The organism is uncultured Hymenobacter sp. (assembly GCF_964242765.1).
Taxonomy (GTDB): Bacteria; Bacteroidota; Bacteroidia; order Cytophagales; family Hymenobacteraceae; genus Hymenobacter.
This window is the reverse complement of record NZ_CAXTBM010000029.1, coordinates 1-57,671: the sequence shown is the minus strand read 5'-3', so window position 1 is coordinate 57,671 and position 57,671 is coordinate 1. Positions and strand designations below refer to the sequence as shown.

Genomic DNA, 57,671 nt, shown 5'->3' with positions numbered 1-57,671 from the left:
GCTGGCCGTGCATTCGATGAGTACGGCGTCCGGCGCCTGCACTTCAATACGAACTTGGCAGTCGTCGAGGCCCAAGGGGTGACAGAGCGGAATCAACTCCGAGGTCCGCTTGGCGCCCATGATGCCCGCTAGAATAGCCGTTTGAAATACCGGGCCTTTGCGGGTGGGCAAGTCGCCGTCCTGCACCAAGGCCAGAATTTCAGCTCCTAGCACGACGCGGCTGCGGGCGCGGGCCACACGGCGGGTGGCGGTTTTGGCGCCCACGTCTACCATGGCCGGCTGGCCAGCGGCGTTGAGGTGCGTGAACTTAGAAGATTCAGACATGGAAAAAAGGGGTAGCGTAAGCTTAAAGTAGTGGGCGTCTGCGCCGTTTTGCGCTGCCATTTGTACGTCGGTACGCACCAGATACACGGCAAGTTATAGCTGATAAACGGCTTGCGCCCCGCGGCCTCGTACAATACTAACAATCAACCACCCAGGCCGGTCCTTGGTTACCAGGGCCACCGCAAGCGGAAGCTTCCGCTATATTCGTGCCTATGCTCTCCGTAGAAGAAGCCACTCACTGTGTTGCGGCCACCATTCATTCTTTGCCTGCTGAGTTCTTGGCGCTGCCCTTAGCCGCGGGCCGTATCCTGCGCGAAGACCTGCACGCCGACCGAGACTTTCCCCCTTTCAACCGGGTGGCAATGGATGGTATTGCGGTTCGTTTCGCAGCTTTGGCAACTAACCCGAGCGAATTTCGAATCGAGCGTACCCAATTTGCCGGCCAGGAACCCACTCCCCAACTCGACCCGCACGCGGCCACCGAAATCATGACCGGCGCCATGCTGCCCGAGGGCACCGACACAGTGATTCGGTACGAGGACCTAACATTTCGTACCGATGAAGCTACTGGTCAACGCTTCGCTACCATACAGGTACCGCCGCCGCACGCCGGCCACAACGTGCATCGCCGCGCCGCCGACCGGCGCCAAGGCGAATTGCTGCTCGCCGCTGGCACGTACTTGGGCGCCGCCGAGTTGGCCGTTGCAGCCACCGTCGGGGCCACCACGGTAGCCGTAACGCGCCGGGCCCGAGTGGCCGTGGTAAGCACCGGCGACGAATTGGTGGCAATTGCCGAGCGTCCTCTCCCCCATCAGATTCGCCGCTCCAATGCGCTGATGCTGCAAGCCGCCGCCGAGCAGGCTGGCGCCATTACGCAGGCGTTTCACTTCAACGATGATGTAGCCGCGCTGCAACAGGGTTTGCCGCCGCTGCTAACTGACTTTGATGCCATCATACTGAGCGGCGGCGTGTCGAAAGGCAAAGCCGATTTTCTGCCCGAAGTGCTGCGTGAAATAGGCGTACAACAGATATTCCATGAGGTGCAGCAGCGGCCTGGCAAGCCGTTTTGGTTTGGCCAGAGTCCGGAGGGGACGGTGGTGTTTGCGCTGCCCGGCAATCCGGTATCTACGTTCGTTAACTTCTACCGCTACGCACGGCCTTGGCTACTCGGCGTGCAACAGCCTGCCGTTACTGCATTGTCTGGCGTGGGGGCCGTGTCGGCCGTATTAGCGGCCGATATAAGCTTCCGCCCCAAGCTCACGCACTTTCTGCTGGTGCGCCTAGAGCATTCCAGCAGCGGCCAGTTATTGGCTTATCCTGAGCGAGCCGGCGGTTCTGGCGATTTAGCTAGCTTACTGACCAGCAATGCGTTTCTTGAGTTACCGCCCGAGCAGGAGCTATTCCCCGCCGGCACTGTACTCCCAGCGTGGTCGTTTCGATAAGGTGTTGTCTGATTTCGTTGCGGTGCTATCTGGAAACCATCAACATTTGTTGCTACGGGGTACTACGAAGCTGCTTGCAAAACGCACTCTTCATGCAAACTCAAAGTTTTTGAGCCACTAGTTTCACTAGGCGCTGCGTTTCCAACGAGAAATCGGCAACACCGGTCGGCTCTTCATAGCGTAGAATCCGGAAGTTAGCGGCAGCATAGCTGTTCTTCAACTCGTTGGTTGCAAATCCAATTTCTTGACCGGGTTTGATTGCCCGCGCCTGGTTGACATCGGCGTGAAAGTTCTCGAACACGAGTAGGCCGCCGGGCCTGAGTGCCGCCCGTACCTGCGCCACATGCGCGTCCTTATCGGCATAACAAAGCACAATCAGGTCCCACTGATCGGTGCCCCACTCGTACGTAGCTAGGTCGTGCTCGATAGTGGTGAGGGAGACGCTTAACTGCTGGGCCCGCTGCTGAGCGAAGGCTAGGGCTTGGTTCGCATAATCGACGCCCGTGACTTGCCAGCCTTGCTGGGCCAGGTAGAGGGCGTTGCGCCCCTCGCCCATATTCGCATCCAATGCCCTACCAGCTGGGTAGCAGCCCACCGTTTCCACTAGCAGCGCATTAGGTTGGCTGTTAAAGCGCGTACGCCGCCATACGGCATCAAGAAAGCAGTAATTCCAGCGGCCGCGCTCATATTCTCGTTGCTGTAGCGGTATGGCAGTGGCCTGTGGTGGCGGATAGCTAGCTGCCGACAATGGAGCAGGCATTTGGGCGGAATCAAACTCAGTTGCTGATTCTAATTGATTAATGCCGACAGGAGGTGTTTTCATATCGCAGAGAAAAGCCACTTGCTAACGAGGTGCTGACAGGGAAAGTAAGGCATTAACAGCCAACTTCTTGCTTATCATCTCACTAGCCTGCTACCTCAACCCTCAAAATCTAGCCCGCACTGAAAGCAATGGCACTGAGGCTTTTCTGGAGCCATTATCCAGAGGCGGAGCTTGGTGAGCAGGCTGTCATTGGGTTCGGGCAGTTGGCGGCAGACTACATCCGTGTGGTGGCAGCGGGGACAGCGCACGATTTCCACAGCATTGCTTTCTTCTTTGGTGACGGGCAGGGCTTGCATGGGCACTTGGTTGGCATGTAGCAGCTCCTGAGCCGCCGCCAAGTCTTGACGACGTACGTGCAGGCGTACCCCACCGGAAATAGGACCATACGGGCGGTTTTCGTTGCTGATGAAGCACGGAATATCGGCGGCTTCCAGCTGGTTTTTAGCTAGATGCGCCGATATAGCGTTGGCGAAAGACGCCAGCAGAATAATGGACTCGTCGGCGGGCTGGTCGGGCATGGGGCAACTGGTTTCAAACAAAACAAAAGAAGCACCCAAATGAGTGCTTCTTTCACAGAGTATCTATTTTATTACGAGAGTTCGGCTATAGCCGCTGTCATTTGAACAGCGCCAACGCTTTAAGAAACGTTTGGGTGACGCCCCAGGCGAGCGGAATGCCGACAAACAGCCAGGCAACTGCCAGCGCAACGCCAGAGCTAGGCGAGGTATCTGGGGTAGTAGAAGAAGTATGTTCCATGGAATGAATTGGTTACAAATGTGAGATAAGGAGCGGCTACTTGCTTACGCCACAACTTTCTTGGCGGCTTCCTTCTCGAAGTACTTTTCTGCCACAGGCCGCACCAAGAAGTTAGCAATCAGCCCAATCACCAACAAGGCAGCCATCGTGTAAAACACTGATTGATAAGCGGCTGCTCCTGCCAGACCTTCCGCCTTGGCGTTGGTGTGGAGGTAGTTTACAATCACGGGGCCTAATACGCCAGCTGTGCTCCAGGCCGTCAGCAGTCGGCCGTGGATGGCACCCACTTGCATCTTCCCAAAGAGGTCAGACAAATACGCTGGTATGGTAGCGAAACCGCCACCATACATGCTCAGAATTACGCAGGCTACTACCACAAACAACGTGAGTTGGGCACCCGCACCCAGCGTGGGCACCAGCGCATACAGCAGAATACCCAGCCCAAAGTAGATAGCATAGGTGGTTTTGCGGCCCATCTTATCGGAAGCTGACGACCAGAAGAAGCGCCCCAGCAAGTTAAACAAGCTCAGCAGCCCTACAAAGCCGGCCGCTGCCGCCGCCGTTACGCCCCGCCCGGCACCCATGGCCGTATCAGAGAAGGTTTCTTGGATGAGGGGCGAAGCGGTTTCGAGTACGCCAATACCGGCCGTTACGTTCATGCACAGCACCACCCAGAGCAGCCAGAACTGCGGTGTTTTAATAGCATTGTCGGCCGTTACGTTACCGGTTGTAATGAGGGCGTTGTGCTCGTTTGACGGCACGTAGCCAGCTGGCTTCCAGTCATCGGCGGGCACCCGAATACTCCAGACTCCAAACTGCATAAATAGCAGGTAGATCAGGCCCATGGCCAGAAACGTGGGCGCAACCCCCAGCGGGGCCGTGTCCTTGAACCGATCCATGAGGGCTACGGCCAGCGGCGAGCCAATCATGGCCCCACCTCCAAAACCCATAATGGCCATGCCCGTTGCGACGCCCCGCCGGTCGGGAAACCACTTAATGAGGGTACTAACCGGCGAAATATAGCCGATGCCCAACCCAATACCGCCCACAAAGCCGTAACCGAAATACATCAGCCAGATGCTGTGCAAATGCACGCCTAAAGCGGCGATAAAAAAGCCGCCACCGAAACACAGCGCCGAAGCCATCATGGCTTTGCGAGGCCCTACCCGCTCCAGCCACTTCCCAAATACAGCGGCCGACAAGCCCAGCAGAACGATGGCAATCGAGAAGATAACGCCTAGTTGGCCGGGCGTCCAGTCAGTGGGAGCGGGTGCATCGGGGTTGCCACTAATGAGGGCTCCAAGCGGCTTTTTGAACACGCTAAACGCGTACGCCTGGCCGATAGCCAAGTGGATAGCTAGAGCTGCCGGTGGCACCAGCCAACGGTTGTACCCCGGGCCGGCCACGGTGCGGCTACGGTCCAGTAAAGAAGATTCTGCCATGCGAAGCGGTGGTTTTTGATGGGAAATGGTAGGAACGGCTGTTCCCAGAAGTAGCTCGAAACGCCAAGCTAGACTGAGAATGAGGAAGATATCGGCTTTCTACGCTGAATACTTTTAAACGCTCAACTATTTTTTGCTAAACTGGTATAGTTATTCTCCTCTCTTATCTGCTGTTTCGTGTACCTACCCTAATTGCGCTTTCCCAGGGCATTATTCTGCTTCCATCGCCGGTTGTTTCAGCAACCAGCCGCGGGGACCTCTCGCACGGTTTTGTTTTAGAAACACCTTAAGTCCGCGCGTCATGGCTTGCGCCATCTGCTGCTGAAAAGCAGAGCTGGTAAGGCGCTGCTCGTCGGCCGGATTGGAAACGAAGGCGGTTTCCACCAAGGCATTGGGATATTCGGTGGGCCCGTTCAAGCCGAAGTTGAAATTGCCAACCAAGCCCCATCCGGCCAGACCGGTGCCTTGCATCTGCTCGTAGAGCGCCGCCGCAAGGGGCCGAAAAGCCACGTAGCGGTAGAAAGCACTAGTGCCTTGTACAGCGGTGTTGGCCGCTGAATTGACGTGAATGCTTACCAACAACGCGGGTCGGCGCTGGCGCAGCAAGGTTACCCGGTCACTTATCTCAGCGCTGACATCGGCCTCGCGGGTCATTACGACGTGGGCACCGGCCTGTTCCAACTCCCGGCGCAGTTTCCGAGCAATGGCAAGCGTAAGGTCTTTCTCGCGGGCGCCGCTAGCACCGGTAGCGCCTACATTGGTGCCGCCGTGACCCGCATCGACGGCTACGAGCAAGCCGCGCAACCGAAGTTTGGCGGGTGGGCGCGTTACTTGCACCACCAGCGTGTTGCCTTGGTAGCCAAGGTGGTAGCCCCAGCTTTGGCGGTGGCGCAACGGAAGTACCAAACGAAAAACGTCGGGCTGCGGCTGCTCGTAATACACAGCTCTTAGCTCTTGCAAACCAGTGCGTTGGGTTATCCAGTTGGTGTTGGAAGTGGCCCCGAATACATCCACAATCAGCCGTGCCGGATTCTGAAGCAGTTGAGTGCAGTACGGTAGTCTTGCGCTGAGCGGCACCCGTACATAATCGTACAGCGAGTCGCCTTGGACGCTCCATGAACCGGTGAGGGAGGTAGGCACGAAGCCACCAAGCGGCAGCAACCGCACCATATCTTGTGGTACCCAGGCTTGCTGGCCAGTTGCTAGCTGCACCCGGTATAGCTCGCCCACGCGGCCCGTGAGGTGGAGCACCACTAACGAATCGAGGTAGCCGAGTTTGGCACCGCCTAGCCGGTCTTCACCCAGGCCATAGTTCAGGTAAGACAAGGCAGTGCGGGTTACAGCCAGTTGGGGTTCATTGGGGCTCAAGAAGCGCACGGTGTTCTTGCTGAACCCAATTTCCAGCACACTATCCGGCGTGAGCACCTGCACCTCAACAGGACGGTCACGCAGCGTGTCGCCGGGCTGTACCACGTAGGTGCCTTGGTATACACCGAGGTTGCCCTGGGTTTGAGTTGGGCTTAGCTCAAGCAGAGGTTGCCCGTTGAGAAAAGTAGCTCGAACTCCTGGCTGGGCGACGACGCGCACTTGAAGCCGGTCACCGGGGCTTAGCCACTGGTTGAGAGCTGGCACTGTTTCAACCACCGAAATAATAGGCGGTAAGGTTTGCGCCTGTCCGGTAAGCGTAAGCAATAAGCCGATGCTGCCAAGTAGCAACGCCCAGCTGAAATTCAAAACGCGTTTTAGCATACTTCTCATCTAGCCACAACTTTCTAAACGCAAAAGCCCCGCATAGGTCGGGGCTTGGCACACGAAGATGGCCTACTTCACTACGGCTGCTTCACCGCTTGGCCCAGATCTTTCACGTCGCGGCGGGTTTCCAGGGCCGTAAACTCGGTTTGCAGAGCCCGGATGTGCAGTTCGTCGCGCCCTTTCACATCGAGGCGAATAGCTCGGAACTGCGCGTTGAGGCGGCGGCTAATAGTGGTGGCATAATCCCAGTCGCGCTGCGTCCATTGCCGGTGCCGAGCCCGTACCTGCTGCATGAACTGCACAAAGGCGGGCTCAACGGTAGTAGGCGTGAGTTGCTCAATAGCCGAATAGCGGCCCAGAAGCTGGTTGGTGAACGTAGCCGTGGCGGTTTCATTCAGGGGTTGGCGGGTACGGGCCCGCGACACGGAATCGAAGCGGGCCGCCCGCCGGCCGGCCACCCGTAGTTTGGCAGCCGCCCGGTCGGCAACGGTGTCAAGTTTGCGGGCTTCCTGGCGGACTATTTCTTGCCGCTCACGTGGCGTAGAATCGCAGGCAGTAAGTGAAAAGGCCCCAAGGCATGCAACTGCCAATGGGCGGAACAAGGAGAACGGTTTCATGGCTCCAATGTACGCAACCCTGGCAGGTAAAGTAACAGACAGCAGAAGTTCCAGTTGCTAGAGCCCCGTGAACTGTGCCCGACTATAGACCTATGGCCTACTGCTTACGCTACTCCGCGGTGCATACCTGCTTACTGAGCTTTCTGCAACCGGAACGTGAACGGCAACTGGTACATCACCGGCACAGCCCGACCCGCTAAACGGGCCGGAACCCACTGAGATGGAATGCTTTGGCTAAGGCGCAATGCCTCCTCGTCGCAGCCGCCGCCAATGCCGTTTAGCACCTTGTGTTTCGAGGTTTGTCCCAACGTATCAATAGCAAACTGAATCACGACTCGGCCTTGAATATTGCGGTTTTGCGCTTCTTGCGGATAAGTCAGCTTGCTCATGTAGGAAGCTAATGCGGCTTCACCACCAATATAGAAAGGGGGTTGTTGCACATTGGTGCGAGTCCACTCGCCAGGTGTTAGCTCGGCGTCATAAGGCTTGTCCTCGATAGGACGATAGAACACCAGCTTTTTGGCGGTATGATCGTAGCGCTGCACTAGTACCTGGCGGCCGTCGCGGGTATAGCTGTAGTATTCCCACACCCCTACTTTCTGGCCTTTTTCTATCATCCCGCTTTCGTATTCGGTTGTGCGTTGTTTCTGTGCTTGCGCAGGGGTAGCCAACGCTAGCATCAAACATCCTATCAATAGTGCATACAAGTGTTTCATAGACTGGGTGGGTGAAGCCCTTGCAGCTGTTGAGGGGGGAATCAACGCGGGCTACAAAGAGCAACTTTTATAATTGTTTAAGTGCAAATAACTACCACATCATTTTACAACTATAATTCGCTTTGATTCTCGCTAATCTGCTTATAAACAAGCCGAACAAGCAATAATAATACGCGAATAGATTTGTTGAATTAAAGTGGTTGTTCGGAAATATACAAATAACAATGCGAGTGCACATACAAACACAGTGGATTATTCCTCTGACTCGCTGAATCGGTCTCGTAGCTCGCGGAGTTGACTTTGCAAGCCGGGCCAGTAAGGGCAAAGCTGTTCTAATCGTACGAGTACTCGTAGCAGGCCCCGATCATCATTGAGGGCACGAAGCATATTAGCCCACCCTGATAGGGCCCCAAAATGCCGTGGTTCTCGGCGCAATGTCTCGCGTATATCGGCTAGGGAAGCACGATATTCACCCCGCAAAAAATAAGCCGTAGCACGCTTGTTCCACCCTTCCGCATACGTTGGCTGCAAGTCAATGAGGGACGTGAAATCAGTGATGGCCTGCGTGTAGTTGCCGGCCGACAACGCGCGCATACCGGCTTCCAGGTGCTTGTCTAGACTGTGTTCTCCTGTGGTAAGCCAGAGTTGCCAGATGCCACCCTGCAAAGTTTCTATTTCAACTGGAGTTGTGGCTTCCCGCAGGCGCACAAACAGTTCATCAAGAGTCGACATAGTTGAGTACTAAGTGAATAAAACAGCGCGCCAGGTAGCGCGGTACAGACAACTTCTTTGTACGAGAGCGTAGTGATTCTTATTGAATACCCGCTCTTCTGAAAGAGGTTGTTTGTACCGCGCTACCTGGCGCGCTGGCTTAGCTTATTTAATTGGCTAGAACAGTTCCTTGGCCACTCGCCGGATGGACTCTGACTTGCCCATACTGTAGTAGTGTAGGCTCGGCACCCCGTGAGCCATCAACTCTTTCGATTGATTGATGCACCATTCGATACCTACCTGACGAGCGGCATCATTGTCGCGGCACTGGCTGATGGCTTCCACTAACGGCTCCGGCAGGTTCAGGAAAAAGGTGCGCGGCAGCATCGTGAGCTGGCTTTTGGTTGTGAGCGGCTTCAGGCCCGGAATGATGGGCACAGTAATACCAGCTTCGCGGCAGCTTTTCTCGAACTTAAAGAACTGCTCGTTGTCGAAAAACATCTGCGTGACAATGTAATCTGCGCCCCGGTCTACCTTATGGCGCAAGTAGCGGATATCGGCGCCGTAGTTGGGCGCTTCGAAGTGTTTCTCGGGGTAGCCCGCCGTGCCGATGCAGAAGTTGGTAGCCCAGGTGTCATCCTGCTTCTCGTCCAAGTATTCGCCGTGGTTCAACGACTTCACTTGTCCGATAAGGTCGCTGGCGTAGGCGTGCCCGTCTTCATGAGGCTTGAAGGCTCCTTCCGACTTGATTGGGTCGCCGCGCAGCGCCAGCACCGAATCGATGCCAAGGAAGTGCAGGTCGATAAGGGCGTTTTCGGTTTCTTCCTTCGAGAAGCCACCACAAATCAGGTGGGGCACCGTGTCTACATCGAAGCGGTTTTTGATGGCCGCGCAAATCCCAACCGTGCCGGGCCGCTTGCGCACCGTCTTCTTCTCCAAAAACCCATTCGGATGCTGGCGGTACACGTACTCTTCGCGGTGGTAAGTCACGTCGATAAACGGCGGCTTGAACTCCATCAGCGGCTCGATATTGCTGAATAGGTTCTGGATATTCTCGCCTTTTTTCGGTGGCAGCACCTCGAACGAAAACAAGGTTTTACCGTTGGCGCGGGTTAAGTGTTCGGTTACTTTCATAGGGTGGGCACCACCCCGGCTCCTTTAGAAAAAGAGCCGGATGGTGAGGGTGTAGCTTAAGACTTAGCTCCGGCTAAGTGCAGTAGGATGTATTTGGTTCTGGCACCCCTTGCCCGGAGGGAAGGGATCAACAAGAAAAACTCTTACAGCGCAGTCACGGGCACTGCTGTTGGCTCGTAGTTCAAATTGGGCATCAGCCAGCGCTCTAGTTCGGGTAGCGGCATGTTTTTGCGCTGGGCAATATCAGCTACCTGATCTGCCCCTATCCGGCCCAAGCCGAAATAGCGTGAATCGGGATGCGCGTAATACAGGCCGCTAACCGACGAAGCCGGGTACATGGCCAAGTTTTCAGTGAGACTAATGCCGGTTTTGTTTTCAGCATCAAGCAGTTGGAAGAGCGTGATTTTCTCGGTGTGGTCGGGACAGCCGGGGTAGCCGGGCGCCGGACGCACCCCTTTGTACTTCTCTTGAATCAAGTCTTCGTTGGAGAGGTTTTCAGCGGGGTCGTAGCCCCAGAACTCTTCCCGCACCCGCTGGTGCAAGCGCTCAGCAAAGGCCTCGGCCAAGCGGTCGGCCAGGGCTTTCATCATGATGCTGGAATAGTCGTCGTGGTCGGCTTCAAACTGTTCCAGGTGCTTTTCGATGCCGATACCCGCCGTTACGGCAAAGCCCCCGATGTAGTCAGCCCGGCCGGTTTCCAGCGGCGCCACAAAATCGGAAAAAGCCAGGTTAGGCACCCCAGCAGCCTTCTCGCTTTGCTGACGCAGGGTGAAGAACTCGGTGGCTACTTCGGTGCGGCTGTCGTCCTTGAACACCTGAATGGTGTCGTAATCTACGGTGTTGGCGGGCCAGAAGCCGATAACTGCGCGGGCCGTGAGCAGCTTCTCGTCGATGATGCGCTTAAGCATGGCTTGCGCGTCGTTGAAGAGCTGGGTGGCAGCTTCGCCCACGTTCTCGTCGGTGAGGATGCGCGGGTAGCGGCCTTTTAGCTCCCAAGTCTGGAAGAAAGGCGTCCAGTCGATGTACGTGGCTAGTTCGGCTAAGTCGTAGTCTTCCAGTGCTTTGGCACCCAAGAAAGTAGGCTTGGCAATGGGCGTCGTTTCCCAGTTAGCCTTGAAGCCATTCTCGCGGGCATCCTCAATGGAAAGGTAGTTTTTGTCGCGCTGACGGCCGGCGTAGTCTTCCCGCAACTGGCGGTATTCGTCGTGCACCGTGCGGGCGTATTCGTCTTTGGCGGAACCAAGCAAGCCGGCTGCTACACCCACACTGCGCGAAGCGTCGTTGACGTGCACAATGGGCCCCGAATAGTTGGGCGCAATCTTTACGGCGGCGTGTAGCCGCGACGTAGTAGCACCACCGATTAGCAACGGCGTTTTCAAGCCACGCCGCTCCATTTCCTGCGCCACATACACCATCTCGTCAAGGCTGGGCGTAATCAGGCCGCTTAGCCCGATAACATCGACTTGCTGCTTCACGGCTTCGTCCAGAATCCGCTCTAGCGGTACCATCACGCCCAAGTCCACAATGTCGAAATTGTTGCAGGCCAGCACCACCCCCACAATGTTTTTGCCGATGTCGTGCACGTCCCCTTTCACGGTGGCTAGCAGAATCTTGCCAGCCGTTTGGCGTTCCTGCCCGCGCTTGTCGGCCAGCAGATACGGCTCCAAGTAAGCTACGGCCTTCTTCATCACCCGCGCTGATTTTACCACCTGGGGCAGGAACATTTTGCCGGCGCCAAACAGGTCGCCCACCACATTCATGCCGGCCATCAGCGGACCTTCAATCACCTCCAACGGGCGGCTAACTTGCTGCCGCACTTCCTCGGTGTCCTGGTCGATGAACTCGGTGATACCACGCACCAAGGCGTGCTGTAGACGTTCCTGTACCGGCAAGCTGCGCCAGGCATCGGCTACTACTTCCACTTTGTCCTTCTGCTTTACCGTTTCGGCAAAGTCCACGAGGCGCTCCGTAGCATCGGGGCGGCGGTTGAGCAGCACGTCCTCACAGAGTTCAAGTAGGTCTTTAGGAACTTCATCGTACACGCCCAATTGGCTCGGGTTCACGATGCCCATATCGAGGCCGGCCCGGATGGCGTGGTAGAGGAACGCCGAGTGCATGGCTTCGCGCACGACGTCGTTGCCGCGGTACGAGAAACTGATGTTGCTGACGCCACCGCTGGTGAGGGCACCGGGCAGGTTCTGCTTGATCCAGCGGACGGCCTCGATGAAGTCCAGCGCGTAGTTGCGGTGTTCTTCCATACCGGTGCCTACGGTCAGGATATTCGGGTCGAAGATGATGTCCTCGGCCGGGAAACCGACTTCGTTTACCAGAATGTCGTAGCTGCGCTGGCAGATTTCAATACGCTTCTCATACGAGTCGGCCTGGCCGTTCTCATCGAAGGCCATGACCACCATAGCGGCGCCGTACTGGCGCACCGTGCGGGCGCGCTCTTTGAACACTTCCTCGCCTTCCTTCAGCGAAATCGAGTTGACAATGCTCTTGCCTTGCACGCACTTCAGGCCGGCTTCGAGCACACTCCACTTCGAGGAGTCTATCATCACCGGCACCCGCGAAATATCGGGCTCGGAGGCAATCAGGTTCAGGAAGGTGGTCATGGCCTGCTCGGAGTCCAGCATGCCTTCGTCCATGTTTACATCAATAATCTGAGCGCCGCCTTCTACTTGGTCGCGGGCCACTTGCAGGGCCTGCTCATAGGCGCCGGTCCGGATGAGGCGGGCAAACGCGCGGCTACCCGTCACGTTGCACCGCTCGCCCACGTTCACGAATAGGCTTTGCTCGGTGATGCCGAACGGCTCCAAGCCACTTAGGCGCGTGGCGGGCGTTACCTCCGGCAACGGCCGCGGCTCGTACTTGTCGGCCAGTTTGGCTAGTTCGGCAATGTGCTGCGGCGTGGTACCGCAGCAGCCACCCACCACCGTTACGAGGCGGTCGGAGAGGTAGCCTTCCACGACGCCTGCAAACTCCTGCGCCGACTCGTCGTAGCCGCCGAAAGCGTTGGGCAGGCCCGCATTGGGGTAAGCGGAAATATGCACGTCGGCAATGCGGCTTAGCTCTTTCACGTACACCTTGAGCTGGTCGGCTCCGAGGGCGCAGTTTAAACCCACGCTTAGCAGCGGCAAGTGGCGGATCGAGTTCCAGAAAGCTTCCACCGTCTGCCCCGACAGGGTACGGCCGGAAGCGTCGGTAATCGTTCCCGAAATCATGACGGGCACCACCCGGCCGCCTTCATCGAAGAATTTCTGCACTGCGTAAAGGGCCGCCTTGGCGTTGAGCGTATCGAAGATGGTTTCGATGAGCAAAGCATCGGAACCGCCATCAATGAGGCCGCGAACCTGCTCGTGGTAGGCCGTAGCCAACTCGTCGAACGTCACGGCCCGGAAACCGGGGCGGTTGACGTCGGGCGAAAGAGAGGCCGTGCGGTTGGTTGGTCCTACGGCGCCGGCTACGAAGCGAGGCTTGGCGGGGGTTTGCGCTGTAAACTCGTCGGCTGCTTCTTTGGCCAGGCGCGCCGATTCATAGTTCAGCTCATACACAATGTCTTCGAGCCCGTAGTCGGCCTGCGCAATGGTGGTACCACTGAACGTGTTGGTTTCCACCATGTCGGCTCCAGCCGCGAAATACTCGGCATGAATACCCTTGATGATATCGGGCCGGGTGAGGCTGAGCAGGTCGTTGTTGCCCCGCAGAGGCTTGGGGTGATTGGCAAAGCGGGTGCCCCGAAAGTCGGCCTCTTCCAGCGGATGCCGCTGAATCATGGTGCCCATGGCTCCGTCGAGCACAAGTACACGCTGTTGAAGGATGGCGTAAAGCGGGGAGTCGGGACAGTGCGTTTTCATAGGTTTCTCTTTACAGAATGCCGTCGTTGAACCAGCTCATCCAGAAAGAGAAAACTGCGGGCGCAGGTTCCGTACTTATCTTCTTTCGCCGCAGAAATAGGACGAAATGGGAGTTGGCACCTTGTTTTACTCAGGTTGCCAAGACGTCGTAGGGCCCAGTCCCTCGGTCTTTCTGGATAAGTGACTCAGCAAAGGTACTAGCCAAGTTGTCAGAAAGCAACAAGCCGACCTATGAGGATAGGTCGGCTTGTTTAAAATTCGGGCAGCGCTTTTCAAGAATTCAAGGAATAACGAATTAGCTTATCGGAATGCCCTTTAATCTTTCTTCACGCAGTTGGGAACGGACTTACCGTCTTTCTTTTTCATTTCATCCTTTTCGTATCCTTTCCAGCGAGGATCTTTACTTTTCGGAGGCTACTTTCTTCTTGGTCCTAATGTTTTCCGATTAAGTGAATACGACAGATTGGCCTACGTCCTGGGTTATCCGGCTACTCCTCGCTCGCTGGGGGTGGGCTGGCCCGCATCAGTTGCCCAAAGAATATGCTGTTGAGAAACAGCTTGTTGGTGCCGTACCAGAAAGCACGAAAGTTGGGATTATCCACCAGGGAAATAATTCGGCCGGCCCCCACGTCGGTAATATCCACTGCGGCGGTGCTGCGCAGCTTCAGCTCGTTGGCTTTGGAAATAAAGCCACTGGCCAGCGGACGGGCAGTATACATGAGTGGGTTGGAGTAGGGACCAGCGGAACGCTCCATAAAGACGGTATGGTCCCGGAACAGAAACACATCGGGACTGTCGTAGCCGTAGCCAAGCGGGTGCGTTAGGTCAAGGCGGGCGTGGAAGATGGCCCCCGTAATTTCCTGGGCGCTGGCCGTGTTGCGCATCCCCACGTACGGTCGTTGCGGCAACGGGCTAGCAGGTGCCGCCGGCGCGACTACAGCCCGGCCCGGCCTAGGCAAAACCGATGGAGCAGCGGTAGCGCTGGCCGGGGCAGTTGGGCTGGCGGCGCCGAGCACAGGCGCCGTTTCTGGGGCAGGCGGCGTGGGGGCCGGACTAGTAGCCTTGAACTTACTGGTTGATAAGCCGTTGTCGGCTAGCCATTTGGCGCCGCGGCCCAGTGCCAACAGGGTGTTGCCGCGCTGCACCCAGGCCCGCAACTTTTCGCGGGCCGCGGCCGATATCCCGGCATACGTGCCGTCGGAAGCCACCAGCACGGTGTAGCGGTCCAGGTTCACCCGGTCCAGGGTTTCAGGAGCTACTAGGCTGGGCGTCATGCCGAAGCGGTTATCCAGCAGGTGCCAGGCTTCGCCCACGTCGGTAGGACTCACGCCGGGCCCGGCCAGCAGCATAATTTCCGGCTTTTTCAGAGTTACCAAGTTCACGCTGCCCAGCTTCAGCCCCTGCGTCGACAAGCCCGTGGTGATGCCCACCACGTCGAGGCCGTTGGCTACGGCAACCTGCTGCATGAGGGTGTAGAGCGTATCGGCGGACATGGTTTGCAAACCCACCGGCACTAGAATGCTGCCGTAATCCATCTTCCGCTCTCCTACGTAAAAAGGTTCAGTCGCCACTTTCACGGTCAGCTTGCGGGCTAGCAGCGTGTTCAGCGCGCGCGGGGCGTAGTAGCCGTGCCAGCTGAAGGCGTAGGCATACGCGGACTTGTCGCCGAGCACCTGGCCCGTGGGGAAACTTACGCTGTCGAGGCGCGCACCCAGCAGCCGGCCCGCCGACGCCTTGGTTACGGCGGCCATGTTTAGGCCGAAGGCCCGGGGCAGCGTCCAGGCCGAGATGTCGTAGAAAATGCTGTCCTGAAACGTGCTGCGCTCCTCAAACATGGCCTGAATCAGGCGAAACTGCGGTTGGTCGGTGGGCACCACGTAGGCATTGGCGGGGCTGAAGGTGTAGCCGTTGAGCTTAATGGGCGTTTGGGGGCGGTACACCGCAATCTGGTGCTGCCGGATAATGCGGGCCAGCTCGTAGGCGCGGGCCGGGTCTTGGTCGGTCCCGAACAGATAGGCCCGCACGTTCTGGCCGCGGGCTTCGCGGACCGCCTTCTGGTAGAATTCGCGCTGGTAGTTCAACAAGTCTACCCGCAAGGCCTGCACCGCCTCAATAGACGACAACGTGGTAGCCACTTGGTTGCGGATGGTGAAAGGAAAGCGCAACACGCCATTCACGCTCTCCTGGGCGTGCCCGCGCGAACTGGCCTGCTCAAACAAAATGCCTACCGCGCCGTTCACGTCGGGGTAGGTCGAGCCCTTACCGTAATAGAAGTCGTCGTAGTTTTCCTCGGTGAAGTAGAGGGAGCCCATCTTGTCCAGCGCTTTGGCATGGTAAGCCCCGATTTTCTGGGTAAGCTCGAAGTTGCGGACCGGGGTGAGCGGATGCTTGCGCGAGGGTACGCCGGGCTGGAAAAAGAACGTGGAATTCGTGCCCATTTCGTGGTGGTCGGTGAGCAGGTTGGGTTTCCAGTCGTGAAACTGCCGGAGCCGGCCGCGCGACTCGGGGTGCTGGAGGGGCAGCCAGTCGCGGTTCAGGTCAAACCAGTAGTGATTGAATCGGCCGCCGGGCCAGACCTCGTTCTGCTCCAGATTGGCGGGGTCGGTTACCAGATTTGCGCTGCGGCGCGCGTTCACCCAGCCCGAGTGGCGGGTCAGGCCATCGGGGTTGATGCTAGGGTCAACCAATATCACCGTGTTGCGCAGCACTTCCTCGATGGCCGGGCCCTGCGCGGCGGCTAGGTAATACACCGCTAACAGCGAAGCGTTGCTGCCGCTGGGCTCGTTGCCGTGGACGCTGTAGCCCATCCAGAACACGGCCGGCATCTTACTCACGTCCAGCTGGTTGGAAACGGCAGGATCGGTTAATTTGTGGTGCTCAGCTTTGATCTGAGCGATGTTGCGTTGGTTTTCCGGGGCCGTAATAGTGAGCAGCAGCAACGGCCGGTGCTCGTGGGTGCGGGCGTATTCGGTAATACTGACCCGGTCAGAAGCCGCGTCTACGGCCCGCAGATAGGCTAGCAACTGGTCGTGGCTGATGTGCCATTCGCCCACCTCGTAGCCCAGCACGGCGGCCGGCGTCGGAATAGCGGGGTTGTAGGCTATAGCTTGGGGCAGGAAATAAGCCAGATTTGATTTGGTCTGGGCCTGGCCCGCGAGGGTTACCACAAACGCTAGCAACAAAGCGTAGTATTTCTTCATAAAACCAGTGAGTTTGCTTCCAGAGCCGAGTCCTATAGCTGCTCTGCGTTCTGGCAGCGCCTTAAAAATTAGGAAGTGAGCAACGAAAATGTTCTTGACAGAAACAGCCGGATAGGAGGCGCCAGCCTTATCAACTCTGTTGGCTGTAGCCGAATGGATTGCAATAATATTACAACATCTTACTGCATACATCCAATTCTCAAGTTTCCCATGGTTTCGCCCACCAGATTTAGAGCCTCTCCTAATAAGGTTTCTTTTTGTCCTTCTTCCGAGGCAGGAGAAATCCGAGTTAAACCGCTCACCGAAGTAACTCAGATTCCTTCTGCCTCGGAAGGACAGGTGCCTCCGCGTTACTGTTCCCGAAGCCTATATGGTTTGCCTAGCGGCCGTTTGCCATGGCAGACAGCAGCTGAACCAGAGTCGCGTGAAAAGCATTAACTAGTAGTTAGTGGCCCTCGAATTCTCTTCATTAAATTTTGTCAACTAAACCTACTGCACTTGCCCGCTCGTATTCTGTATCTTACGGCTTCGGGCTCTGCTTTTTCCTGAACTATAGGCATTTATTTATTCCTGAATCTTGCAGTTCCGAATTAGATATCCACTGTTAATATTGCTGCTGATCGGGGCTCAATTCGCTGAAGCGCAGCAGCTTTTGGTGCGAGGACGAGTTACGGAAGCCGCTACGCAGAAGCCCGTACCGTTTGCGTCCATTTTTGTACCCGGCACCACGGCGGGCACTACCGCCGACGCCGACGGTCGCTACCAGCTCAGCACGGCCCCGGCCGACACAGTGGTGGCCTCCGCCTTAGGCTTCGCGCCCATCAAGAAAGCGCTGAACCGACAGGCCGCCACGCAAACCCTTGACTTTGCGCTCGGCGCCGGAGCCGTATCGCTGAATGAAGTAGTGGTGCGCCCCACCGAAAATCCGGCGTACGCCATCATGCGTCGGGTGCAGCAGCACAAGCCCCAAAACGACAAGCAGCGCCTCGATGCCTTCGAGTTCGACAGCTACAACCGCACCGAAATCAGTATCAACAACTTGCCCGACCAAGTGGCGCGCCGCAAAGTGCTACGCCAGATAACCGCCGTAGCCGACAGCATCGGCTTGGAGCGCGGAACCGACGGTAAACCCATCGTGCCCATCTTCGCTTCCGAAATGCTGTCGCGCTACTACGCGCACCAGCGGCCGGTGCGGCGGCGAGAGGAAATCAAGCGCAACCAGATGCGCGGCATTGCGCCCCGCGAAGGCTCGGTGGTGTCCCAAATTATGGGGTCTTCTTTTCAGGACTGGGACTTCTACCCCAACTGGCAGCAGTTGCTGGGCAAAGACTTTATTTCTCCTATTGCCGACGGCTGGAAGTTCACGTACGAGTACGAGCTGCAAGATTCGGTGTACATCGGCCAGGACTTTTGCTACCAACTAGCCGTTACGCCGCGCCGCCCGCAGGACCTAGCTTTCACCGGCACCATCTGGATAACTACCAACTCCTACGCCCTGCGCCGCGTTGATTTACGGGTCAGCCCCGAAGCCAACCTCAACTTCGTGGACCAGGTGAAAGTATGGCAGGAATTGACGCCTACCCCCAGCGGACCGTGGCTGCCGCTGCGCACTCGCGTGCTGATTAACATCCGGCCCACGAGCAAGAGCACCGGCTTCATGGCTCGCTTTACTACCGTTAATTCCAACTTCGAGGCCGGCAAATACCATCCGCTCGAATTCTACGACGTGCCCATGGAAACGGCCTCCGATGCCTTCAAGGGCGAGGCCGACTATTTTGATAAGAACCGGCCCGACTCGCTATCGGTGCAGGAGCAGAAAACCATGATGGTACTCGATTCGGTGCGCAAGCTGCCGGCCGTTCGGTCGTTGCTGGAAGTGGCCGACGTGTTGGTGAATGGCTATTACCGCGTCGGTAAGATTGACGTAGGGCCGGTACTGGCTACCATTGGCTACAACAACATCGAGGGCTTGCGGCCACGTATCGGTTTCCGTACTACACCCGAAATCAGCCGGACTTGGACGGCCCGCACTTACTTGGCTTATGGCCTGCGCGATACGCGCCTGAAGTACGGCTTGCGCGCCACCCGTATTCTGGACCGCCGTTCCTGGACCACCATCGGCTTCGAGCATCGCCACGACATCGATCAAGTAGCGTTGCTCGACAATGATTACGCGCTGGAAAACCCGCTCTTCGAAGCCTCGGCCCGCTTGGGCAACATCGACAACGGCCGGCCCCTGCTCCGAGACCTGTCGTTGCTGTCGTTTCAAACCGACTTGTTTCGGGGTTTCACGCAGAAGCTAACACTACGCCGGCAGCAGTTTCGTCCGCTTTACCGCTTTGCCTATTACACCAACGAGGCCGAACCCGGCGCGCCTACCGAAGATAATTTCAACGTGTCGGAGGTAGTGGTAGAGTCGCGCTACGCCCCGGATGAAGTGCTGGTGCAAAGCCAGAACCAGAATTACCGCTCGCCTATTGGCCTCAAAAGGCTGCCGGTGTTCACACTACGCTATACGCTCGGGCTGAAAAACTTTTTGGGCGGTGATTTTCACTACCACAAGCTCAACCTAATTGTAACGCAGAGCGTGCGGCTCGGCCAGCTTGGCCGCACCGAATATACCCTCGATGCGGGCTACGTACCGAGCACCATTCCGTACCCAATGCTTAAGGCGCATCTTGGCAACCAATCACCGTTTTATAACGCTGGCGCTTATAATTTGATGCGCTATTTCGAGTTTGTGAGCGACCGGTATGTAGGCTTGCGCTTCGACCACTACTTTGAAGGCTTCTTATTGAACTCAATACCCGCTATTAAGAAGCTGAACTGGCGCTTAGTAGCTACAGGCAGTGTGCTTTACGGAAGCGTTGCACGAGCTAACAACGAGATTATTCCGGAATTCGACCCGAATAGTGGAGAGTTACTACCCCGTTTTCAACCGCTGAGCCGGCTACCCTACGCCGAAGTGGGTTACGGGGTAGAGAACATATTTCGAGTGGTTCGCGTAGATTTTATACATCGGCTCACGTACCGCGACTTGCCAGGTGCCAAAAATTTCGGTGTGAAATTCAGCTTCCAGTTCAAGCTATAAAGTGAGGAACATAAGACGACGCGACAGGAAAATAATGTAAGCGTCGGCGCACATAGAAACTCAAACTTGCTATATTACCCGTCGGCTACCTGCTGCTTGCAGATAACCCGTTGTTTTCTGGCTTCCTTCTGAATCAAATCTCGTCGCTTTTTGTAAAAGAGCTTATGGCATACGAAGTAGACAACTTAACCTTTGCCGAAGCCACTCGGCACGCTCCCTTTGTTGATTACGCCCGCTGCGTAGACGACAGCCAACGTCCTTTCAACCACGTAGGCGACTGGCCGGAAAAAGACCGCCTCTATCCTGTTCGGGTGGTTGATTCGCGTACTGAAGGCATGGCCTTGGTTCACGTACTGGGCTTCCAGGGCGAGGCTCCTTTTTACAATGCATTTGCACCGCACCGTTTTGAAGTGTTACTCACTGTGTGGCTGAACTAGCTTACACTGCTTTTCTTGCGTTAAAAACGCCTGGTCCACTCGTTGTGGACCGGGCGTTTTGCTTAATGTATATATGGTTTAAGGCTGTGTATTTCATTCTCGATCATAAAGTCCTAAGGCTCGCCAATCCGCACTTACCTGAACCGGTGCAGGGAGTAGCAGGAGATTTCGCGGCGCTATCCACTCAGCCGGCCACACACTGAATTGTCGCCGTGAAGGCTGCCGGCCCCGTGGGGATGCTACAAGGCAAAGACCTTTTTACAGTAGTTCGCTCCTACCAATACCTTAAATTATTACGTCACCCTCACGGACAGCTTTGCTGGCGGGCTTCATCAGCATAAACATACCCGAGGAGAACTGCACGGCGAAAAAACTCACAAGCAGCCGGAGCGTTTCCTTCCTGTTGTGCTACCCGACCAAGCAAAAAGTGAACTTGCCCGTTGCGCGGATTGGCTTCCAGTACTCGCCGATAGTCTTGTCGGGCTTGAGCTAAATCTTGCAGCTTAAAGTAGGCTAGCCCACGATACGTAAGGTATTTCGTTGGCAGTGGCCGCCCTACGATAGATCGGTGACGCAGGCCCGCAGTGAAGTCGTGGATGGCCCCAGGGAAGCGGCGCTGTTCAAAGAGTCGCACCTCGCCACGAGCCAGCCAAGCGCCGCTTTGGGTGGAATCTAGGGCCAGCGCATAAGTCAGATTTCGTTCGGCGCTGGCTATTTGCCCGAGTTGCACTTGGCACTGTGCCAGCCGGTAGAATAAAATCGCACGCTCTCTTTGCTGCTCGGTTTCGCGCAAAGCAGCCGCATAGTCGGTGCTAGCGGATCGGTAGTCACGATCAATCAGTTGCTTGATTTCGGCGCGCCGACGCAATGCCTCTTTGTAATTAGGCTTGAAATCCAACGCCTCTGAAAAGTAAGTTTTGGCGGTTTCCCATTTTCGGTGCCCATAGGCTTCCACACCGTCTTCGTAGTTGCTCACGGCCGTCACGTGGTCCATGGTTACTTTCACGAGCAACATAAAGAGTATGATGCCCGCTAGCAAACCGAAGGTAAGCACATAGTCGCGGCGCGTAAACTTGCGTTGTTTCGGAATGGAGCGGTAGTGCCGCTCGGCCGACGCCGCAGGGCGGCGCGTGCGCAAAGGTGCAGGGGGCGGCATCGGCACGCCGTACACCCGTTGGCCCTGCACCCGGAACTCCTGTTGGCGGTGCGCTTCGGCCAGCCGCTGCTCTGCTTGCCGTAGTTGCTGATCGTAGGCGGCCCGCCGGGCCGGGTCATTCAAAATTCGATAGGCTACGGCCAAGGCCTTAAAGCGCTCCTCATATATAGGGTTACCGCCGTGCTTATCGGGGTGCAGCTGCACAGCTAACCTCTTGTAGGCCAGCTTGATATCAACAGGAGTAGCGGTAGACGATACTCCGAGCACATGGTAATGATTCTGAGTCAAGGGACGATGCTAGTCGGTAAAAGTACGGCAGAATTCAGACACGAAGCCGCCTTTCCCGTATGAATGTGCTATCTGAAAACTTGGTTTCAACCAGCGTTTCCAGGACTTGCTTTGGTAACATGATTTTCCGCAAATCTTCTCCTTCATATGAGCCTTTTCAACGACGAAGACGACTCAACTAAAACGCCACGTACCGAGAACATCATCGGTAACTTGAAAGGCTACCTCGACACTCGCATCGACTTGGTGCGCCTGGAAACCCAGGAAAAGGTGAAGTCGGCCTTTGTGGGTACCGTGCATGGCGTGTCGCTGGCAGCTATTGGCCTGCTATTTTTCATCTTCTTCAATCTGTTTGTGGCGTTAATGCTCAACGACGCGCTGGATAGCTCTTTTTGGGGCTTCGGCATCGTGGCCGCCTTTTATCTGGTCTTGCTCATCATATTTGTAGTGGGCGTAGACAAAAAGCTGTTCCAGGGCTTGGCTGATAAGCTGCTTAACAACACCATTTACAAATCCGACAAACGTCAAGCCTAATCCAACATGGCCGAGCCAACCAACCCCTTATTTGAGGACGAAAAAGAGTTTCTAGAGCGACAGAAGCTGGAATACGAGCGCGCACTTTTGGGCGAAGTCGATGGAATTAAAGAAGATATCAAAGTCAAGACCCAGCAAATTGGCAAGTATGCGGCCATTGGCGCAGGAGTAATAGGTGGCGTCTGGTTGCTATCGAAAGCTTTTGGCGGCCCCAAGAAGTACAAGCCCAAGCACGACCGGGAGCTAAGTGGCGGGTCTGGCAAACAGCGTTCAGCACGCGCCCTTCGTAAAGGCTCACAAGGGGGAATCAATTACGCAGTGAACGACGATTTGGGCGCCCGCACTGGCCATTACGCCGACCGTGGATTTCAGACGCCAGCTTCTGAACGCGCCCATATCGCCCCCGATGTGTATCATGCGCAGGCCGTTGAACCCGACGCTGATCCGTTCCGCCCTTTACCATCCGTATACCAAGGATACCAAGGCCGTTCGCAACAATACGATGAGTCCGATCATTCGGAAGGCAGTTCCTCTATTGTAGCCGATACTTTCCGGAGCTTTTTGCAGTCGGATACGGGCAAGGTGCTGATAGCACAGGCTACGGCAGTACTCATGGCCGTGGTGGCCAAAAAAGTGGGAGAGTATATGCCGATGTTCAAAAATCCCGACCTTGCATCTACTCCTCAGCAGGAGCCGGAAACCCGGGACATCGAATTTACCTTTCACGACGACGACGCGAATGCGCCTCACCAGCCTTTATGATAATCTAACTAAACGCCGTAAGCTCGGTCATAAGTCATTAGCAGTACTCCTCGACCCCGATAATTTGGATGAGGCCAGCTGCCAACAACTGGTAGAGCTAAGTGCGCAACACGTAGTTGATTACTTTTTTGTGGGTGGCAGCTTGGTGATGAGTTCTCATCAGGCTGCCCTCATTCATTTACTGAAAAGCCGCTCTCCCATACCCGTTCTGCTTTTCCCGAGCCATAGCCTACACCTCGATGCACAGGCCGATGGCATTTTGCTTTTGTCGTTGATTTCGGGCCGCAACCCCGAGTTCCTGATTGGTCAGCACGTTATTGCGGCGCCGGCCTTGCGCCAAAGCAACCTCCAGATTCTGCCCACAGGCTACATGCTCGTCGATACAGGACGCCAAACGACTGCGAGCTACATGAGCGGCACCACGCCTCTCCCCCACGACAAGCCTACTATTGCTGCTTGCACGGCTATGGCCGGCGAGCAACTTGGCTTGCGACTAATATACTTAGATGGCGGTAGTGGGGCTCTTTATCCCATTTCGCCGGCCATGATCCGAGCGGTGCGGCAGGCAGTGGAGTTGCCCCTTATTGTCGGGGGTGGCATCGACACGCTTGAAAAAGCGCGGGCCGCCCTTTCGGCAGGTGCCGACGTTGTTGTTATCGGCAATCAAATTGAAAAGACGCCAGAGTTTTTAGAAAAAGTATCGCAAGTCGTGCAGAGCTTCAACACCGTGAATGCAGCCTAGCCTTAACTCGGCGCTAACTGGGCCAACGAACAGTTTTGTTACCACTAACCAGTCACGACGACTTGTCCCCATCTTCCTTGCAACAAGCAAAAGCCCCGTGCTGCCAAGGCAACACGGGGCTTTTGCTTTTTCTAACGCTTACAACACAAACTAGAACTTGTGCTGAACTAGATTAGATGTTCATAGCTGATTCACGGCGGCGCATTTTGCCGGCCGGAATGCCGAACATCATCTTGAAGCGGCGGCAGAAGTAAGCGGTGTCTTTGTAGCCCACTTCCTTGCCGATGTCGCGGATGCTTTTCTTAGTGGTGCGCAGCAAGAATACGGCGCGCTCCATACGCTGATATTCAATATAATCCTGTGGGTTGATGCCCGTCAGCATTTTAAAGTACTGGCCCACATAGTCCTCGCTCACGTTGGCTACGTTGCTAAGCACTTTGTTTGATAGGTCGCCGCCAATGTTCTCCTTGATGTAGTTGAACAGGTCAATCAGGCGTGGGTCCTTGAAGTAGGTGCTATTGGTGGCCAACTGCTCTACAAACATCTTGTTCTTGAGGATGTAGCGCACGATTTCCACCACAATATTCTCGGTGTAAATCGTAATCAGCCGCTCCCGGCCTGGCAACTCCTGCAAGCTCTCTTCCACCACTTTAATGATGAGGTTGCCCAACTTGGAGTTGTTGGAAATCAAGAACGCCGGTACATCCAGCGAAGAAAAGAAGTTGACTGAGTCAAACACCTTCGCCTCGAAGCTCACGAACGAGTGGCTTTCCTCGGCATCACCAATCAGGTCCAGATCGGTGTTGGAGTGGAAAAACTTGTCCTTGTTGCTGATCATGTCATCGTTGGTAATGATTTTACCAGACGAATCGCCATAGTTTACTTTGGTAGCGCGACCACCAGGGATGAATAGCATTTCGCCTTCCTCTACCACTTGCTCCTCTTCACCAAAGGTGATACGTCCCTTGTGCAACAAAATTAGATTGTTGCCGACGTCATAGTTGTTGCGCACAGTAAAAGGTTGTTGCAACACCAAGTTCTTCGCTTTGATGTAGCGTACACCTAGCGATTCAATCACTTTATTATAATCTTCCATCTTTTGTGGGTGGTTGTGGTCTGTGATTATCCTAGTACACGAGTCAGCCGGGCTAATGTAATGCAAAATAAGATATAAAAATTCACAAAAACGAAAACCCAGCTAAATTATAGCTGGGTTTTGTGCAACAAATCTCATTTTTAAACTACGTGCGGTTATTTTAATATTTCCCGCGAGATTACAATTTTCTGAATTTCAGATGTTCCTTCGTAAATCTGAGTGATTTTGGCGTCACGCATCATGCGCTCCACATGGTACTCTTTCACAAAACCGTAGCCTCCATGCACCTGTACGGCCTCTACGGCTGTATCCATGGCTACCTTCGACGCGAAAAGCTTGGCCATAGCCCCAGATTTAGCGTAGTCTTGGTGCGTATCCTTGTCATAGGCCGCCTGTAAACACAGCAGACGAGCGGCATCAATGTTGGTCGCCATGTCGGCCAGCTTAAACTGGATAGCTTGGTGCTGTGAAATAGGTACGCCAAAAGCCTTTCGCTCTTTGGCATACTTCACCGACAACTCATACGCTCCCGAAGCAATGCCTAACGCTTGCGCTGCAATACCGATACGGCCACCAGCCAGCACTTGCATAGCGAACTTGAACCCGAAACCGTCCGCGCCCATCCGGTTTTCTTTCGGCACTTTCACGTCTGTAAATAGCAGTGAACAAGTGTCGGAGCCCCGAATGCCAAGTTTATTTTCCTTCGGGCCGGTCAGGAAGCCTTCCATTCCCTTCTCTACAATGAGAACGTTGATACCCCGGTGCTTCAGCTCTGGATTGGTTTGCGCAATCACCAAATACACCGAAGCCGTTGTGCCATTGGTAATCCAGTTCTTGGTGCCGTTCAGCAAATAGTAGTCGCCTTTGTCTTCGGCGGTAGTGCTCTGGCTGGTCGCATCAGAACCAGCTTCGGGCTCGGATAAAGCAAATGCTCCGATGATTTCGCCGCTACACAGGCGCGGCAGATACTTTTGCTTTTGTTCTTCGGTACCATACTTCTCTAAGCCCCAGCACACCAGCGAATTGTTTACCGACATGATGACGGAGCACGAAGCATCTACTTTCGAAATCTCCTCCATAGCCAGCACGTAGCTCATCGTGTCCATACCACCGCCCCCGTACTCAGGGCTAACCATCATTCCCATAAAGCCCAGCTCGCCCATCTTTTTGATTTGCTCAGCTGGGAATTTCTGGTGCTCGTCACGCTCGATAACGCCGCCCCAAAGTTCAGACTGCGCAAAGTCGCGGGCGGCGGCTTGTACGGCTAGTTGCTCTTCGGTGAGCTGAAAAATAGAAGATTGGGTGGTAGTCAGCATGGGATGGGGATAGCCGAAAGGCCTGAAATGAGAGAAAACCGTGAGAGATTTGTCACGAATTTACGCTGCATACAGCATAAGTTATTGTCAACTGTACTTTTTTTCTCGTTCTACGATAGAGCCTTTGTGAAAGGACCTTGTATTAGCTCACAGAAACCAACTTGCCTGCGATTAGAGTATTTGCTATGGGTTGAAACCCACATTGCCATGAGATAGTGCCTTTCAATTCATGTTAGATCCTAACTCTACTAACCAGAAAGCATTTTAAAGGCTTTGCGTCCCAATAGCACGAAAAAGCCGCTGCCTCCTAGTAGGAAGCAGCGGCTTTTTTCAATCGTAAGGCTATTTGAAGCAGCTAAGCTTAGCGTGTTAGCTTGTGTTAGCGACGGTCGCGGCCACTCATGAAAATGGTGACGTAGTACAGTAAAGTAGCTAAGGAACTGATAGCAGCAACTACGTACGTCATAGCAGCCCACCGAAGGGCATCTTTAGCCATCGTGTGCTCCTGAGGCGTTACGATACCGCGCTTGTCGATCCAGGCCAACGCGCGGTTGGAAGCATCGAACTCGACGGGCAGCGTAACGAAGGCGAAAATTGTGGTGAGAGCAAATAGCACGATGCCTACTCCTAAAGGAATCAGCGTGCTTTTAATCATGAGCACGCCCGCTAGCAGAATGAACGGCATAAACCGCGACACCCCACTCAAAGCAGGCACCATGGCCGACCGGAATTGCAAAGCCGCGTAAGCAGTAGCGTGCTGCACAGCGTGGCCACATTCGTGAGCCGCTATGGCAGCCGCCGAAGCACTCCGCGCCGCATATACTTCCTCACTTAGGTTCACAGTTTTGTCATCCGGGTTGTAATGGTCAGTGAGGCGACCTTCGGTGCTGATAATCCGCACATCGGTGATACCATGATCCGCTAGCATCAACTCGGCAATTTGCTTGCCCGAAAGGTTGGACTGCAAACCAATTTGAGAGTACTTGGTCATTTTGCTGCGCAAACGCCATTGAATGAACCAACTAGCCAGCATCGCCAGAATGACGATAAAGTAAATGGGACCTGAATTGTAATACATGGAGGTTTCTAGTTTTGGTTTCTGGTCGCTAGCTGCTCTTCTGGTATTGCTGAACTGTAGCTCAACAATTAGCAACCAGGAACGAACAGCTAGGAACCCTTTAAAATACGCTCGACTATGCGCGTCGTACTGTAGCCGGCCACGAGTGGTACGGTCAGCACTTGCCCACCGTTTTGTAACACTAATTCGTGGCCTACAATTCCGCTGATTGCATAGTCGTCGCCTTTCACTAAAATGTCGGGCAGCGTTTCTTCAATCAGCGCCAGTGGCGTCGGCTCGTCGAAGAGTACCACGGCATCAACAAACAAAAGAGAGGCCAATATGCGGGTTCGTGACACTTCGTCTTGAAGTGGACGGCCGGGTTTTATACAGCTTACCGAAGCATCAGTATTTATGCCAACTACCAGCGCGTCGCCAAGGTGGCGGGCCTTTTCCAAATAGTCTACATGCCCTAAGTGCAGCAAGTCGAAGCACCCGTTGGTGAATACCACTTTACGACCTTCGGCCTTCCAGGTGGCTACTGCTGCCGCCAGCGCCGAGCGGGTCATGATTTTGTCTTTACTCCACTGCATCAGCCGGAACAGGAACGGCCATCGAACTTAGTCCTACGCGGCCGGTACTTGCCATCGTGACCAAGAAACTAATAGCCCCCATGAGCACTACTAATAGGGTTTGGGCACCGTGCACAACCAAGGCGTAGGCAATACCACCTTCCCGGCTGATACCATAAACGAGCAGCGTGCTTTGCACCAGTAAGTGAAACACGCCGATACCACCCTGCACTGGGGCGGCCATGCCGAAGGCCCCAAAGGTAAGCACGGCCAACCCAGCACGCATGTCAAGATTATACGTTTCAGGGAAGGCAAAAAATGCCAAGTAATCCATGAGGTAATAAACCAACCACGTGAAGAACGTATGCAGCAGAAAAACGCCTTTGTTTTCGAGCTTCACAATACTAAATACACCAGCCAACAAGCCTTGAACAAAGTTAACCAACTTGTTGAAGACTGCATTTTGACGCAACTGCGCCATGTTACGCCACAGCAAGTAGCCAGCCAGCAACAACGCCGCCAGGGCTACAAAACCAGCAGCCACCAAGGCGTTGCGGTTTCGAGCCAGGGCGTCGGCTTTGCCTTGCAGCAAATACTCATCGGCGAAATTCCAGAAAGTCTTGAAGTCAAGCAGCAACACGGTACTAAGCAGCGCAAGCAGCACCAGCACGTCAATGATTCGCTCGGTGATTACAGTGCCTAATGACACCTGCACCGGAATCTTGCTGGTGCGCTGTAGCAGTGTGCAGCGCACTACTTCGCCCACTCGGCCCGGCAGTACCATATTAGCCAAATATCCTACCATCATGGCATGATACACACTCCAATAAAGCGGCTTTTCTCCGGTTACGGTGGGGTCGAGTTGCATTTTCCAGCGGTAGGCCCGGCTGAAGTATCCTAAAGCTGAAAGCACCATCGTGACTGTTAGCCACCAATAGTTGGCGCCCCGCACGTACTGTCCGATTCGAGCTAGGTCTTGGCCGCGTACAGCATACCACATCAACAACCCCGATACTGCCAGTAGCAGGGAGTACTTCAAGAAATTCAGAAGTTGCTTCACAAACGATGGACGTCAGTTGTCAATTGACAGTTGGAGTACAATTTTTTCCTGCAAGTATGCAATATACAACCAACAATTGAAAGAAACCATGAATTTTAAACTAAACCAGACGATTGTGCTGATCAGGGAACACGAGAGTAGGCTGGTGTGCGCGTGCCTCAGCAAAGTCGATGAGTGCGTAGGAAAAGATGATAACAATGTCGCCAACGGCTACTCGCCGGGCCGCCGGGCCATTCAAGCAAACCATGCCTGAACCCCGCTCCCCACGAATGGTATAGGTTTCAAACCGTTCTCCGTTGTTCACATTTACGACCGTCACTTTCTCGTTTTCCACCATGTTGGCCGCGTCAAGCAGATCCTCGTCGATGGTGATGCTGCCAACGTAATGCAGTTCTGCCTGCGTGACTTTGGCGCGGTGTATTTTAGACTTTAGAACCTCGATATGCATTTAAGTGAAGCGGGGTGAAACAAGACCACAAAGATACGAAGAGCGCCTTCGTTGAGCGTACCCAAGCAACCAGAAGCTAAATAGCAGTGAAGGTGAGGCAGCATCCGACGCGAATAATGCAGATACACGCCAACTCGCGCCCTTACTTGGTTACTCAGTCAGTTTGTCACCCGACGAAACTACCATATTGTCAATCAGGCGCACATCCCCCAGAAAGGCCGCCAGACACAACGCTACCAATTGTCCTGGATGCCACTTAGCCAACGGCTGCAAGGTATGCGCATCAACTACCTCGAAATACTCTAGCCGAAACAATGGCTCGACTTGGATGTAGGCAGTTGCCGCTTCTTGTACCGCGGCGGGTGATGCTTGCCCTTTTTGCACCAGCTCAGCGGCTAACTCCAAGGCTTGATGTAGGCGGGGCGCCACAGCACGCGCTTCTGTGGAGAGCCGACGGTTCCGGGACGACATAGCTAAACCGTCGGCTTCGCGTACTGTGGGAAACGACACGAGCTCGATATCAAACGACAAATCGGCTATGAGTTGGCGTATAATAGTTACTTGTTGCCAGTCTTTCTGGCCGAAATACGCTTGATGCGGCCGGCTTAGGTGAAATAATTTACCAACTATTGTCGCCACTCCGTTGAAATGACCGGGCCGGTGGGCTCCTTCCATTACCCGTTCCAGCGCCCCAAAATCGAAGCGAAGCACGGCTGGCTGCGGATACATTTCCTCTACCGAAGGCAGGAAAAGCGCGGTGCAACCAGCCGGCGCAAGCAGCGCAGTATCTGCCTCGGGCAACCGAGGATAGAGGCGAAAATCTTCGGCGTTGTTGAACTGCGTAGGATTCACAAAGATGCTCACTATCACTGTCTCACAAGCGGCGGCAGCGGCCCGTACCAGTTGTAGGTGGCCTTCATGTAAGGCGCCCATTGTAGGCACCAAGGCAATGCGCTTGCCTGCTTGGCGGCAACTTTCGGCATGTGCTTGCAACGAAGCGGCCGTATGCAGTATCTCCATAGGGGTATTGAGCCTGCTTGAAGGGGTTCCAAGCGAGTTTGGTTGAATTTTCGCCCAAATTTGTTTAATTTTGTGCACCCCAACGCATTGCCTTTTCCTAACCCCCCTTTTCCGACCACTATGTCCTCCTCTAAGTTGAGAATCCTCTACGCGGCTACGGAAATTGATCCGTTCTTGCAAACCACCAAAGTAGCGGAGTTTTTGCGGCGATTACCGCAGGGCATGCAGGAAATGGGAATGGAAATTCGAATTTTCGTTCCTCGCTTCGGTATCATCAACGAACGTAAGAACCGCCTGCATGAGGTAGTTCGCTTGTCTGGTATCAACATTGCCGTTGGCGAAGACGAAAAGCCCCTCATCATCAAAGTGGCATCCATTCCCAATGCCAAGTTGCAAGTGTACTTCATCGACAATGAAGACTACTTCCACCGCAAGTCGGTGCTTGTCGACAAGAACGATAAGTTTCATGCCGACAACGACGAGCGCGCCATCTTCTTCTGCAAGGGCGTCCTCGAAACCGTAAAGAAATTAGGCTGGGCTCCCGATATCGTACACTGCAACGACTGGATGACGGGCCTGATTCCGATGTATTTGAAAACGACCTATAAGAAGGATCCGATTTTCAAGGATGCAAAATCGGTGTTCACTATCTACAACAACTAGTTTGACTTCAAATTCCAGGGCGACATCATCGAGAAGGCCAAAATGCTGGATATCGACGACGACATGCTCGCTTGCTTGAAGACGGCCGACTTCGGCGGTTTCATTAAAGTAGGTATGGAGTATGCCGACGCGGTGATGAAATCGGATGAAGATTTCAGTGACAACCTCAACGTGCTGTTCACGGAATACTCGCGCAGCAAGCAACTCGGGCAGGTAGGTGCCGACGAAAACCTACTGACTTCTTACTACGCGCTCTATAATGAATTGGCCAATTAGCGCCCGTCGACTTGCTTCGGCTTCTCTGTTTTCTGCTACACTACTCTTCGCGGCTACCGGCTGCGAAGATACTAGTGATCCTAGTGACCTAGGCGTGGACTTGCCCGGCACCGGTAGCCCTAGCACCGAATACCAGGACTTTCCGGTCACGGCGTCCACCGTGTTGCAAGACTCCGTGGAAACGCTTAAAACTAATTCCTACTTGATAGGACGGGTGCGTGATAATGCCTTGGGTACTACCACCGCCAATGGCTACTTCAATCTGAAGCTCAGCATACCACCGCTACCGGGCGACACGATTCCGTCTGGGGTAGCGGGTACCGCGCCCAACCCACAACTGGACTCAGTGGTATTGGTTATGCCTTTCGAGTCAGTATATGGATCGGCAACTAGTCCTCTGCGAGTTAGTGTTTATCCGTTGGTGAATTCACTTGATGACCAAGGAGTTTATAATTCCAGTTCTTCCGAAACAGTGGACTTGGCAAATCCGCTTGGCACTGGATTGAGTGCTCGGCTTAACGGCTCGCGGAAGTTCAACCAGCGCAACGACGCTACCAGCACTACGGATACCTCTACGTTCAAAGTAACGGTACCTGATAAAACCGTCCGCCTAAAGCTAAATAGTACAGGTTCGTCAACAGCGGCGACAGTGTTCAACCGTTTGGCTAACCAAAGCACTGCCAATCAGGCTAACTTAAACGCTATTTGGAAGGGCCTAGCAATACAGCCCGCTAGCGACTTTACCAACGCCGTTGTAGGCTTTCCAACTACCAACGCGTCCGCTAGTTCTGTCTCGCGCATCGTGTTTTACTATCGCTACACGAATAAGAAGGCAAGTGGTACTTTAAAGGGGTCTTATGGTATTCCATTCGGCAACCGTACCGCTTATGGGTCTACGGTAAATGCGCCGCGCTTCTTCACGGAGATTAAGACGGACTTACTAGCCCCCTTCAACCGCTTGCAAGGCGCTGGTGGTGGTGCTGTGTCAATACCAGCCGGTGAATCTGGAGATGTGGTGTACACGCAGCTAGGCAACGGTATCGGGACCAAGCTCGAAATACCGGGCCTGAAAATGTTGAAGGATCAAGCGAAAGCGCAGGGAGGCAATAATCCTGCTATTGCTATCAACCGAGCCGAGTTGTTGATTCCTGTTCAACCATACACGAATCTACTATTTGCTTCTCCTAGCGCCACTTACCTTTATGAGGTGAACGAGTTCAACCAGCCACTAAAGCGGGTTTTACTGAACAGCCAAGTGGAAAGACTCGTGTTGAGTGATGCCGTGAGTCAGCTATCTCCTCCCATAATGCAAATCGCGGATGGCTTTACTGGCAGCAACAATGACATCCCCACCGGCTACTATCAGCAAGCTGCGCGGGCGTCGCTTTTTAGCGTGTCCGACGTTAACCGCTCTTATAGCATGGTGCTGACGAGCTACGTGCAGTCTTACGTTTATGATAAGTTAAGTGGCGTGGCTCCGGCGGCGTTTATTCTTTCACCCAAGCGCCAACAATCGGGAGCTTTGGGATTAGAGCGGGCAGTGCTTGATGGGAAAAACATCAAGCTGCGTGTATACTACTCAAAGTTGCTCTAGATTTGCACTTAATTAATTTTCGCGTCGAAAGCCGCGGCGCGGCATTCGCCTGAGCCGCGGCTTATCGATTTTTCACCAACTCCTTTTTCGCTGTCCCCTCTATCATGTGCGGAATTGTTGCTTACATCGGTTACCGGGAAGCTTGTCCCATTATTATTAAAGGTCTTCACCGGCTTGAATATCGGGGCTACGACTCCGCGGGCGTAGCACTACTCAATGGGGACTTAAATGTCTATAAGAAAAAAGGCAAGGTTGCAGAGCTTGAAGCCTTCATCAAGGAGAAAGACACTCATGCTAATGTAGGCATGGGGCATACCCGGTGGGCTACGCATGGCGAGCCAAACGACACCAATGCTCACCCGCACTACTCAACTTCCGAGCGAATTGCCATCATTCACAACGGCATTATAGAAAACTACGCGGCCCTAAAGCAGCATTTGCAGCACCAGGGTCACGTATTTCAGTCCGATACAGATACGGAAGTATTCGTCAATCTTATCGAGGAGATTCAAAAGCAAAACCACTGCACGCTGGAAGAAGCCGTTCGCTTAGCTCTGCACGAAGTGGTGGGGGCTTATGCCATTGTGGTGCTCAGCCGCGACGAGCCCGATCAACTGATTGCAGCACGCAAAGGCTCACCGATGGTAATTGGCGTTGGCAAAGGAGAGTTTTTTATTGCCTCCGACGCAACTCCCATCATCGAATACACCAATGAGGTGGTGTATGTAAACGACTATGAGATAGCCGTTATTCGCGACGGGAAGCTTGATATTCGTAGCAAAGAGGATGTACATCAGACGCCTTACATCCAGAAATTGGAGATGGAACTCGATAGCATCGAGAAAGGCGGCTATGAGCACTTCATGCTTAAAGAAATTTTCGAGCAGCCCCGCTCTATCCTTGATTCTATGCGAGGAAGACTGGAATTGGTATCCGGCCATCTAAATATGGGTGGTATCCGGGCGTATGAGCGCAAGTTCATGAACGCCGACCGGATCATTATAGTGGCTTGTGGTACTTCGTGGCACGCGGGGTTGGTAGCAGAGTACCTGCTGGAAGACTTGGCTCGCATTCCAGTGGAAGTGGAGTACGCCTCGGAGTTCCGCTACCGCAATCCAGTTATCACGGAGCGTGACATTGTAATTGCTATTTCGCAAAGCGGAGAGACAGCCGATACGCTGGCTGCTATTGAACTCGCCAAAAGCAAAGGCGCCACTATATTCGGCATTTGCAACGTAGTGGGCAGCAGTATCGCGCGCGCCACTGATGCGGGTGCCTATACGCACGCCGGTCCCGAAATTGGCGTAGCTAGCACCAAAGCCTTTACCGCCCAAGTAACCGTCTTGACCATATTGGCCATGATTGTAGGACACAAGCGCGGTACGCTCTCCGACACGCGCCTGCGGGAATTGATGGTCGAGCTTGGCAGCATTCCAGCGAAGGTGGAGAAAGCGCTCTTGCTAAACGACGAGATAGAAATAATAGCCGAAACCTTCAAGGACGTTCCTAATTTCCTCTATTTAGGTCGGGGCTATAACTTCCCAGTGGCCTTGGAGGGCGCATTGAAGCTCAAAGAAATTAGTTACATCCACGCGGAGGGTTATCCGGCCGCTGAAATGAAGCACGGACCGATTGCGCTGATTGATGAGAACATGCCGGTGGTGGTTATTGCAACCAAAGACAGCTCCTATGAGAAAGTAGTGAGCAACATCCAGGAAGTGAAAGCCCGCAAAGGCCGCATTATTGCGGTAGTGACAGAAGGCGACGACGTGATTCCGCAAATGGCTGAATTCGTTATTGAGGTACCAGCCACTTCCGAAGTGCTCGTGCCGTTGGTTTCGGTGGTGCCGCTTCAGCTGCTTTCTTACCATATAGCCGTCTTACGCGGCTGCAACGTAGACCAACCCCGCAACTTGGCAAAGTCGGTAACGGTGGAGTAATAACTGACCCTGTTGGCTAGAAAAAGAAGCGTCATGTTGCCATGACGCTTCTTTTTTGCCCGTTCTATATTCACTCTCACCCTACCTCATGAAGCTAGAACACCTACTGCATTCAGCGGGCTGTTTCGCGAATGGATGGTCTTGCTATATTGGTACGCACACCTTTCTGCAAATGGCTTTCCACAAACCAATGAGGCAAGTAAGCGCGGTACTAGAGCCGCTAGATAACAGTGCTTTCAAAATAACGCTCTATAAGTAGCGAATGCCAACTTCTGCTGTTCACCGTTTGTAGCCCTATGCTTAGTTTTCGTATCCTCTCGTTTGCTGCAATGCTACGGGTAGGGCTCTACGTCTTTCTTCACTTTTCCATGGGCATTGCGGTCAGTGGCAGCGGCTTAATTGGTAAGCGCGGTGGTGATACTGCCTCCTATTTCGACTCCATTGAGCACCTATTACTTGACGGCCATTATACTTACTCGCTGAGCCACCTGTCAGCTTATGCTGGCAGAATGCCAGGGTACGGCGTGGTGTATGGTTTTCTCCGGCTCTGGCTCCCACAAAATGCAGCATGTGATGGGATAGTTCTTCTGCAAATGGTACTGGCTATTGTTAGTCTTTATTACTTAGGAAACTTAGCATACATAGTTACCAAACGCCAACTGGTTGCTTACGCAGTGGTGTTTATAAGTGCTGTTAGCCCTTACGTAGCCCAAGCCGACCTCTATTTGCTCACGGAAAGCTTTGCTGCTAGTGCTCTGCTTATCGGCAGCTATTATTTCTTGCGAGGCATAAGCGCAACCAGCCAACGGCACTTATTGATAGCAGGTGCTTGGCTAACATGGGTTGTTTTTTTACGGCCTTATATGGCCCCTCTACTGGTAGTATTGCCAGCTATCTATCTGTATCAGCATGCCAGCCAAGACCGGAACCTTAGCAAAAGAATCTGGCTTGGAGGACTCCTGTTCCTGGTGCCTTTTGTAGTGGTTGATGGTGCTTGGACGATTCGCAACTGGGTGGTTTGTCAACAGTTTATTCCCTTGCAAGCTCCTTATGCTGGCGTGGAGGTATCCCCGGTGTATCTGGAATCTAGACGGTTTGCAGCGGCTTTAGGAGAGGACCCTGTGCAATGGAACACCTCCTCTATCATGGCTTGGCTAACGCTGCCCCAACCACCAGCGCAAGCTGCCCCAAAACACTGGCAACTCACTCGCAGCGCAACCTACGATTCGCTTGTATGGGTGCGCCAACGCATACAGGCAGCTAAAGCGGAAGAGCTATTACCGGAAGAGCAGCAGCCTAATACCAAGCAAGCGGTGGCTGCCTTGCGCCGTTTTCATGATGCCTGGGTGCGCGAACGACCGTTCGCGTATTACGTTGTAGCGCCGTTGCGGCTGACCTACCATTTGGCTTTAACTGGCGGCGGCACTTCTATATTCGCTTGGCCTTTCGATGAGCTAGCCCTTTGGCAGCGTGGTATTCGTTTGCTCTTCACGTTTTCTCACTGGCTCCTTATCGGAGCGAGCTTGCTTAGCTACCTTTCTTGGCCCCGCAAACTTTCCAGTGGTTGGCTGGTAGTGCGCTTACCACCTATTTATTTGGTTGTGCTTTTCGTGTTAGGGCTACGCTATGTTGAATCCCGATACTTTATTGTCGTGTACCCTTTGGCGTTGTTGAGCGGACTGGCATGGCTTGTACAGGTTAAAGACAGCCTAGCGTTCCGGTTTCGTTTCAGAAGCAAAGTGCATACTGACGACCAATCTCACCCCGCGAATTGATTTCCGCGCAAATACATTGACTTAAGTAGTCCACAAGCTCTGTAGCGCTCTTCGTGGGTATCCTGCCACAGGGCTTCGAGCGTCTCATAGACTCGTGCAATTCCTATCTGATTGGCCCATTCGAAAGGTCCGCACGAATACGCATGCTCCGGTTTCATACTTGCCGCCAAATCCTGTACGGAGACTGCGCCTTCTTGTAGCGCGTAGCACGCCTCGTTGATAAGCCCGCAAACCAGGCGGGGCGTTACCAAGCCAACACGGTCCTGCACCACATAATACGCCGTGCCAAGCTGAGCGCAGATACTAGCTAGCAACGCAGCGTCTTCCGAGCGGTAGAGACTGGTTTCCAACCTCGTTCTTTCCAGCAGAGTAGGAAAAGCACAGATACCAAACACCGGACCTAAGGGAGCTTCTTCATTGTGGAAAAGCGCCGCCAGCGAAGTGCGGGAAGTATCGTAGAACAGCGGTTGGCGGGGAAGTTCATAATGTAGTTCGGGCCAAGAACGCAAGTCGAAGCCTACATCGGCGGCGCTGAGGCGGGTGCGCAAGTCGGGAGCAGTGGCAGCGCAGAAGTCGTAGGTATGGCTGGTTCCGAATTTCCGGCGCAGCTCCGCTTCTATGTGGGTGCCTTCCACGATAAGTAAGTGCATAATTTTCCTCTTACTTTAGCTTGAAGTCAAATGTATCATTCATCCTTTTCACGCTAATTGCATGCCCAACACTGTTGTTTATTCCAACCAGGCTCCTGCTCCTATCGGGCCCTACAGCCAAGCGGTGCAAGCAGGCAACACCGTATACGTTTCCGGCCAGATTGCGCTTGATGCCCAAACCGGGCAATTAGTCGGCAATGGGGACGTGGTGGAAGAAACCCACCAAGTAATGCGCAATCTACAAGCAGTACTTGAAGCCGCTGGCCTTACTTTGCGCGATGTGGTAAAGTGCAGCATTTTCGTGAAAGACCTCGGCAACTTCACCCTTATCAACGAAATATACGGCAGTTATTTCACCACCGACTACGCGCCGGCACGCGAAACGGTGGAGGTCAGCCGTTTGCCTAAGGATGTGCAGGTGGAAATTTCTTGCGTAGCCGTAAAACAATAAAAGTGACTTTGGGAGCCAGCGAGTTTGCACGCAGACCACACGGAAGCATCGAACTCGCTGGCTCATTATTTACTTATCCCACGAACACGAAGTAGCTAAACCACCTTTTCTATCTGCTTGTATGAAAGAACTTGGACTTGGACTGTTGATTTTCGGGCTTGTATCGTTGGTACTGCCTTTTTTGGGAATGAAATCCATGCTCTTGACTTGGATTGACCAGTGGGGCACCACCGTTGCTTGGCTGATTCGTGGCGGTATCACGCTCTTGGGGCTGCTATTGTGGCTGAGCTTTCGTAACCGCGACTAAATGCGTCCTTCCTCTTCGCGTAAGGCAGTTAAGCTACTAACCAAGCCCGCCTTTTTTCCGCCTGAAAACCTACTAGACCGGGCTTTACCCGCTAGCTTGGTTGGACAGCAGGAATTCGAGCAGTACCGGTTCAGTTACTTCGACTTCACCCGCGCCGATATATCCGGACGGCGCTTCACGGAGTGCCTATTCGAGAACTGCAATTTTGCCGGCACTAGCCTCAGTCATGTAGCGCTGCAAAACGTGGCATTCGACGGTTGCAAGCTTCTAGGTTTGCCCTTTCACGCGTGCCGCGACTTGCTTTTTGGCGTCCATTTCAACCAGTGCCAGCTCGATTACGCTTCCTTCCAAGGCAAAGTCATGCCGAATACTCGCTTTGTAAACTGTTCTTTGCGCGCAGCGGATTTCACTCAAACCGATTTAAGCAACGCGGTTTTTCAGGAGTGTGGCTTGTTGGATGCGGTGTTCAGTGCCACCAAGCTTAATGGTGCTGATTTCGTTACGGCCCGTGACGTACGGCTGGATCCGGAGTTAAATCAACTACGGCAGGCTCGGTTCGCGCTTCACAGCTTGCCCGGCCTACTCTTCAAGTACGAGTTAGTGATACAATGAGTGGCGAAGGAACGTTGGTTACTCGTCTTTGCTGGATTGGATTTCTGGCTAGGTGGTCTTCTGCGTACACGCGTAGTATCTCGTACCTTTGCGGCGCGTTTCTCCATCCCGGTGACGCGGCGAACTGACTGAATTATGGAAAGAGAAGTACGGGTGCGTTTTGCACCTAGCCCTACGGGGCCGCTACATATTGGCGGCGTGCGCACCGCGCTGTATAACTACCTGCTGGCCCGCAAGCTAGGGGGCAAAATGCTGCTTCGCATCGAGGACACCGACCAAAACCGCTTTGTGCCCGGCGCCGAGCAGTACATCATGGACGCCTTGCGCTGGTGCGGCATTATCATCGACGAAGGCATTGAGGAAGGTGGTCCCCACGCCCCCTACCGGCAGAGCGAGCGGAAACCCATGTACCGCCAGTATGCGCAGCAGCTCATCGACAGCGGCCACGCCTACTACGCGTTTGACACGCCCGAGGAACTAGACGCCATGCGCGCCCGCCTCACGGCTGCGAAGGTGCCCAACCCGCAGTACAACAGCATTACACGCGCCCAGATGCGCAACTCGCTGACGCTACCCGAGGACGAGGTGAAGCAAATGCTGGATAGCGGCGCCGCCTACGTCATCCGCCTGAAAGTGCCGCGCAAAGAAGAAATCCGCTTCAACGACCTGATTCGGGGTTGGGTGGTGGTGCATTCGTCGGCCGTAGATGATAAGGTGCTGATGAAGTCGGACGGTATGCCGACCTACCATCTGGCCAACATCGTGGACGACCATCTGATGGAGATTACCCACGTTATCCGGGGCGAAGAGTGGTTGCCCTCGGCGCCGCTGCACGTGTTGCTGTACCGCTATTTGGGCTGGGAAGCTACCATGCCGCAGTTCGCCCACTTGCCCCTGCTGCTCAAGCCCGACGGCACTGGCAAGCTCAGCAAGCGCGACGGCGACAAGCTCGGCTTCCCGGTATTCCCGCTGGAATGGCACGGCGTTGATGCCGAAACCGGCCAGCCCACCGTGAGCAGCGGCTACCGCGAAAGTGGTTACCTGCCCGAGGCTTTTATCAACTTCTTGGCTTTCTTGGGCTGGAACCCGGGCACGCAACAAGAATTGTTCACCATGGACGAGCTGATCGAGCATTTCACGATTGAGCGAGTAAGTAAGTCGCCTGCCCGCTTCGACCAAAACAAGGTGCGCTGGTACAACGAGCAATATTTGCGCGCCAAGCCCAACGCCGAGCTAGCGCACTACCTGCTGGAGTCCTTGCAAGCGCAAGGCATCCGCTGTGCTCCCGACAAAGCCGAGCAGATTGCTGCCTTAGTGAAAGAGCGCGCCACTTTCCCCGCCGACCTAGCCCGCGAGGCGCAGTTGTTCTTCCAGCGCCCAACATCTTACGACGAGCAGATCATCAGCAAAAAATGGAACGCGCAAGTGGCCGGTGCCTTGGCCGCATATGCTCAGGAACTACCCGCTGCCTCCGATACCTCGCCCGACGGCCTGAAGGCCCTGCTTACGCAGGTAGTGGAAAGCCAAGGCATGAAGCTGGGCCAAGTGCTGCAAGTGTTGCGCGTCGCAGTAACTGGCACCACTGCTGGCCCCGATTTGATGGCTCTGATGAGCATTTTGGGAGCCCAGGAAACCGCTGAACGCATTGATACCGCCGTAAGCCAAGTGGCAGTTAGGTAGTTAGTTAAATACCCACAACACCAGGGGTAACTATATTTTAGTAAAGCAAAAGCGCCCGGCAGTACTACCGGGCGCTTTTGCTTTACTAAAGGCGGTGATTTAACTCTTACTGCCGGTGTTGCCTCTGTGCCTATCCCTTGTTTCAATTGAACACTTGGCTCAAACCATATAGGGCACACCATCCAAGAGTAAGGCCGCGGCGCATTTCGCTGTCTGTTTACTGCTTCAACCCAGACCGGAGCCTGATGGCTTCAATCAACTTAATACTGCCCACGCGGGTCCAGGCCAAACCTATTGCGCGGCTACTCTAGGAGCCACTGTTGGTAGTTGAATCAATTTCACGTATCCGCCACGGGCATCGCGCCGTACTGCTTGATATAGAACGGCCTCGCGTTGGAAGCAAGGTTGTTTGGGAAACGTAACCACGCAGAATATCATGGCGAAGAAACCCGTAAATAAGAAGAGCAAGAACGACCCCGAAAAGAAAGCCCGTGTGCACAAGGACCTCGAAGGGTTTGAAATTAAAATAAATCCGCTGGGAGAAATCACCTCCAACTATTCTATCGAGGACATCAACACGTTTCTGAACCGCCACGTGCGCGACAAGAAACTGGTGAACCGCGACGGACAGTTTGGGGAAAAGGAGGACGAAGAATTTCCGCTCGAAGAAGGCGTCCAGGAGCCTGAAGAGTCCGACGAAGATTTTATGCGCCGTACCAGCCGCGAAACCAAGAAAAAAGGTTCTAAGAACGACCCTGATGCTGCCGCCGAAGCTGCTGATACCCGCGCCGAACTACCCGATGAAGGCTAAGCTAGCGCTGCCCCGCGCGGGGTGCGTGATACATCAGAGTAGCTAGTAAAGCAGCTCTGCTTTCGCATTCTCTTTTTCCTGTACTCGATAAGCCCTTGCACTACTGCATAACCAAGGGCTTATTGCATTTTCAGGCGTGGCCTAGTGAGTTGCTTATGCCTTCTTTACAAGCAGTATGAGGAAGGCGTATCTTGAAATGAAGTGCTTTTGCTATACTTGAAGCGGCGTTTCACCTTAACTCCTTTCGCGCATGCAGTCCCACGATGTCGATTACAAGATTCTTGGCAATGATATACAGGTACTGGAAGTCGAGCTGGACCCAAACGAGACCGTAATTGCCGAGGCCGGCGCTATGGTGTACATGGACGAGGCTATTGCTTTTGAAACCAAGATGGGGGATGGCTCGGAGCCCGATCAGGGGCTGATGAGCAAGCTATTTTCGGCGGGCACGCGCCTCATTACGGGCGAGTCGTTGTTTATGACGCACTTCACGCACCGCGGAAGTTATGGCAAAAGCCGGGTAGCTTTTTCGGCGCCGTATCCTGGCACTATCATCCCGTTAGAGCTACGCACCTTGCCGCAAGGCCTGATTGTGCAGAAGGATGGCTTTCTGGCTGCGGCGCGGGGCACCAAGATCAATATCCACTTCAACCAGAAATTGGGAGCGGGTTTCTTTGGGGGCGAAGGCTTTATCCTGCAAAAGCTCACTGGCGACGGCAGAGCCTTTATTCATGCTGGTGGCACCGTCATCGAGAAGCAGCTCAACAATGAGTTACTCCGGGTGGATACCGGCTGCGTAGTAGCTTTCGAGCCGGGCATCGACTTTAACATTGTCCGGGCTGGAGGCCTCAAATCCATGATTTTCGGGGGCGAAGGGTTGTTGCTGGCCACCCTGCGGGGCACCGGCCGCGTGTGGCTACAGTCGATGCCCGTCAAGAAGCTGATTCAGGCACTAGCGCCGGCTGGGGGCAATGCCAGAAAGGAAAGTGGCAGCGTGCTTGGCAACCTAGGTGGCCTCTTCGACGAGTAAACCTGGCGTGGCGAACCTTTCGCTCGTTGCGGCACCCGTTTGTTATTGATTTCGCAACTCGCTAGGGATAAGCTGAGTGCCCCGTAGCTGGCCCCGGTCGTAGTGCTCTACCGCCGTTTGACGACCTTCAACATCAAACACTTTCCATTCGCCAAACCAGAAGAAATGTACACCGTCAGGCTCGTCCAGAATACGAGCCTGACCCTGACGCTTTTTCTTACTACCCGCTTGGTATTCAGTGATAGAAATGAGGTTGTAAGAATTGCGGGCGAATCGCTCTGTGCGTTCTAGCTCGCCGGTTGGCGCGTAATAGCGCCAGCGCCCCACGTAGCGTCCATGACGGAAGCGACCCAGAGCCATAGGCTGACGCTTTGCATCGTCGTAGTAAGTTGGCCAAGGCCCGTGCTGGCGTAGCTGCTGGTCGTAGCGCTGCCGCGACCAGAAACCAATCGGTCCTTGCTTGGCAGTTGAGCAAGAACTAAGCAGAGCTACCAAAGCAATTACGTATGGAACGAGGCGCATTCCGTAAGCGGCAAGTAGTGAATCACGTCGGCCTTGTGCTAAAGCGGTACAGGCTGAGCTGATTATACAACCCTAGCTGGAATCGACACAGAACCTTACGCGCAGTTGAAACGCGTTTTCTTGCTTATAAATTGCTTTTTAGACAAGCTAACCAACTCACCACCGAAACAAGTGGGTCACTGTTGGGGTGGCAGTAGCTGCTAAGTCCGCAGACTTTGAACCAATCAAGCTTGTAGCAATGATGCCCAAACTAAGTACGAGTGCAAGCAAAAGCAAGCCCAGTAAACCTAGCGTGAACCGCGAAGCAAGGGCGGAGTTTCTGTCGGAGAGTGAGCGACGCTTCCGGCGGGAAACGTGCGGATGGGAATGGGAGGCAATAGCGGACACGGAGGAACACAAAGAGCGTCGAACAATCCACTAATATAAATTTAATTTTTAAATAACATAGAACTCTTTCCGTCAGCTAGTCAACGTGTTATTAGATTATTTCAAACTCTACGAAGCAGATAATATTTCTTCTAGCATTTCGCGCGAATTGCTGAGCCGCGGCACTTTATGCTGACCTCCAAGCTTACCCCGGCGCGCCAACCAGCGCTCGAATTGACCTGGTTTAGCCACTGTCAGGACTGGCGGTACTAGCGCTATATCACGGTGCCGTTTGGCATCGTAGTCAGAATTGAGTTGGCGCAAGGTGGTATCAAGCACCGTTGTGAAACGGTCGGTATCCGGTGGGGGAGTCAGAAATTCTATCAACCATTGATGCCCGCCCCGAGAACCATCGGCGGCTCCAGCAAAGTATACAGGAGCTGCTGTGAAGTCGCGAACGGTGGTGTTGGTCGCGTGGCATGCGGCGGCTACGGCGGCCTCGGCATTCTCCACTACCACTTCCTCGCCGAAAGCATTCAGGAAATGTTTGGTTCGGCCCGTAATGCGAATCCGGTAAGGTGCCAAGCTGGTGAAACGCACAGTATCACCAATTTTGTAACGCCACAGGCCCGCATTAGTGCTCATGACAAGGGCGTAACTTTTGCCTAGTTCTACTTCTTCTAGCGGTATAGCGCGCGGCTCGGGTGCGTCCCACTGATCAGCGGGCAAGAATTCGTAGTAGATGCCGTGGTCGAGTAGCAGCAACAGGTCTTCGGAATCGGGCTGGTCCTGCAAGGCGATGTAGCCTTCCGAAGCATTGTAAACCTCCTGATAATGCATCTGCTCGGAGGGAATCAACTGACGGAAAAGCTTGCGGTACGGCCCAAACGCCACCGCCCCGTGCAGAAACAGGCCCAGATTAGGCCACACCTCGGTGATGTTGTCGGTGCCAGCTATTTGCAGCACCCGGCGCAGTAGCATAATCATCCAGGTGGGCACCCCGGCTAGTACGCGGACATCAGCTTGCAGCACGTGGCGGGCAATGCGTTCGATCTTCTCTTCCCATTCGTCTAGCAGCGCTAGCTCGAGCGTCGGAGTCCTGACGTGTTCGGCCCAGACTGGTAGATTCTGCATAATAACCGCCGATACATCGCCAACTCGGGAAGCTGCATCTTGGGGCCGCATAGGATTGGGCGTATGCGTACCTCCGAGCGAGAGGGTTTTGCCACCAAGCACTTCAATTTCGGGATAATGCAGGGTAGCCAGCGCCGTCATATCGCGGCCGGCGCGGTAGTGACAGTCGTGCAGGGCTTCGCGGGTAACCGGGATGTACTTGCTGCGGGCATTGGTGGTGCCGCTACTCTTGGCAAACCACTGCACTTGGCCGGGCCACAGTACATCTCGCTCGCCGCGCAACACGCGCTCCAGCATCGGGTACAGTTCTTCGTAGCTGCTTACTGGTACGCGCTGCGCAAATTCGCGCGCCGATATTCCGTCGGCGTAGCCGTGTTGGCGGCCCCATTCCGTGTTCCTAGCTGTTTGCTGCAAGCTGCGCAACACTTGCTGCTGCACTTCGTGCGGATGCTGCTGAAAGTGCCTAATATCCGTTAAACGCCGTTGAACGGCCCACGTGAGGATGGAATTTAACACAGAGCTAGGAATGGAGGGGAAGGCCGAGAAGCGCGCAAGTTGCGTTTTGTACCGTGGGTAGCGCCGGAATGTTGCTGGAAAATACGAGGCCGCCTTCTTAACGACCCTCGAAAGCACCTGCAAATCCCTCTAGTGGTCTTCGACAACGTCCGCTTCTGCTCTCGAAACCTTACAGGTAGCGGCTGTCCGCACTCAAAGGCCTACACTTTCCGTTTCAGCTCGAAGTGTTTGCCTAGGTACACCCGGCGCACCATTTCGTCGGCAGCTAGCTCCTCGGCGGTACCTGCCTTTAGCAGCTTGCCTTCGAAGAGTAGGTACGCCCGGTCCACGATGCTAAGCGTCTCGTTCACATTGTGGTCGGTGATGAGGATGCCAATGTTCTTGTGCTTGAGCTTGGCCACGATGCCCTGAATTTCTTCTACGGCAATTGGGTCGACGCCAGCAAAAGGCTCATCGAGCAGCACAAACTTAGGATCAACGGCCAGGGCGCGGGCTATTTCGGTGCGCCGCCGCTCGCCGCCGCTTAGCACCCGGCCCAAGTTTTTGCGCACGTGCGTGAGGCTGAATTCGTTGAGTAGTTCTTCTACTTTGTCGCGCTGCGCCTGCTTGGGCATCTTGGTCATTTCGAGCACCGAGAGAATGTTTTCCTCCACGCTCAAATCCCGGAACACAGAAGCTTCCTGCGCTAAGTAGCCAATACCGAGGCGGGCGCGCTGGTAAATGGGCAGTTTGGTGATTTCGAGGTCATCGAGGTAGATGCGGCCGGAATTGGGCTTGACCATGCCCACGGTCATGTAGAAAGAAGTGGTTTTACCGGCCCCATTAGGTCCCAGCAACCCCACGATTTCGCCTTGCGACACCGTCAACGACATGTCGTTGACAACCGTGCGGGCTTTGTATTTCTTAACTAAATTATCGGCTCGAAGAATCATGCGGGACAAAGGTAACGGAAGGCACGAGGATGGCAGCTACTGCTAGGCTAACGGCATTGCGGCTAGCGTAGTACGACGTGCGCATCAGCTCTGTCTTGAATTTTAATTTGTACGCCTCAGCTAGAGTGAAGCGTGGTCCCTCTAATAATAAGTAACCTGCTACCTAGTGGCAGTTCAGGCAGCAACGGAGTTGGCGTGCAGATAAGCGGCTACCCACAAAATCTATTGCAACTTACCGACACGACAGGTTTAGCTTACATCCGACTCCCCTGCCACTATAGCTCTTACCTTATGCCTTCACTGCGCCGATTTAGTGTTTACTTACTAGCCCTGGTTTTCATAGGAGCTGGAATACTGCATTTCGTAGCACCAAGCACCTACCTGCGCATTATGCCGCCGTATCTGCCGGCACCGCTGCTGCTCGTGTATATGAGCGGAGCAGCCGAAATAGCGGGCGGCTTAGGGATGCTGTTACCAGCTACGCGGCAAGCTGCCGGTTGGGGCCTGATCCTGCTGTTAGTGGCTGTGTTTCCGGCGAATGTGTACATGCTTCAGGCGCACGGAGCGGGTTTGTCGGTGCCGATGTGGGCGCTATGGCTGCGGCTACCGTTGCAACTCGTGCTGGTTGTTTGGGTGTGGTGGAGTAGCCAGGTCAGGCCCCAAGGAATAAAGGAAAGATAACTTACAGCTCTACAGGCTGGCTTTATATTTGAACTAAAATATGCCATATAAAACCTTGAAACGATTCATTTATGCAGCAAAGAAATTTACTGATAACTGCTTTCCTATTGTTCCCAATTAGTGTCCCGGCACAAATCATTACCGACGCCACCAAGGCCACTGCTGCTCGCGATTCGCTCTTCAGCCAAGTGGCTGTAGCTCGTCAGCAAATCGAGCAGAAAGCAAGAGTGGTTATTACCAAGGCAAACCGGGCAGGAGCGCGCCGCATTATGGTGCAAAGCTACTATGCCAGCCGAACGTACTATCTTGACAATCTAAGCCCTACTAAAAGAACTGAGATGGCCTGGGAGCACAAAATAGTGCACCGCCACAACGGCTCAAGCCGGGAGTTGTTCACAGCTTATCTTCCAAGCGGGAAGAAGACGATTCAGGAGCGTCGGCACAACGGCGAGGTGACATGGTTATGGCTGCAGAATTACAAAGACGTTAACCTGCTCATGCAGCCAATACGTGAACTCAGCGGCACCTATGCCGATAAGCGGTACCTGCGGTGGGGTGGCAGACACTATATGCTACCTACCCGGCTCCCAACACCCTAAGCGAATAGGCTGATACGTTAAACCGCTGCTCTGCTACTCCCAGCGGATATCCTTTACCCGCAGCTGCAAGGTTTTGACCCCGCGGTACTCATTTATTTCTACGGTGTAGCATACGCTGAACGGTTCGCCTTCCAGGATGCGTGGCAGATGCTCGGCGAGGCCGAAACCAATGGCGTCGAGTACGTGGTGGCCGTCTTGGGTGAGGGCCAGCTTGAGGTGCGACTGACCAACCACGCGGGCCGAGTTGGGCGCGGCATACACGTTGCGCGCCATGAAGGTTGGGTTGGTATTGCCGGGTCCAAACGGCTCCATCTGACGGAGCAAGTTGTAGAAGCTGTTAGTTACCTCGTTCAGTTCCATCTCGGTGTCAATATCCACCGGCGGAATCATTTGCTCGGGCAAGATGCGACCCGCTACCACCCGTTCGAACTTGGCCCGGAAAGCCGCCAGATTCTCAATGGGCAGCGTGAGACCTGCGGCGTACATGTGCCCCCCGTATTGGTCGAGCAAGTCGGCACACTCTTCTATGGCCTGGTGCACATCGAAGCCAGCAACAGAGCGGGCCGAGCCGGTGGCTTTGCCGTTGCTATGGGTGAGAATGATGGTCGGGCGGTAGTACTTGTCGAGGCAGCGAGAAGCTACTATTCCGACCACCCCTTTGTGCCAATCTTCCTTGTAGAGCACCGTGGTGTGCGCGTCCTGAAAGAGAGTATCCGACTCTATCATATCCAAGGCTTCCTTGGTGATGCTCGTGTCGAAGCCTCGGCGCTCTTGGTTGGTTTTATCTACTACCGATGCCTTCTCGAAAGCCTCTTCCTTGCTGGAAGCCAGCAGCATAGCTACCGAACGCTTGGCATCGCCCATGCGGCCAGCCGCATTAATACGCGGTGAGAAGCCGAAAACCAAACTGCTGATGTTAAGCTCCGTGGTTTGCAGGCCGGCCAGTTCGCGTAAGGCATCGAGGCCGGGGCGCTGGGGCCGCGTAGAGTCGTTGAGTAAGCGCAGGCCGTGGTAGGCAAGGGTCCGGTTTTCGCCCATAATGGGCACGATGTCGGCAGCAATGCTTACGGCCACAAAATCCAGCAGATCGTAAAGCGGCTCCTCATCCAGGCCCTGATCTTCCGTGAATGCCTGCATCAGCTTGAAGCCAACGCCACACCCCGATAATTCCTTGAATGGATAAGCGCAGCCTGGCCGCTTAGGGTCGAGCACGGCCACGGCGGCTGGTAGCTCAATGCCCGGCAAGTGGTGATCACAGATGATAAAATCGACGCCCCGCTCGTTGGCATATACCACTTTGTCTACGGATTTCACGCCGCAGTCGAGCGCAATAATGAGGGCGAAGGCATTGGTAGCCGCAAAGTCGATACCAGCTTCCGATACTCCGTAGCCTTCCTTGTAGCGGTCAGGAATGTAGTAGTCGATGCGCTCCGGACCGAAGAAACGGCGCAAGTAGCTGTACACCAGGGCTACCGAAGTGGTGCCGTCCACGTCATAGTCGCCGAACACCAGCACTTTCTGGCCGCTATGCAGGGCCTCAGTAAGACGAGCTACGGCGCGGTCCATGTCGCGCATCAGCAAGGGGTTAGGCAGCTCTCGCAGGCTCGGACGGAAATAGGCTCGGGCCTCCTCGAAGGTGCACACGTCGCGCTGGCAAAGCAGTGCTACAATGGTTTCCTTAACGCGTAGCGCGTTGGCCAGGAACTGCACCTTTTCAGTGTCGGGCGCAGGCTTACGAATCCATCGTTTTTCCATGAGTAGAGCGGGAGGCCGGGGCGGCATTATCTTCAAAAGTACAAAGAAAACCCTGCCCGCCCGGTTATTAGCCGCCCGCTACGTCTTGAAACACCTAGTTTTACCGAAGGCCCAACCTCCGTGAGTTCTTTCCCAAATACGGTTAATACATCATCTCCAACGGCCTGATGTACTTGATTTTCATTGTCGCGCTAGGCCTTATGTTCTTGTTTTTCGGTGAAGTAACGGGAGCATTACAGACTATCCCCCCGCAGCTTTCTGAACCGCTTGCGGGCCTCCGCTACATAGATGCTGCCGGGATATTTCACCAAAAATTGATTGTAGAGTGCTTTTGCTTGCTCTTTATCCTGTAGATTTTCTTCCTGAATGCTAGCCAGCAGAAACATGGCATCGTCGCTTAGCACGTCGTACTTAGGATTACTTGTGATTTTATCGAGCGTAGCCACTGCTGCGCGGTAGTCGCCGGTGCGGCGCTGCAACTGCGCTTTCAGATACCACGCATCATCTTGCAGAGCATGGCCTGGGTACTTCTGCAGCAACCCATCAAGGCCACGCAAAGCCTCGGGAAGTTTGTTCTGGAACACCAACTGCTCCACGGTAGCGTAGTCGCGCAGCGCCACGCCCGCCGTGTCCATGGCCGTATTATCGGTGATAAGCAAACTGAGCTGCATGGCGTCGTTGGCAATTTCACGCGTGGTAGCTTCTTTCAGAATGTCAAGGTGGCTTTTGGCTAGCTTGAAGTCGCCGGCGAAGTAGCTCAAGCGGGCATTGCGCAGCTTGGCATCATATCCTAACGGCGAATCTTTGTGCGACTTTTCCACCTGCGAGTAGAGCAAGGTTGCTTCCCAAGGCTCACTCCGCAACAAGAAAATATCTGCCAGATTGATCTTGGCTTCATCGACCACGTCGATGCTGGCGCGAGGCATATTAATCACCTCTTGCAGCAAAGCAATAGCTTTGTCTTTCTCGTCGAGCTGAAAAGCGTGCAGCACGGCCATGCTCCGCAGTACCGGTGCCGTCTGAGGTGTGCGACCTAGCTCCGTGAGCACCTGCTGATACTCCACGAGCAGCTCACGGATTTTGGCAGGGTCTACAGGATACGTTTCGCGCACCTGGGCTTCTCTTGACTGCACGAGGCGCTGCCGAGCAGACGCATAAAAAGGTCCGCCCTTGTATTCGCGCAGTACGTATTCGTAGCCGCTAATGGCCGTTTCGTAGTCTTTGTTGTACTGAGCGATAGATGCCAGATCCATTACCCGGCTTCCCTCCGTACGGCCACGGCGGTCGAGGGCTTTGGCTTGCACCAGCGCGCCCGTGAAATCCCGACGCTGAACTTGCAGCCACAGCAGCAGCTCGCTGTATACGCTCCGGTCGGGGTACTTCTGCACATTGGTTAGCAGCTGACGTTCTAAGGCGTCGAAATCCTTCTCGTTCTGGAGGCTGTTTTGCAGCATGTTGCGCACGAAAGGTAGTTGCTGCTCGTCGTCTTGCACAAGGCGCAAGGTTTCCGCCATGAGCTTCTCAGTGTTACCGCTCTGGGTATAGAGCTGCACAAGCTGCGTACTAAATTCCAGGTCGTTTTTGATTAGTTCTCGGCCGCGCAGATACGTTTTCTCGGACCACTCGAGCAGGTTGCGGCGGCTGAACTCGGCGGCAACGGGCAGTACCTGCGCCGCAGTAAGTTGGCTGATTACTTTGTCGTACTGCTTGGTGGCGCCGCCTTGGTCACCGGCGGCCGTATAGAGGCTGCCTAGCGCCACACCATAGCCGCCTTCCTCGGGGTGCTGCCGAATAGCGCGCTTCACCAGCTTCTCGGCGTCTTTGTAGCGCTTCAAACCTTGTAAAGCCGTAAGGTAGTCGGGCAATATAGAAACCGAAGTTTGCGCATCGGAAGGCAGCTTGCTGAAAAGAAAGGCCGCTTTTTCGTGCTCTCCCTTGCGGGTGTATTCTCTGGCTAGAGAAACATTACCAACATCTTGCTGGGCCTGAAGTGGGGCAGTGGTAAGCAGCAGAAAAGAGAACAGCAGGCAGGGAAGGTGACGCATAGAAACAGGATAAGCAGCAAGTGGCAACGGATGTGAAAACAAACGGTAGCGCCGTCAGATTCATTTCAAGATAAGCAGGAAATCCGACGCAATTCTCTGCTGCATTAGTCGCGCTGCTTGACTCCATACGGCTCAGCACCTTTCATCTATCGAAAAACAAGCTGCACCGAAGCAAAACAACGAACATAAAAAAAGCCGCTTCTGAAGAAGCGGCTTTTTTGTTTCAAACAACAAGGTTTAGAAGAACTTGTTGCGCTCGTCTTTGATATTGGCATTGGCTTTCACAGCTTCATAGATCAAGCCATCGGCCCGGCCGACCCGCTGGTCGGTTAGCTGCTTACGCACAGTGGCCAGTTCGGAGGGAGCGGCAGGCTTCTGCACACTTACGGGCTCTACAATCAGCACACCTTGTTCGCCCTGGATTGGAGCCGACTTCTGGCTGGGCTTCAGGCCGAAGGCTTTACCTACCGCTAGTGGTTCGCTGCCCAGGCCCGGAATTGTGCCAGAGCCGAGTACTACGCCATCAGCCGTTTTCACTTGGGCTGCCGAGCCATATGCTCCGGCAATCTGCTCCAGGGTGCCGGTTTTGCCGGTTAGCTTGCTGATGATTTGCTTGGCCTTCTCTTCGTTGCGCACCGCCGCTGTAAGCTCCGGCCGCAGACTGGCTACATCGGCCGTGCCTTTGCTCCGCTGACCGGTCAGGACGGCTACCACGTATTGGTCGCCTATCTCAAATACTTCGGATACGTCGCCAACTGCGGTTTCCTTACCGCCCGTACCGTAAGCCCACCGCACAATCTCGCGGGCGCCTTGCAAGCTGTTCACGGCTTGGTCGCCGCGGCCTAAGCCCTTGGCTTCCTGCTTCTGCAAGTTCTTTTCTTTGGTTATTACTTTGCGGAACGATTCCAAATCAGTGGCTTGGCCTTTCAGCGCTTGAGCGCGGGCATAAGCGGCTTCGCGAGTGGCTTCCGAGGGCTCCATCTTCTTTTGCACGGTAGCCAACTGGTAGGTTTGCGTGGTTTTGGGCGCCGTGATTTTGATGATATGGTAGCCGAACGAAGTTTTAACGGGAGCAGGCAGTAAGCCCGTAGAAGTAGCGCCAAAGATGGCCTTCTCGAACTCCGGCACCATGCGGCCCTGCTGGAACCAGCCTAAGTCGCCGCCGGTGTTCACGGTACCATCGGTACCGTACTGGCGCGCCATGGCGGCGAAGTCAGCGCCGCCTTTGATGTCTGCCAGCACTTTTTTCGCTTTAGCTAAAGCGGCTGCTTCTCCTGCAGGCGTAGGGTTTTCGGGCTTGATGAGGATGTGGCTGGCCCGGGCCGAAGCCTGTCCGCCGCCTTTTTCACCTGTTACTTTGATCAAGCTGATCGTTCCGTTCTCAGCATATGGTCCGTACACCTTGCCCACCGTGAGGGGTAGTTGCTGACGTAGCTTCTCGGGCATATCTGCTGGCGACACATAGTTGTCGTTGTAGGGCTGATCGGAGTTGAGCTTTACAAACAGCGAGTCGTTGGGAGCCGAAGCAAATTGCGTAGCCAACTGGCCAACACTCTGCTGCACGGCGGCCGTATCCTCCTTGGAAGCTACCACCGGAATGGTTACGTACTCTATGCTGCGGCCGTCCTCTACTTTGTAGCGGCCCTTGTTCTTGTCGAGGTAGGCTTGCAACTGCTCGTCCGTCACTTTCACCGCCGAATCGGAAATAGAAAAGTACGGAACAAACAGGTAGCGCATGCTAGCGCGCGTGTTCTGGTTTTCGTCGAAACGTTTGGCTTCAACGGTCGTTACGTAGGTGCTTAGCTTGAGTAGATTGTTGTACTTCTGCCCCATGCGCTCCGGCCCAAGGTTGGCCTCGAAGTTTTGCCAAGCAGCTTGCGCATCGGGTGGAAGCTTATCGAGGCCTTGCAGGTACTGAACGATTTTAGCGCGGTCGAACTGGCCCGTTTTTGGGTCGGTAAAGGCCTGCCGAATGCTAGGATGAATATTGCGTCCTTGCACCATATCCGTCAGTTCTTCGTCGGAAACAGTCAGCCCAAGCTTATCGAATTCCTTTTGAAAGGCAATGCGGTAAATGGTCTGGTTCCACGCCTGGTCGCGCAAGTAGCCCATGGCTTGCTCGTCGGGCTGGCGGCCTTGCTGCTGCACAAACGACTGTTTGGCTTGCTCTAGCGCGTTATTGAAATCGGTCAGTTCTATTTCCTGACCGGCTACTTCGCCTACCACGTTTTGATTGCCGCCAAACAAGCGATTTTTTCCCCCTATCAGGTCGCCGCCCACAATGAAGAGCAGCATGCCAATGGCAACAGTACCAACGGCCCAGCCTGATTTTTCCCGAATCGTGTTAATTAATGCCATTTACTTGAAAAAAAGCACAGTAGGTTAAAGCGTAAAGAATCGCAAAATAATCAGAAAAAGTGAGTTGGTGAGATTGTGAAACGGTGAGTTGATGTCCAACCAGCACAATCTGCGCGGCTAAAACGTTAGGTCACTATTTCACAATCTCACCTAGCTAGCCGCGGCGCTTGTTGCGCGGCACCGGCTTGGCGTTGCTAGTGGCTTGTTTCGCTGGAGTTTTCGGCGCCGCTTTCTCTTCATCCCTCGACTTCAAATACCGAAACAGCATCACGCACGTGAACGATATCATAAACAACCAATAGTTGTCGCGCAACGCATTTTCGTCGTTTCGCAATACGGTTTCGTAGGCCCCAATCACAAAAGAAACTACGCCCAACGCAAACAGAACCGTGCGCAACAAAGATTTATCGAAATGCATGGCGACTATTGTGGATTGCTGGCTGCCTCGACAATAAACTGACCGGCAGGCCGCTTGAAAAGGTAGCGACTCGTCGTCATGTTGTATATCAAGCCGTAGCCCGTCAAGGAATCGGTGGGCGTCACGAACTGCGCGAAAGTGGCAGAGTCCGTGTACACTAGATTTTTTTGTTTGTCGTAGAACAACTCCTCGGTGTACATGCGTTGCTTCTTCTCCTCGTTGTTCACTTGCACGTTGCCGCGCATGGTGTAGAGATTCTTCACCTTTTCGAATTTGCAGTACTTACCGCTCAGTGTGTTAACCACTTTCAGCCCGCTTTTATCGAAGAAGGTCACCCTCAGTCCTTTCGGATAAAGCTGGTCACCATTCTCGAATTGCTGTTCAAGCGGAGCTGTGTATTTGACTTGTAACTTTGCCGAGTCACTGAACAACGTATTCACGTTTGTTGACTCCAACAGTGGCCCACTATACTTCACAGGCGCCTTGACCTGCGGCTCCGATTTTTTGCAGCTAGCCGCCCACAAACTCGCCAGCAGCAACAGGGAAGCTGCTCGGGTAGGCAACAAGCACATCAAACGAAAAGTACGCATAGTAGGGATAGGCAGCTTACTCAATCCGACGCTTAATGAACCACCGGTTGTTAAGCGAAATTCCCAACTGAGCCCGAATGTAGTCTTCCTTGATGTTGCGCTCTTGACCACCACTTACTTGGTTGACAGTGGTGTTGCCCCGCTGCCCATAGGTGAAGCCCAAACTAACCGTTGTGGCTTCGAGTGGAGAAGCAGATACGGGCAGTGAAAAGCCCCAGCTAACGGCCCGGTCGTAGAGGGTTTGGCCCGCAGGACGGTAGGGCATTTGCGCCACCGAAATGCCAGCCCGGTAGGTTACTCGTTTGAAATAGTTATCGACGGAAGTTGGGTCAGGAACGTACTCGCCTCCTAGTGCCGCCCGGAACGTATTGCTCAAGGGCACGCCTGCGGTGCCACCCTGCTCGTCGAACGACCGGAACTTCGACCACTGCTGCTGGGCTATATCGGCATTGATCGACCAGTTTTTATTATTGTCGATGCTGATGCCGAACTGTGCTAGCGCGGGCACAACGGCATAACCAGTTCCTTCGGCCAGCGTGTCAGCTTGGGTTCCGCTTACTTGGCTCCCATCCGCGTTTTGAGTTTCCTGGGTTCGTAGCCGTTCGCCGTTCAAATTAGTTTGAAAGGCATAGACGCCACCCAAATTGTAGTTGAGCTTATCGTTGAACTTGCCGCGGTAATGAATACCACTCCGAAATTTGAAGTCGGAGTAGTGGATATGGTCGATGCTTACTGACCGGGTGTCGGCAGCGGAATTAACCTGTACCTGCGAACCGGTCGATAAGTCGATGCTCCCAAAAATGTAAGAAGCCGTCAAGCCTACCGATAAACCTTTCGCCAGCCGAAGGCCTTGCCCGAAATAAGCTTCCGACAAGTCACCTTGACCTAAATAGCGATACTGTACTGGCGTCTGATTAGCAAGGGTGTTCGTTTGTATCGACTCGTAGTCGACGGAGCTAAAGGGCTTAAGACCAATAGCGGCACCCCAGCGCGTGGAAAGCGGCACGGCCAGCGCAAAATAGCCAAGCGTAGCGCTACCCGTCTTCTGCGACTGAATATTGTTGCGCACCGTCTTGTACTGGCTGTTCACGGCCACTTCCCACGTAGTGCGGTTCATGTAATAGAGCAGTGCAGGGTTGAGGTCGTTGACTTGCACACCATTGGGGGCCGCCAGCCCAGTACCCCCCATACCCGTCTGCCGGACACCGCCCGCATTGAAATACGTGTCGCCCAGGCCCAGGCGGGAGTATGGCGAATTGCCGAGTCGTTGGCCTTGGCTGCGGGTGGCAACTCCGAGACTCAACAGCGTCAGTCCCAGCAGCCCAGCGTATTTAGAGTTCAACATTGTAAGCTAATATGCGGTGGAGCCCTATCAACACGAGCTCCGGAATGGCAAAGATAAGGCCTTTCAACCGGGGTTGGAAAAAGGCAGCGTCACCGCCCGCCAATACCACTCCTAGTTCCGGAAACTGCTCCCGGTATCTGTCAATCAACCCGTTCACTTCGGCGGCCGCCCCGTTCAGCACGCCACTTTGAATGGCGGCTGCCGTGGTGTCGCCGGTCAGTGGTACGGGAGCTTTTAAATCAGTAGGCAGTTCCACCAACGGCAGGCGCCCCGTAAACGTATGCAGCGCCCGAAAGCGTAGCTGTAGTCCCGGCGCGATACTACCGCCCCGAAACGTATGCCCGCCCTGCACCAAGTCGCACTTGATGGCCGTGCCTGCATCCACAACAAGCGTATCCTGATTAGGCCGCCGCCAAGCTGCTCCTACTGCCGCTGCCAGCCGGTCGGCGCCAAGCGTGTGCGGAGTAGCATAGGCGTTCTGCAACGGTACCGGTGTAGTTGCCGGATTGAATTCAAGTAGTCTTCCCGCCAACTCCGTCTTCAGCAGGCTTGTCCATTCATGAGTTGAGGTAGCTACCGAAGACACAATAGCGTGCTCAGGTCTCAGGCGTTGCAGGACGGCAACCAACTCACTGGGCGTGCAATCAGCTGTTTCAAGCAACACATCTTCCTCGAAGCAGCCGTATTTCACAGCTGTGTTGCCAATGTCGAGGGTGAAGGTGCGCACGGGTAGGTGTGGTGAGAGAACAGGGGCAAATAAGGAGGTAACAGAATAAGAGTTAGTTAACTGTCATTAGGACCTCAAGTGGAAGAGAGTATTTAAGTAAACAAGGTTGCGTTCCATACCAAAATACTTCAGCATCCTTGTTCCACTCATTTCACAACTTGTCGGCTACTACCTTCTCACTTGCCACTTTTTACATAAAGTATTTAAGGCGAATAACCTCCTTCTCATTTAGATAACGCCATTTGCCACGAGGCAAATCCTTCTTCGTGAGGCCCGCATACTGCACCCGGTCCAGCGTAACCACCTCATACCCTAAATGCTCGAAAATGCGTCGTACAATGCGGTTGCGGCCGATGTGAATCTCAATGCCCACGAAGTGCGCGTTGCCCGCCACTACGGCTACATCGTCCACCTCTGCTTTGCCATCTTCTAGTTCCAGACCAGCCGCAATCTGCCCGAGATGCTCTTCCGTCAGTGGCTGGCTTAACTCCACTTGGTAGATTTTTTTGTTGCGGTGCGAAGGGTGAGAGAGCTTCTGCGCTACTTCCCCATCGTTGGTGAAGAGCAAGAGCCCCGTTGTGTTCCGGTCGAGCCGCCCCACTGGGAAGATGCGCTCTTTCGAGGCTTCCTTCACCAATTCCATCACGGTGCGGCGTCCTTCCGGATCGTCGGTGGTTGTGATGAAATCCTTGGGCTTGTTAAGCAACACGTACACCAGTTTCTCGCGGTTGAGGTTGGTTTTGCCGTACTGCACGGTATCCGTAGGCTGTACTTGGTAGCCCATCTCCGTTACAACCTGTCCGTTCACCTTAATCTCGCCGGCCGCAATGAGAGCGTCAGCATCGCGGCGTGAACAGATACCAGCGTTGGCGATGTAACGGTTCAGGCGCACTTGGCCGTCTGCGGTTTCCTCTTCCTCGCGGCGGCGTTTGTTGCCCCGGGTTTTATCTTGCTCGTAGTGCTTAAGGTTTTTGTAGTCGGGAGCTTGCCCGGCCACGTCACCGCGCTTCATTTTATCAGCACGATTGGGCGTTGAAGCATCCCGGCCCTGACGAGTGTCGGGACGTAAAGAGCGCTCAGGGCGTTCTGTACGCTCGCCAAAAGGTTGAGTTGGACGGTCACTCCGCTCACCATATGGGCGAGCAGAACGCGACGCATTGAACTCTTGACTAGCTGACTTATTACCGTAGCCTCGCTCCTGCTGGCCACCAAAACTACGGCCAGCGTTAAATCCTCCTTCGCGTCGCTCGCCATGGCTGCGGTTGCCAAAGCCACTACGCTCTCCTGTGCTGCTACTACCAAACCCGCTTTCGCGCCGCTCGCCGTAATTACTCCGAGGACGTTCTTCGTTACCGTCACGGCGGGCAGAACGCTGCTCTCTTTCTTCACCAAATTCTTCGGGACGACCTCGGAAATCAAACGGCCGAGCTGGTCGGATTGCCCGGTCCGCACCCAGGTTTTCCGTTGGGCGTGGCTCTGGGTTGAAATCTGCTTCGCGGGGAGCAACGGGGACTGGCTTGTCTTTCAGATTAGGATCGGTC

The 57,671-nt window shown here is 54.4% G+C and carries 49 protein-coding genes, 1 pseudogene and 1 riboswitch (1 of these 51 running past the window's edge); of the genes and pseudogenes, 18 read left to right on the top strand and 32 right to left on the bottom strand.

Features of this window, described 5'->3' with window-relative positions; all coding sequences use genetic code 11:
* A protein-coding gene (gene moaC, locus ACFE7X_RS13670; protein ID WP_375436232.1) for a cyclic pyranopterin monophosphate synthase MoaC crosses the window boundary here: on the bottom strand, positions 1 to 324 show its 5' portion. Its footprint begins 165 nt before the window's first position; 324 of the gene's 489 nt are visible here — the first part of the coding sequence; its start codon is at positions 322 to 324; its stop codon lies beyond the left edge, outside the window.
* 212 nt (positions 325 to 536) lie between these two features.
* On the opposite strand from moaC, the gene ACFE7X_RS13665 reads away from it, so the two are divergent.
* A complete protein-coding gene (locus ACFE7X_RS13665) occupies positions 537 to 1,766 on the top strand; it encodes a molybdopterin molybdotransferase MoeA (RefSeq protein WP_375436231.1) in 1,230 nt (409 codons plus the stop codon).
* 100 nt (positions 1,767 to 1,866) lie between these two features.
* Here the strand turns inward: ACFE7X_RS13665 and ACFE7X_RS13660 are convergent, their stop codons facing one another.
* The 11 genes from ACFE7X_RS13660 to ACFE7X_RS13610 form a co-directional block, all read right to left on the bottom strand.
* Entirely contained in the window at positions 1,867 to 2,589 is a 723-nt protein-coding gene (locus ACFE7X_RS13660; RefSeq protein WP_375436230.1) for a class I SAM-dependent methyltransferase, read from the bottom strand.
* A gap of 95 nt (positions 2,590 to 2,684) precedes the next feature.
* Complete coding sequence (locus ACFE7X_RS13655) at positions 2,685 to 3,107, bottom strand: DUF2007 domain-containing protein (protein WP_375436229.1); 423 nt, start codon at positions 3,105 to 3,107, stop codon at positions 2,685 to 2,687.
* 97 nt (positions 3,108 to 3,204) lie between these two features.
* Positions 3,205 to 3,345: a hypothetical protein gene (locus ACFE7X_RS13650; RefSeq protein WP_375436228.1), complete on the bottom strand. Its 141-nt coding sequence runs from the start codon at positions 3,343 to 3,345 to the stop codon at positions 3,205 to 3,207.
* 44 nt (positions 3,346 to 3,389) lie between these two features.
* Complete coding sequence (locus ACFE7X_RS13645) at positions 3,390 to 4,787, bottom strand: OFA family MFS transporter (RefSeq protein WP_375436227.1); 1,398 nt, start codon at positions 4,785 to 4,787, stop codon at positions 3,390 to 3,392.
* Between the two features lie 210 nt (positions 4,788 to 4,997).
* Positions 4,998 to 6,536, bottom strand: coding sequence for an N-acetylmuramoyl-L-alanine amidase (locus tag ACFE7X_RS13640; protein WP_375436226.1), 1,539 nt, complete (start codon positions 6,534 to 6,536; stop codon positions 4,998 to 5,000).
* Between the two features lie 80 nt (positions 6,537 to 6,616).
* Complete coding sequence (locus ACFE7X_RS13635; RefSeq protein ID WP_375436225.1) at positions 6,617 to 7,156, bottom strand: hypothetical protein; 540 nt, start codon at positions 7,154 to 7,156, stop codon at positions 6,617 to 6,619.
* A 131-nt stretch (positions 7,157 to 7,287) separates the two neighbouring features.
* Positions 7,288 to 7,872: an energy transducer TonB gene (locus tag ACFE7X_RS13630; protein ID WP_375436224.1), complete on the bottom strand. Its 585-nt coding sequence runs from the start codon at positions 7,870 to 7,872 to the stop codon at positions 7,288 to 7,290.
* A 252-nt stretch (positions 7,873 to 8,124) separates the two neighbouring features.
* Positions 8,125 to 8,604, bottom strand: coding sequence for a tetratricopeptide repeat protein (locus ACFE7X_RS13625; protein WP_375436223.1), 480 nt, complete (start codon positions 8,602 to 8,604; stop codon positions 8,125 to 8,127).
* A 156-nt stretch (positions 8,605 to 8,760) separates the two neighbouring features.
* Positions 8,761 to 9,717 carry a methylenetetrahydrofolate reductase [NAD(P)H] gene (metF, locus tag ACFE7X_RS13620; protein WP_375436222.1) on the bottom strand — a complete coding sequence of 319 codons (957 nt, stop codon included), beginning with the start codon at positions 9,715 to 9,717 and terminating at the stop codon, positions 8,761 to 8,763.
* Between the two features lie 143 nt (positions 9,718 to 9,860).
* Entirely contained in the window at positions 9,861 to 13,574 is a 3,714-nt protein-coding gene (gene metH / locus ACFE7X_RS13615; protein WP_375436221.1) for a methionine synthase, read from the bottom strand.
* Positions 13,575 to 13,646: 72 nt separating this feature from the next.
* Positions 13,647 to 13,757, bottom strand: a riboswitch (SAM riboswitch).
* 305 nt (positions 13,758 to 14,062) lie between these two features.
* Positions 14,063 to 16,774, bottom strand: coding sequence for a M14 family metallopeptidase (locus ACFE7X_RS13610; protein ID WP_375436220.1), 2,712 nt, complete (start codon positions 16,772 to 16,774; stop codon positions 14,063 to 14,065).
* A gap of 577 nt (positions 16,775 to 17,351) precedes the next feature.
* Here ACFE7X_RS13610 and ACFE7X_RS13605 point away from each other — a divergent pair.
* On the top strand, positions 17,352 to 19,865 hold the full coding sequence (locus ACFE7X_RS13605; protein WP_375436219.1) for a DUF5686 family protein: 2,514 nt from the start codon (positions 17,352 to 17,354) through the stop codon (positions 19,863 to 19,865).
* A 164-nt stretch (positions 19,866 to 20,029) separates the two neighbouring features.
* Positions 20,030 to 20,302, top strand: a complete 273-nt coding sequence (locus ACFE7X_RS13600; protein ID WP_375436218.1) for a hypothetical protein — start codon at positions 20,030 to 20,032, stop codon at positions 20,300 to 20,302.
* A 304-nt stretch (positions 20,303 to 20,606) separates the two neighbouring features.
* On the opposite strand, the gene ACFE7X_RS13595 is transcribed toward ACFE7X_RS13600, so the two are convergent.
* On the bottom strand, positions 20,607 to 21,746 hold the full coding sequence (locus tag ACFE7X_RS13595; protein ID WP_375436217.1) for a DnaJ domain-containing protein: 1,140 nt from the start codon (positions 21,744 to 21,746) through the stop codon (positions 20,607 to 20,609).
* A gap of 147 nt (positions 21,747 to 21,893) precedes the next feature.
* Here ACFE7X_RS13595 and ACFE7X_RS13590 point away from each other — a divergent pair, with 147 nt between their 5' ends.
* Genes ACFE7X_RS13590 through ACFE7X_RS13580 form a run of 3 tightly spaced genes read left to right on the top strand, consistent with a single transcriptional unit; the run spans position 21,894 to position 23,784 of the window.
* Entirely contained in the window at positions 21,894 to 22,280 is a 387-nt protein-coding gene (locus ACFE7X_RS13590) for a phage holin family protein (RefSeq protein WP_375436216.1), read from the top strand.
* A 6-nt stretch (positions 22,281 to 22,286) separates the two neighbouring features.
* The gene (locus tag ACFE7X_RS13585) at positions 22,287 to 23,042 is read left to right on the top strand and encodes a hypothetical protein (RefSeq protein ID WP_375436215.1); all 756 of its coding nucleotides are present in this window, start codon (positions 22,287 to 22,289) and stop codon (positions 23,040 to 23,042) included.
* Complete coding sequence (locus ACFE7X_RS13580) at positions 23,020 to 23,784, top strand: geranylgeranylglyceryl/heptaprenylglyceryl phosphate synthase (RefSeq protein ID WP_375436214.1); 765 nt, start codon at positions 23,020 to 23,022, stop codon at positions 23,782 to 23,784. The genes ACFE7X_RS13585 and ACFE7X_RS13580 overlap by 23 nt, the downstream gene beginning before the upstream one ends.
* A 172-nt stretch (positions 23,785 to 23,956) precedes the next feature.
* Here ACFE7X_RS13580 and ACFE7X_RS13575 read toward each other — a convergent pair whose 3' ends face one another.
* The 7 genes from ACFE7X_RS13575 to panC all read right to left on the bottom strand — a co-directional run bounded on the left by ACFE7X_RS13575 (position 23,957) and on the right by panC (position 30,353).
* Positions 23,957 to 24,880 (bottom strand): helix-turn-helix domain-containing protein, encoded by a 924-nt coding sequence (locus ACFE7X_RS13575; protein WP_375436213.1) that lies wholly within the window; start codon positions 24,878 to 24,880, stop codon positions 23,957 to 23,959.
* Between the two features lie 155 nt (positions 24,881 to 25,035).
* Positions 25,036 to 26,196, bottom strand: coding sequence for an acyl-CoA dehydrogenase (locus ACFE7X_RS13570; protein WP_375436212.1), 1,161 nt, complete (start codon positions 26,194 to 26,196; stop codon positions 25,036 to 25,038).
* Between the two features lie 379 nt (positions 26,197 to 26,575).
* A complete protein-coding gene (locus ACFE7X_RS13565; protein ID WP_375436211.1) occupies positions 26,576 to 27,274 on the bottom strand; it encodes a zinc metallopeptidase in 699 nt (232 codons plus the stop codon).
* 89 nt (positions 27,275 to 27,363) lie between these two features.
* Entirely contained in the window at positions 27,364 to 27,846 is a 483-nt protein-coding gene (rfaE2, locus tag ACFE7X_RS13560) for a D-glycero-beta-D-manno-heptose 1-phosphate adenylyltransferase (RefSeq protein ID WP_375436210.1), read from the bottom strand.
* Positions 27,833 to 28,864, bottom strand: coding sequence for a lysylphosphatidylglycerol synthase transmembrane domain-containing protein (locus tag ACFE7X_RS13555; RefSeq protein ID WP_375436209.1), 1,032 nt, complete (start codon positions 28,862 to 28,864; stop codon positions 27,833 to 27,835). The genes rfaE2 and ACFE7X_RS13555 overlap by 14 nt, the downstream gene beginning before the upstream one ends.
* A gap of 121 nt (positions 28,865 to 28,985) precedes the next feature.
* Positions 28,986 to 29,333, bottom strand: coding sequence for an aspartate 1-decarboxylase (gene panD / locus ACFE7X_RS13550; protein ID WP_331144163.1), 348 nt, complete (start codon positions 29,331 to 29,333; stop codon positions 28,986 to 28,988).
* Between the two features lie 150 nt (positions 29,334 to 29,483).
* Positions 29,484 to 30,353, bottom strand: coding sequence for a pantoate--beta-alanine ligase (gene panC, locus ACFE7X_RS13545; RefSeq protein ID WP_375436208.1), 870 nt, complete (start codon positions 30,351 to 30,353; stop codon positions 29,484 to 29,486).
* Between the two features lie 120 nt (positions 30,354 to 30,473).
* On the opposite strand from panC, the pseudogene ACFE7X_RS13540 reads away from it, so the two are divergent.
* The 4 genes and pseudogenes from ACFE7X_RS13540 to ACFE7X_RS13525 all read left to right on the top strand — a co-directional run bounded on the left by ACFE7X_RS13540 (position 30,474) and on the right by ACFE7X_RS13525 (position 36,601).
* Positions 30,474 to 31,292 (top strand): annotated as a pseudogene (locus ACFE7X_RS13540) (glycogen/starch synthase).
* The gene (locus tag ACFE7X_RS13535; RefSeq protein ID WP_375436207.1) at positions 31,276 to 32,886 is read left to right on the top strand and encodes a DUF4270 family protein; all 1,611 of its coding nucleotides are present in this window, start codon (positions 31,276 to 31,278) and stop codon (positions 32,884 to 32,886) included. The pseudogene ACFE7X_RS13540 and the gene ACFE7X_RS13535 overlap by 17 nt, the downstream one beginning before the upstream one ends.
* A 104-nt stretch (positions 32,887 to 32,990) precedes the next feature.
* Positions 32,991 to 34,826, top strand: coding sequence for a glutamine--fructose-6-phosphate transaminase (isomerizing) (gene glmS / locus ACFE7X_RS13530; RefSeq protein WP_375436206.1), 1,836 nt, complete (start codon positions 32,991 to 32,993; stop codon positions 34,824 to 34,826).
* A gap of 296 nt (positions 34,827 to 35,122) precedes the next feature.
* Positions 35,123 to 36,601, top strand: coding sequence for a glycosyltransferase family 39 protein (locus tag ACFE7X_RS13525; protein ID WP_375436205.1), 1,479 nt, complete (start codon positions 35,123 to 35,125; stop codon positions 36,599 to 36,601).
* Here the strand turns inward: ACFE7X_RS13525 and ACFE7X_RS13520 are convergent.
* The gene (locus ACFE7X_RS13520; protein WP_375436204.1) at positions 36,586 to 37,251 is read right to left on the bottom strand and encodes a 3-hydroxyacyl-CoA dehydrogenase family protein; all 666 of its coding nucleotides are present in this window, start codon (positions 37,249 to 37,251) and stop codon (positions 36,586 to 36,588) included. The genes ACFE7X_RS13525 and ACFE7X_RS13520 overlap by 16 nt on opposite strands.
* A gap of 61 nt (positions 37,252 to 37,312) precedes the next feature.
* Between ACFE7X_RS13520 and ACFE7X_RS13515 the strand changes: the two genes are divergently transcribed.
* The 6 genes from ACFE7X_RS13515 (at position 37,313) to ACFE7X_RS13490 (ending at position 42,142) form a co-directional block, all read left to right on the top strand.
* Positions 37,313 to 37,702, top strand: coding sequence for a RidA family protein (locus ACFE7X_RS13515; protein WP_375436203.1), 390 nt, complete (start codon positions 37,313 to 37,315; stop codon positions 37,700 to 37,702).
* 121 nt (positions 37,703 to 37,823) lie between these two features.
* Entirely contained in the window at positions 37,824 to 38,009 is a 186-nt protein-coding gene (locus ACFE7X_RS13510) for a hypothetical protein (RefSeq protein ID WP_375436202.1), read from the top strand.
* Positions 38,010 to 38,621, top strand: a complete 612-nt coding sequence (locus tag ACFE7X_RS13505; RefSeq protein WP_375436201.1) for a pentapeptide repeat-containing protein — start codon at positions 38,010 to 38,012, stop codon at positions 38,619 to 38,621. It abuts the gene before it with no gap.
* A gap of 135 nt (positions 38,622 to 38,756) precedes the next feature.
* On the top strand, positions 38,757 to 40,301 hold the full coding sequence (gene gltX / locus ACFE7X_RS13500) for a glutamate--tRNA ligase (protein ID WP_375436200.1): 1,545 nt from the start codon (positions 38,757 to 38,759) through the stop codon (positions 40,299 to 40,301).
* A gap of 436 nt (positions 40,302 to 40,737) precedes the next feature.
* Complete coding sequence (locus ACFE7X_RS13495; protein ID WP_375436199.1) at positions 40,738 to 41,112, top strand: hypothetical protein; 375 nt, start codon at positions 40,738 to 40,740, stop codon at positions 41,110 to 41,112.
* A gap of 250 nt (positions 41,113 to 41,362) precedes the next feature.
* The gene (locus ACFE7X_RS13490; RefSeq protein WP_375436198.1) at positions 41,363 to 42,142 is read left to right on the top strand and encodes a TIGR00266 family protein; all 780 of its coding nucleotides are present in this window, start codon (positions 41,363 to 41,365) and stop codon (positions 42,140 to 42,142) included.
* Between the two features lie 42 nt (positions 42,143 to 42,184).
* On the opposite strand, the gene ACFE7X_RS13485 is transcribed toward ACFE7X_RS13490, so the two are convergent.
* From ACFE7X_RS13485 to lptB, 3 genes are all read right to left on the bottom strand, one after another.
* Entirely contained in the window at positions 42,185 to 42,664 is a 480-nt protein-coding gene (locus ACFE7X_RS13485; RefSeq protein WP_375436197.1) for a toxin-antitoxin system YwqK family antitoxin, read from the bottom strand.
* Between the two features lie 495 nt (positions 42,665 to 43,159).
* Entirely contained in the window at positions 43,160 to 44,680 is a 1,521-nt protein-coding gene (locus ACFE7X_RS13480) for a GH3 auxin-responsive promoter family protein (protein ID WP_375436196.1), read from the bottom strand.
* A 200-nt stretch (positions 44,681 to 44,880) separates the two neighbouring features.
* Positions 44,881 to 45,612, bottom strand: coding sequence for an LPS export ABC transporter ATP-binding protein (gene lptB / locus ACFE7X_RS13475; RefSeq protein ID WP_375436195.1), 732 nt, complete (start codon positions 45,610 to 45,612; stop codon positions 44,881 to 44,883).
* A 291-nt stretch (positions 45,613 to 45,903) separates the two neighbouring features.
* Between lptB and ACFE7X_RS13470 the strand changes: the two genes are divergently transcribed.
* Together ACFE7X_RS13470 and ACFE7X_RS13465 are read left to right on the top strand one after the other, a co-directional pair.
* Positions 45,904 to 46,293: a hypothetical protein gene (locus ACFE7X_RS13470; RefSeq protein WP_375436194.1), complete on the top strand. Its 390-nt coding sequence runs from the start codon at positions 45,904 to 45,906 to the stop codon at positions 46,291 to 46,293.
* A 107-nt stretch (positions 46,294 to 46,400) separates the two neighbouring features.
* Positions 46,401 to 46,892 (top strand): hypothetical protein, encoded by a 492-nt coding sequence (locus ACFE7X_RS13465; RefSeq protein WP_375436193.1) that lies wholly within the window; start codon positions 46,401 to 46,403, stop codon positions 46,890 to 46,892.
* Positions 46,893 to 46,925: 33 nt separating this feature from the next.
* Here ACFE7X_RS13465 and recJ read toward each other — a convergent pair whose 3' ends face one another.
* From recJ to ACFE7X_RS13425, 8 genes are all read right to left on the bottom strand, one after another.
* The gene (recJ, locus tag ACFE7X_RS13460) at positions 46,926 to 48,647 is read right to left on the bottom strand and encodes a single-stranded-DNA-specific exonuclease RecJ (RefSeq protein ID WP_375436192.1); all 1,722 of its coding nucleotides are present in this window, start codon (positions 48,645 to 48,647) and stop codon (positions 46,926 to 46,928) included.
* Between the two features lie 233 nt (positions 48,648 to 48,880).
* Positions 48,881 to 50,692, bottom strand: coding sequence for a tetratricopeptide repeat protein (locus tag ACFE7X_RS13455; protein WP_375436191.1), 1,812 nt, complete (start codon positions 50,690 to 50,692; stop codon positions 48,881 to 48,883).
* Between the two features lie 237 nt (positions 50,693 to 50,929).
* Positions 50,930 to 53,050 carry a peptidylprolyl isomerase gene (locus ACFE7X_RS13450; RefSeq protein ID WP_375436190.1) on the bottom strand — a complete coding sequence of 707 codons (2,121 nt, stop codon included), beginning with the start codon at positions 53,048 to 53,050 and terminating at the stop codon, positions 50,930 to 50,932.
* A gap of 154 nt (positions 53,051 to 53,204) precedes the next feature.
* Positions 53,205 to 53,468 carry a hypothetical protein gene (locus ACFE7X_RS13445; protein ID WP_375436189.1) on the bottom strand — a complete coding sequence of 88 codons (264 nt, stop codon included), beginning with the start codon at positions 53,466 to 53,468 and terminating at the stop codon, positions 53,205 to 53,207.
* Positions 53,469 to 53,473: 5 nt separating this feature from the next.
* Positions 53,474 to 54,058: an LPS export ABC transporter periplasmic protein LptC gene (lptC, locus tag ACFE7X_RS13440; protein WP_375436188.1), complete on the bottom strand. Its 585-nt coding sequence runs from the start codon at positions 54,056 to 54,058 to the stop codon at positions 53,474 to 53,476.
* A 16-nt stretch (positions 54,059 to 54,074) separates the two neighbouring features.
* Positions 54,075 to 55,403 (bottom strand): OmpP1/FadL family transporter, encoded by a 1,329-nt coding sequence (locus ACFE7X_RS13435; RefSeq protein ID WP_375436187.1) that lies wholly within the window; start codon positions 55,401 to 55,403, stop codon positions 54,075 to 54,077.
* Complete coding sequence (locus ACFE7X_RS13430; RefSeq protein ID WP_375436186.1) at positions 55,390 to 56,130, bottom strand: type III pantothenate kinase; 741 nt, start codon at positions 56,128 to 56,130, stop codon at positions 55,390 to 55,392. Before ACFE7X_RS13430 ends, ACFE7X_RS13435 begins: the two co-directional genes overlap by 14 nt.
* Before the next feature lie 190 nt (positions 56,131 to 56,320).
* Positions 56,321 to 57,671, bottom strand: a 1,351-nt coding sequence (locus ACFE7X_RS13425) for a pseudouridine synthase (RefSeq protein WP_375436185.1), incomplete at its 5' end; no start/stop codon positions are given.

Excerpts from the sequence above, each read along its gene's own strand:
- ACFE7X_RS13645 (WP_375436227.1), bottom strand. The coding sequence starts at position 4,787 with ATGGCAGAATCTTCTTTACTGGACCGTAGCCGCACCGTGGCCGGCCCG.
- ACFE7X_RS13535 (WP_375436207.1), top strand. The coding sequence starts at position 31,276 with ATGAATTGGCCAATTAGCGCCCGTCGACTTGCTTCGGCTTCTCTGTTT.
- ACFE7X_RS13665 (WP_375436231.1), top strand. The coding sequence starts at position 537 with ATGCTCTCCGTAGAAGAAGCCACTCACTGTGTTGCGGCCACCATTCAT.
- ACFE7X_RS13445 (WP_375436189.1), bottom strand. The coding sequence starts at position 53,468 with ATGCATTTCGATAAATCTTTGTTGCGCACGGTTCTGTTTGCGTTGGGC.
- ACFE7X_RS13490 (WP_375436198.1), top strand. The coding sequence starts at position 41,363 with ATGCAGTCCCACGATGTCGATTACAAGATTCTTGGCAATGATATACAG.
- ACFE7X_RS13450 (WP_375436190.1), bottom strand. The coding sequence starts at position 53,050 with ATGGCATTAATTAACACGATTCGGGAAAAATCAGGCTGGGCCGTTGGT.
- ACFE7X_RS13570 (WP_375436212.1), bottom strand. The coding sequence starts at position 26,196 with ATGCTGACTACCACCCAATCTTCTATTTTTCAGCTCACCGAAGAGCAA.
- rfaE2 (WP_375436210.1), bottom strand. The coding sequence starts at position 27,846 with ATGCAGTGGAGTAAAGACAAAATCATGACCCGCTCGGCGCTGGCGGCA.
- ACFE7X_RS13640 (WP_375436226.1), bottom strand. The coding sequence starts at position 6,536 with ATGCTAAAACGCGTTTTGAATTTCAGCTGGGCGTTGCTACTTGGCAGC.
- metH (WP_375436221.1), bottom strand. The coding sequence starts at position 13,574 with ATGAAAACGCACTGTCCCGACTCCCCGCTTTACGCCATCCTTCAACAG.
- ACFE7X_RS13625 (WP_375436223.1), bottom strand. The coding sequence starts at position 8,604 with ATGTCGACTCTTGATGAACTGTTTGTGCGCCTGCGGGAAGCCACAACT.
- ACFE7X_RS13455 (WP_375436191.1), bottom strand. The coding sequence starts at position 50,692 with ATGCGTCACCTTCCCTGCCTGCTGTTCTCTTTTCTGCTGCTTACCACT.
- ACFE7X_RS13515 (WP_375436203.1), top strand. The coding sequence starts at position 37,313 with ATGCCCAACACTGTTGTTTATTCCAACCAGGCTCCTGCTCCTATCGGG.
- gltX (WP_375436200.1), top strand. The coding sequence starts at position 38,757 with ATGGAAAGAGAAGTACGGGTGCGTTTTGCACCTAGCCCTACGGGGCCG.
- ACFE7X_RS13575 (WP_375436213.1), bottom strand. The coding sequence starts at position 24,880 with ATGGAAGATTATAATAAAGTGATTGAATCGCTAGGTGTACGCTACATC.
- ACFE7X_RS13635 (WP_375436225.1), bottom strand. The coding sequence starts at position 7,156 with ATGAAACCGTTCTCCTTGTTCCGCCCATTGGCAGTTGCATGCCTTGGG.
- ACFE7X_RS13630 (WP_375436224.1), bottom strand. The coding sequence starts at position 7,872 with ATGAAACACTTGTATGCACTATTGATAGGATGTTTGATGCTAGCGTTG.
- ACFE7X_RS13600 (WP_375436218.1), top strand. The coding sequence starts at position 20,030 with ATGGCATACGAAGTAGACAACTTAACCTTTGCCGAAGCCACTCGGCAC.
- metF (WP_375436222.1), bottom strand. The coding sequence starts at position 9,717 with ATGAAAGTAACCGAACACTTAACCCGCGCCAACGGTAAAACCTTGTTT.
- ACFE7X_RS13525 (WP_375436205.1), top strand. The coding sequence starts at position 35,123 with ATGCTTAGTTTTCGTATCCTCTCGTTTGCTGCAATGCTACGGGTAGGG.
- lptB (WP_375436195.1), bottom strand. The coding sequence starts at position 45,612 with ATGATTCTTCGAGCCGATAATTTAGTTAAGAAATACAAAGCCCGCACG.
- panC (WP_375436208.1), bottom strand. The coding sequence starts at position 30,353 with ATGGAGATACTGCATACGGCCGCTTCGTTGCAAGCACATGCCGAAAGT.
- ACFE7X_RS13565 (WP_375436211.1), bottom strand. The coding sequence starts at position 27,274 with ATGTATTACAATTCAGGTCCCATTTACTTTATCGTCATTCTGGCGATG.
- ACFE7X_RS13470 (WP_375436194.1), top strand. The coding sequence starts at position 45,904 with ATGCCTTCACTGCGCCGATTTAGTGTTTACTTACTAGCCCTGGTTTTC.
- ACFE7X_RS13655 (WP_375436229.1), bottom strand. The coding sequence starts at position 3,107 with ATGCCCGACCAGCCCGCCGACGAGTCCATTATTCTGCTGGCGTCTTTC.
- ACFE7X_RS13585 (WP_375436215.1), top strand. The coding sequence starts at position 22,287 with ATGGCCGAGCCAACCAACCCCTTATTTGAGGACGAAAAAGAGTTTCTA.
- recJ (WP_375436192.1), bottom strand. The coding sequence starts at position 48,647 with ATGGAAAAACGATGGATTCGTAAGCCTGCGCCCGACACTGAAAAGGTG.
- ACFE7X_RS13590 (WP_375436216.1), top strand. The coding sequence starts at position 21,894 with ATGAGCCTTTTCAACGACGAAGACGACTCAACTAAAACGCCACGTACC.
- ACFE7X_RS13505 (WP_375436201.1), top strand. The coding sequence starts at position 38,010 with ATGCGTCCTTCCTCTTCGCGTAAGGCAGTTAAGCTACTAACCAAGCCC.
- ACFE7X_RS13660 (WP_375436230.1), bottom strand. The coding sequence starts at position 2,589 with ATGAAAACACCTCCTGTCGGCATTAATCAATTAGAATCAGCAACTGAG.
- ACFE7X_RS13510 (WP_375436202.1), top strand. The coding sequence starts at position 37,824 with ATGAAAGAACTTGGACTTGGACTGTTGATTTTCGGGCTTGTATCGTTG.
- panD (WP_331144163.1), bottom strand. The coding sequence starts at position 29,333 with ATGCATATCGAGGTTCTAAAGTCTAAAATACACCGCGCCAAAGTCACG.
- ACFE7X_RS13485 (WP_375436197.1), bottom strand. The coding sequence starts at position 42,664 with ATGCGCCTCGTTCCATACGTAATTGCTTTGGTAGCTCTGCTTAGTTCT.
- glmS (WP_375436206.1), top strand. The coding sequence starts at position 32,991 with ATGTGCGGAATTGTTGCTTACATCGGTTACCGGGAAGCTTGTCCCATT.
- ACFE7X_RS13580 (WP_375436214.1), top strand. The coding sequence starts at position 23,020 with ATGCGCCTCACCAGCCTTTATGATAATCTAACTAAACGCCGTAAGCTC.
- ACFE7X_RS13435 (WP_375436187.1), bottom strand. The coding sequence starts at position 55,403 with ATGTTGAACTCTAAATACGCTGGGCTGCTGGGACTGACGCTGTTGAGT.
- ACFE7X_RS13495 (WP_375436199.1), top strand. The coding sequence starts at position 40,738 with ATGGCGAAGAAACCCGTAAATAAGAAGAGCAAGAACGACCCCGAAAAG.
- ACFE7X_RS13650 (WP_375436228.1), bottom strand. The coding sequence starts at position 3,345 with ATGGAACATACTTCTTCTACTACCCCAGATACCTCGCCTAGCTCTGGC.
- lptC (WP_375436188.1), bottom strand. The coding sequence starts at position 54,058 with ATGCGTACTTTTCGTTTGATGTGCTTGTTGCCTACCCGAGCAGCTTCC.
- ACFE7X_RS13610 (WP_375436220.1), bottom strand. The coding sequence starts at position 16,774 with ATGAAGAAATACTACGCTTTGTTGCTAGCGTTTGTGGTAACCCTCGCG.
- ACFE7X_RS13520 (WP_375436204.1), bottom strand. The coding sequence starts at position 37,251 with ATGCACTTACTTATCGTGGAAGGCACCCACATAGAAGCGGAGCTGCGC.